The organism is Halalkalibacter oceani, from assembly GCF_023715705.1.
Lineage (GTDB): Bacteria > Bacillota > Bacilli > Bacillales > Bacillaceae_D > Halalkalibacter > Halalkalibacter oceani_A.
In genome coordinates, this window is record NZ_JAMBOS010000010.1 from 1 (window position 1) to 56900 (window position 56900).

58 protein-coding genes (1 of these 58 running past the window's edge) are annotated in these 56900 nt (G+C 48.4%); 44 read left to right on the top strand and 14 right to left on the bottom strand.

Going from position 1 to position 56900, the window contains the following annotated elements:
- Positions 1–224: 224 nt before the first annotated feature.
- Genes mutS through hfq form a run of 5 tightly spaced genes read left to right on the top strand, consistent with a single transcriptional unit; the run spans position 225 to position 6863 of the window.
- Positions 225–2834, top strand: coding sequence for a DNA mismatch repair protein MutS (gene mutS, locus M3212_RS11180; protein ID WP_251194060.1), 2610 nt, complete (start codon positions 225–227; stop codon positions 2832–2834).
- A gap of 30 nt (positions 2835–2864) precedes the next feature.
- Positions 2865–4802: a DNA mismatch repair endonuclease MutL gene (gene mutL / locus M3212_RS11185; RefSeq protein WP_251194061.1), complete on the top strand. Its 1938-nt coding sequence runs from the start codon at positions 2865–2867 to the stop codon at positions 4800–4802.
- Positions 4803–4823: 21 nt separating this feature from the next.
- Positions 4824–5621 (top strand): class I SAM-dependent methyltransferase, encoded by a 798-nt coding sequence (locus M3212_RS11190; protein ID WP_251194062.1) that lies wholly within the window; start codon positions 4824–4826, stop codon positions 5619–5621.
- Between the two features lie 24 nt (positions 5622–5645).
- Positions 5646–6590: a tRNA (adenosine(37)-N6)-dimethylallyltransferase MiaA gene (miaA, locus tag M3212_RS11195; protein ID WP_251194063.1), complete on the top strand. Its 945-nt coding sequence runs from the start codon at positions 5646–5648 to the stop codon at positions 6588–6590.
- A 30-nt stretch (positions 6591–6620) separates the two neighbouring features.
- Positions 6621–6863, top strand: coding sequence for an RNA chaperone Hfq (hfq, locus tag M3212_RS11200; protein WP_251194064.1), 243 nt, complete (start codon positions 6621–6623; stop codon positions 6861–6863).
- Between the two features lie 146 nt (positions 6864–7009).
- Here hfq and M3212_RS11205 read toward each other — a convergent pair whose 3' ends face one another.
- Positions 7010–8002, bottom strand: a complete 993-nt coding sequence (locus M3212_RS11205) for a tyrosine-type recombinase/integrase (RefSeq protein ID WP_251194065.1) — start codon at positions 8000–8002, stop codon at positions 7010–7012.
- Between the two features lie 234 nt (positions 8003–8236).
- Between M3212_RS11205 and spoVK the strand changes: the two genes are divergently transcribed.
- From spoVK to glnA, 6 genes are all read left to right on the top strand, one after another.
- Positions 8237–9190, top strand: a complete 954-nt coding sequence (gene spoVK / locus M3212_RS11210; protein ID WP_251194066.1) for a stage V sporulation protein K — start codon at positions 8237–8239, stop codon at positions 9188–9190.
- Between the two features lie 189 nt (positions 9191–9379).
- Positions 9380–10396 carry a glycosyltransferase gene (locus tag M3212_RS11215; protein WP_251194067.1) on the top strand — a complete coding sequence of 339 codons (1017 nt, stop codon included), beginning with the start codon at positions 9380–9382 and terminating at the stop codon, positions 10394–10396.
- Between the two features lie 84 nt (positions 10397–10480).
- Positions 10481–11764 (top strand): GTPase HflX, encoded by a 1284-nt coding sequence (hflX, locus tag M3212_RS11220; protein WP_434084045.1) that lies wholly within the window; start codon positions 10481–10483, stop codon positions 11762–11764.
- Positions 11765–11770: 6 nt separating this feature from the next.
- The gene (locus tag M3212_RS11225) at positions 11771–13033 is read left to right on the top strand and encodes an aminotransferase class I/II-fold pyridoxal phosphate-dependent enzyme (protein WP_251194069.1); all 1263 of its coding nucleotides are present in this window, start codon (positions 11771–11773) and stop codon (positions 13031–13033) included.
- A 113-nt stretch (positions 13034–13146) separates the two neighbouring features.
- Positions 13147–13542 (top strand): MerR family transcriptional regulator, encoded by a 396-nt coding sequence (locus M3212_RS11230; RefSeq protein ID WP_251194070.1) that lies wholly within the window; start codon positions 13147–13149, stop codon positions 13540–13542.
- 256 nt (positions 13543–13798) lie between these two features.
- Positions 13799–15148, top strand: coding sequence for a type I glutamate--ammonia ligase (gene glnA, locus M3212_RS11235; protein WP_251194071.1), 1350 nt, complete (start codon positions 13799–13801; stop codon positions 15146–15148).
- 618 nt (positions 15149–15766) lie between these two features.
- Here the strand turns inward: glnA and M3212_RS11240 are convergent.
- Positions 15767–16798 carry a tripartite tricarboxylate transporter substrate binding protein gene (locus M3212_RS11240; RefSeq protein WP_251194072.1) on the bottom strand — a complete coding sequence of 344 codons (1032 nt, stop codon included), beginning with the start codon at positions 16796–16798 and terminating at the stop codon, positions 15767–15769.
- 183 nt (positions 16799–16981) lie between these two features.
- Between M3212_RS11240 and M3212_RS11245 the strand changes: the two genes are divergently transcribed.
- Positions 16982–17146 (top strand): hypothetical protein, encoded by a 165-nt coding sequence (locus M3212_RS11245; RefSeq protein WP_251194073.1) that lies wholly within the window; start codon positions 16982–16984, stop codon positions 17144–17146.
- 46 nt (positions 17147–17192) lie between these two features.
- On the opposite strand, the gene M3212_RS11250 is transcribed toward M3212_RS11245, so the two are convergent.
- Positions 17193–17765 (bottom strand): CBO0543 family protein, encoded by a 573-nt coding sequence (locus M3212_RS11250; RefSeq protein WP_251194074.1) that lies wholly within the window; start codon positions 17763–17765, stop codon positions 17193–17195.
- A gap of 450 nt (positions 17766–18215) precedes the next feature.
- On the opposite strand from M3212_RS11250, the gene M3212_RS11255 reads away from it, so the two are divergent.
- Positions 18216–18389 carry a hypothetical protein gene (locus M3212_RS11255; protein ID WP_251194075.1) on the top strand — a complete coding sequence of 58 codons (174 nt, stop codon included), beginning with the start codon at positions 18216–18218 and terminating at the stop codon, positions 18387–18389.
- Positions 18390–18424: 35 nt separating this feature from the next.
- On the opposite strand, the gene lexA is transcribed toward M3212_RS11255, so the two are convergent.
- Positions 18425–19048, bottom strand: a complete 624-nt coding sequence (gene lexA / locus M3212_RS11260; protein ID WP_251194076.1) for a transcriptional repressor LexA — start codon at positions 19046–19048, stop codon at positions 18425–18427.
- 150 nt (positions 19049–19198) lie between these two features.
- Here lexA and M3212_RS11265 point away from each other — a divergent pair, with 150 nt between their 5' ends.
- From M3212_RS11265 to M3212_RS11320, 12 genes are all read left to right on the top strand, one after another.
- Positions 19199–19465: a hypothetical protein gene (locus tag M3212_RS11265; RefSeq protein ID WP_251194077.1), complete on the top strand. Its 267-nt coding sequence runs from the start codon at positions 19199–19201 to the stop codon at positions 19463–19465.
- Complete coding sequence (locus M3212_RS11270) at positions 19450–20097, top strand: YneB family resolvase-like protein (protein WP_251194078.1); 648 nt, start codon at positions 19450–19452, stop codon at positions 20095–20097. Before M3212_RS11265 ends, M3212_RS11270 begins: the two co-directional genes overlap by 16 nt.
- Before the next feature lie 71 nt (positions 20098–20168).
- On the top strand, positions 20169–20408 hold the full coding sequence (locus tag M3212_RS11275) for a DUF896 domain-containing protein (RefSeq protein ID WP_251194079.1): 240 nt from the start codon (positions 20169–20171) through the stop codon (positions 20406–20408).
- A gap of 216 nt (positions 20409–20624) precedes the next feature.
- Positions 20625–22622, top strand: coding sequence for a transketolase (gene tkt, locus M3212_RS11280; protein ID WP_251194080.1), 1998 nt, complete (start codon positions 20625–20627; stop codon positions 22620–22622).
- Positions 22623–22878: 256 nt separating this feature from the next.
- Positions 22879–23340 carry a sporulation inhibitor of replication protein SirA gene (gene sirA / locus M3212_RS11285; protein WP_251194081.1) on the top strand — a complete coding sequence of 154 codons (462 nt, stop codon included), beginning with the start codon at positions 22879–22881 and terminating at the stop codon, positions 23338–23340.
- A gap of 121 nt (positions 23341–23461) precedes the next feature.
- Positions 23462–23677, top strand: coding sequence for a YneF family protein (locus tag M3212_RS11290; RefSeq protein ID WP_251194082.1), 216 nt, complete (start codon positions 23462–23464; stop codon positions 23675–23677).
- 267 nt (positions 23678–23944) lie between these two features.
- Complete coding sequence (locus tag M3212_RS11295; protein ID WP_251194083.1) at positions 23945–25009, top strand: endospore germination permease; 1065 nt, start codon at positions 23945–23947, stop codon at positions 25007–25009.
- 13 nt (positions 25010–25022) lie between these two features.
- On the top strand, positions 25023–26471 hold the full coding sequence (locus tag M3212_RS11300; RefSeq protein WP_251194084.1) for a spore germination protein: 1449 nt from the start codon (positions 25023–25025) through the stop codon (positions 26469–26471).
- Between the two features lie 7 nt (positions 26472–26478).
- Positions 26479–27612, top strand: coding sequence for a Ger(x)C family spore germination protein (locus M3212_RS11305; protein ID WP_251194085.1), 1134 nt, complete (start codon positions 26479–26481; stop codon positions 27610–27612).
- A 64-nt stretch (positions 27613–27676) separates the two neighbouring features.
- On the top strand, positions 27677–28231 hold the full coding sequence (locus M3212_RS11310) for a hypothetical protein (protein ID WP_251194086.1): 555 nt from the start codon (positions 27677–27679) through the stop codon (positions 28229–28231).
- Positions 28232–28504: 273 nt separating this feature from the next.
- The gene (mnmH, locus tag M3212_RS11315) at positions 28505–29572 is read left to right on the top strand and encodes a tRNA 2-selenouridine(34) synthase MnmH (protein ID WP_251194087.1); all 1068 of its coding nucleotides are present in this window, start codon (positions 28505–28507) and stop codon (positions 29570–29572) included.
- 131 nt (positions 29573–29703) lie between these two features.
- On the top strand, positions 29704–30213 hold the full coding sequence (locus tag M3212_RS11320) for a CcdC family protein (RefSeq protein WP_251194088.1): 510 nt from the start codon (positions 29704–29706) through the stop codon (positions 30211–30213).
- A 72-nt stretch (positions 30214–30285) separates the two neighbouring features.
- Here M3212_RS11320 and M3212_RS11325 read toward each other — a convergent pair whose 3' ends face one another.
- Positions 30286–30723: a DUF2621 domain-containing protein gene (locus tag M3212_RS11325; protein WP_251194089.1), complete on the bottom strand. Its 438-nt coding sequence runs from the start codon at positions 30721–30723 to the stop codon at positions 30286–30288.
- Positions 30724–30821: 98 nt separating this feature from the next.
- Between M3212_RS11325 and M3212_RS11330 the strand changes: the two genes are divergently transcribed.
- From M3212_RS11330 to M3212_RS11345, 4 genes are all read left to right on the top strand, one after another.
- On the top strand, positions 30822–31235 hold the full coding sequence (locus M3212_RS11330) for a hypothetical protein (protein WP_251194090.1): 414 nt from the start codon (positions 30822–30824) through the stop codon (positions 31233–31235).
- Between the two features lie 134 nt (positions 31236–31369).
- The gene (gene ald, locus M3212_RS11335) at positions 31370–32485 is read left to right on the top strand and encodes an alanine dehydrogenase (RefSeq protein ID WP_251194091.1); all 1116 of its coding nucleotides are present in this window, start codon (positions 31370–31372) and stop codon (positions 32483–32485) included.
- A 180-nt stretch (positions 32486–32665) separates the two neighbouring features.
- Positions 32666–32860, top strand: a complete 195-nt coding sequence (locus M3212_RS11340; RefSeq protein WP_251194177.1) for a hypothetical protein — start codon at positions 32666–32668, stop codon at positions 32858–32860.
- 69 nt (positions 32861–32929) lie between these two features.
- Positions 32930–34180 carry an ATP-binding protein gene (locus M3212_RS11345; protein ID WP_251194092.1) on the top strand — a complete coding sequence of 417 codons (1251 nt, stop codon included), beginning with the start codon at positions 32930–32932 and terminating at the stop codon, positions 34178–34180.
- A gap of 72 nt (positions 34181–34252) precedes the next feature.
- Here M3212_RS11345 and M3212_RS11350 read toward each other — a convergent pair whose 3' ends face one another.
- Entirely contained in the window at positions 34253–35218 is a 966-nt protein-coding gene (locus tag M3212_RS11350; protein ID WP_251194093.1) for an iron-hydroxamate ABC transporter substrate-binding protein, read from the bottom strand.
- 204 nt (positions 35219–35422) lie between these two features.
- Here M3212_RS11350 and M3212_RS11355 point away from each other — a divergent pair, with 204 nt between their 5' ends.
- From M3212_RS11355 to M3212_RS11380, 6 genes are all read left to right on the top strand, one after another.
- Positions 35423–36487 (top strand): FecCD family ABC transporter permease, encoded by a 1065-nt coding sequence (locus M3212_RS11355; RefSeq protein ID WP_251194094.1) that lies wholly within the window; start codon positions 35423–35425, stop codon positions 36485–36487.
- A 17-nt stretch (positions 36488–36504) separates the two neighbouring features.
- Positions 36505–37506 carry a FecCD family ABC transporter permease gene (locus M3212_RS11360; protein WP_251194173.1) on the top strand — a complete coding sequence of 334 codons (1002 nt, stop codon included), beginning with the start codon at positions 36505–36507 and terminating at the stop codon, positions 37504–37506.
- 15 nt (positions 37507–37521) lie between these two features.
- Positions 37522–38346, top strand: a complete 825-nt coding sequence (locus tag M3212_RS11365) for an ABC transporter ATP-binding protein (RefSeq protein ID WP_251194095.1) — start codon at positions 37522–37524, stop codon at positions 38344–38346.
- Positions 38347–38477: 131 nt separating this feature from the next.
- Entirely contained in the window at positions 38478–39422 is a 945-nt protein-coding gene (locus M3212_RS11370) for a beta-ketoacyl-ACP synthase III (protein ID WP_251194096.1), read from the top strand.
- A gap of 16 nt (positions 39423–39438) precedes the next feature.
- A complete protein-coding gene (fabF, locus tag M3212_RS11375; protein WP_251194097.1) occupies positions 39439–40677 on the top strand; it encodes a beta-ketoacyl-ACP synthase II in 1239 nt (412 codons plus the stop codon).
- A gap of 349 nt (positions 40678–41026) precedes the next feature.
- Positions 41027–41722, top strand: coding sequence for a transglycosylase domain-containing protein (locus tag M3212_RS11380; protein WP_251194098.1), 696 nt, complete (start codon positions 41027–41029; stop codon positions 41720–41722).
- Positions 41723–41843: 121 nt separating this feature from the next.
- Here M3212_RS11380 and M3212_RS11385 read toward each other — a convergent pair whose 3' ends face one another.
- On the bottom strand, positions 41844–42485 hold the full coding sequence (locus M3212_RS11385; protein ID WP_251194099.1) for an MOSC domain-containing protein: 642 nt from the start codon (positions 42483–42485) through the stop codon (positions 41844–41846).
- A gap of 154 nt (positions 42486–42639) precedes the next feature.
- Between M3212_RS11385 and M3212_RS11390 the strand changes: the two genes are divergently transcribed.
- The 5 genes from M3212_RS11390 (at position 42640) to M3212_RS11410 (ending at position 48070) form a co-directional block, all read left to right on the top strand.
- A complete protein-coding gene (locus M3212_RS11390; RefSeq protein WP_251194100.1) occupies positions 42640–43626 on the top strand; it encodes a 2-hydroxyacid dehydrogenase in 987 nt (328 codons plus the stop codon).
- Between the two features lie 156 nt (positions 43627–43782).
- The gene (locus tag M3212_RS22295) at positions 43783–44454 is read left to right on the top strand and encodes a GntR family transcriptional regulator (protein WP_251194101.1); all 672 of its coding nucleotides are present in this window, start codon (positions 43783–43785) and stop codon (positions 44452–44454) included.
- 12 nt (positions 44455–44466) lie between these two features.
- Positions 44467–45495: a phosphotransferase gene (locus M3212_RS11400; protein ID WP_251194102.1), complete on the top strand. Its 1029-nt coding sequence runs from the start codon at positions 44467–44469 to the stop codon at positions 45493–45495.
- On the top strand, positions 45473–46771 hold the full coding sequence (gene eno / locus M3212_RS11405) for a phosphopyruvate hydratase (RefSeq protein WP_251194103.1): 1299 nt from the start codon (positions 45473–45475) through the stop codon (positions 46769–46771). The genes M3212_RS11400 and eno overlap by 23 nt, the downstream gene beginning before the upstream one ends.
- Before the next feature lie 132 nt (positions 46772–46903).
- Positions 46904–48070, top strand: coding sequence for a TraB/GumN family protein (locus M3212_RS11410; protein ID WP_251194104.1), 1167 nt, complete (start codon positions 46904–46906; stop codon positions 48068–48070).
- A 3-nt stretch (positions 48071–48073) separates the two neighbouring features.
- On the opposite strand, the gene M3212_RS11415 is transcribed toward M3212_RS11410, so the two are convergent.
- From M3212_RS11415 to M3212_RS11425, 3 genes are all read right to left on the bottom strand, one after another.
- On the bottom strand, positions 48074–48820 hold the full coding sequence (locus M3212_RS11415) for a VCBS repeat-containing protein (RefSeq protein WP_251194105.1): 747 nt from the start codon (positions 48818–48820) through the stop codon (positions 48074–48076).
- Positions 48821–48935: 115 nt separating this feature from the next.
- On the bottom strand, positions 48936–49133 hold the full coding sequence (locus M3212_RS11420) for a DUF2188 domain-containing protein (RefSeq protein WP_251194106.1): 198 nt from the start codon (positions 49131–49133) through the stop codon (positions 48936–48938).
- A 70-nt stretch (positions 49134–49203) separates the two neighbouring features.
- Positions 49204–49641, bottom strand: a complete 438-nt coding sequence (locus tag M3212_RS11425; protein WP_349774190.1) for a hypothetical protein — start codon at positions 49639–49641, stop codon at positions 49204–49206.
- Positions 49642–49881: 240 nt separating this feature from the next.
- On the opposite strand from M3212_RS11425, the gene M3212_RS11430 reads away from it, so the two are divergent.
- From M3212_RS11430 to M3212_RS11445, 4 genes are all read left to right on the top strand, one after another.
- A complete protein-coding gene (locus M3212_RS11430; RefSeq protein WP_251194108.1) occupies positions 49882–50598 on the top strand; it encodes a YebC/PmpR family DNA-binding transcriptional regulator in 717 nt (238 codons plus the stop codon).
- 201 nt (positions 50599–50799) lie between these two features.
- A complete protein-coding gene (locus M3212_RS11435) occupies positions 50800–52458 on the top strand; it encodes an ABC1 kinase family protein (protein ID WP_251194109.1) in 1659 nt (552 codons plus the stop codon).
- Between the two features lie 59 nt (positions 52459–52517).
- Complete coding sequence (locus M3212_RS11440; RefSeq protein ID WP_251194110.1) at positions 52518–53189, top strand: hypothetical protein; 672 nt, start codon at positions 52518–52520, stop codon at positions 53187–53189.
- A gap of 86 nt (positions 53190–53275) precedes the next feature.
- The gene (locus tag M3212_RS11445) at positions 53276–54223 is read left to right on the top strand and encodes a DMT family transporter (protein ID WP_251194111.1); all 948 of its coding nucleotides are present in this window, start codon (positions 53276–53278) and stop codon (positions 54221–54223) included.
- Between the two features lie 264 nt (positions 54224–54487).
- On the opposite strand, the gene M3212_RS11450 is transcribed toward M3212_RS11445, so the two are convergent.
- The 4 genes in view from M3212_RS11450 to M3212_RS11465 are tightly spaced (at most 23 nt apart) and all read right to left on the bottom strand, a layout consistent with a single transcriptional unit that may run on beyond the window.
- On the bottom strand, positions 54488–55030 hold the full coding sequence (locus M3212_RS11450) for a 1,2-dihydroxy-3-keto-5-methylthiopentene dioxygenase (RefSeq protein ID WP_251194112.1): 543 nt from the start codon (positions 55028–55030) through the stop codon (positions 54488–54490).
- Between the two features lie 23 nt (positions 55031–55053).
- On the bottom strand, positions 55054–55671 hold the full coding sequence (locus M3212_RS11455; protein ID WP_251194113.1) for a methylthioribulose 1-phosphate dehydratase: 618 nt from the start codon (positions 55669–55671) through the stop codon (positions 55054–55056).
- Positions 55664–56350: a 2-hydroxy-3-keto-5-methylthiopentenyl-1-phosphate phosphatase gene (locus M3212_RS11460; protein WP_251194114.1), complete on the bottom strand. Its 687-nt coding sequence runs from the start codon at positions 56348–56350 to the stop codon at positions 55664–55666. The genes M3212_RS11455 and M3212_RS11460 overlap by 8 nt, the downstream gene beginning before the upstream one ends.
- On the bottom strand, positions 56347–56900 hold the 3' end of the coding sequence (locus M3212_RS11465) for a 2,3-diketo-5-methylthiopentyl-1-phosphate enolase (RefSeq protein ID WP_251194115.1). Its footprint extends 679 nt past the window's final position; only the last 554 of its 1233 coding nucleotides appear in the window; the start codon falls outside the window, past its right edge; it ends in the stop codon at positions 56347–56349. Before M3212_RS11465 ends, M3212_RS11460 begins: the two co-directional genes overlap by 4 nt.

The window sequence follows — 56900 nt, forward strand, 5'->3', positions numbered from 1 at the left end:
CTTTGAGGTCTGGCCAGTAGAAGAAGTACAAATGGCGAACCGTTCAGTGGCCCTTTAGGGTCTGGTCAGCAACAAAGGCTTCCAGCCGTAGAACAAACCACCCGTTCTCACGGGTGGTTTTGATTTTTTGCAGAGAAGCTGAGCGTGAAATCCGCCGTGGATGTAAGAATCATTTCAGCTATGTTATAATAAGAACCACTGATAATGAACGTGGAGGAACGAAGATGGCACAGCTTACCCCAATGATGAAGCAATATTTGGAGATAAAGGCTCAATATAAAGATGCCTTTTTATTTTTTCGCCTTGGTGATTTTTATGAAATGTTCTATGAAGATGCCAAGCTGGCAGCCGAAGAGCTGGAAATTACGTTAACCGGCCGCGGCCAGGGACAGGGTGAGGAGCGAATTCCGATGTGTGGGGTTCCCTATCATTCGGCTGATCAATACATATCCCGCCTGATTGAAAAAGGCTATAAAATTGCGATCTGTGAGCAGGTCGAGGACCCGAAGGAAGCAAAAGGCGTCGTCAAGCGCGAGGTCGTCAAACTGCTGACACCCGGAACGGTGATGGACGGCAACCAAATCAAAGAAAAAGAAAACAATTATTTGGTCGGATTGACTTGCTTTGCTGATCAAACATTCGGCCTTGCCCGCGCTGATTTGACGACCGGTGAATGCGCGGTGACGCTGATCGCCGATTTTGAAGAGGTGATCGCCGATATTACCGGCGCCCAGGCGAAGGAGCTGGTCGTTGCTGCCGACTTCTCGCCTGACTTACGCAAACGGCTTGAGGAGAAATGGCCGCTTACGATTTCCGTCGAGGAGAAAACCGAGCTTGAGCCGGATTATGCCGACCTGTGCGCGGAGCTGTCTTCCGACAAGCTCGTTCAAAGTGTGGCAAGACTCGTAAACTATTTAATTCGCACGCAAAAGCGCTCCCTTGCTCATTTGCAGCGGGTTCGCTATTATGCGACGAATTCGTTTATGAAGATGGACACGCATACGCGCCGCAATCTCGAACTGACGGAATCGCTGCGAGAGAAAAAGAAAGCCGGCTCGCTGCTCGCCGTCATTGATCAGACGGTGACGGCGATGGGCGGGCGGCTTGTGAAAAGCTGGCTCGAGCGGCCGTTGCTGTACAAGGAGGAAATTGAAGAACGGCTGGATGTTGTTTCCGCTTTTATTTCCGCTTATTTCGAGCGTGAAGAATTGCGCGAGCAGCTGCGCTATGTCTATGATCTGGAGCGGCTTTCCGGCCGTATCGCCTATGGAAGTGTCAATGCGAGAGAGCTTTGTCAGCTGAAGCGCTCTTTGCAAAGTATTCCGCTGATCAAGCAGACGATTACAGCGATTGATCCAAAGCTTGCGGCACGCTGGTTCCGCGAGGACGAATTCATAGAAAAACTGGTAGATTTGCTCGAAACGAGCCTCGTTGACGATCCGCCGATTTCCGTCACCGAAGGCGGGATGATTCGCGACGGCTTTCATCAGGAGCTCGATTCCTACCGCGACGCGAGCAAAAACGGCAAGCAGTGGATCGCCGAGCTGGAACAGAGAGAGAAGCGCGAGACCGGAGTGAAATCGCTGAAAATCGGCTTCAACCGCGTCTTTGGCTACTATATTGAAGTGACGAGAGCGAATCTTCATCTGCTGCCGGAAGGACGCTATGAGCGTAAGCAAACATTAACGAATGCGGAGCGCTTTATCACACCTGAGCTAAAGGAAAAAGAAGCGCTTATTTTAGAAGCGGAAGAAAAAATGGAGCAGCTGGAATATGAGCTGTTCGTCGCTGTCCGCGAGGAAGCGAAGCAGTACGTCAGCGCGATTCAGTCGCTTGCCCGGGCGATCAGTGAAATTGATGCCCTTGCCGGCTTTGCCGCTGTCAGCGAAACAAGGCGCTACACGCGGCCAAAATTTTCGCCGGACCGCCGGATTCAGATCGTCGCCGGACGGCATCCAGTCGTTGAAACGGTGATTCCGAAAGGGCAGTATGTCGCCAATGATGTCATGATGGAGGAAGGCCGTGAAATGCTGCTCATTACCGGGCCGAACATGGCAGGGAAGAGTACGTACATGCGCCAGCTGGCACTTTTGAGCATCATGGCGCAAATCGGCTGCTTTGTCCCGGCCGATCAGGCGGAATTGCCGGTTTTTGACCAGGTGTTTACGAGAATTGGTGCCGCTGACGACTTAGCGAGTGGACAAAGTACATTCATGGTTGAAATGCTGGAAACACGGTATGCGCTGACGAAAGCGACGGAAAACAGTCTGCTTCTGCTCGATGAAATCGGGCGCGGCACGTCGACCTATGACGGAATGGCACTCGCTCAGGCGATCATTGAATACATTCATGATCATCTGCGGGCGAAGACGCTGTTCTCCACCCATTACCATGAGCTGACCGCGCTTGAAGGCTCACTTGAGCATTTGAAAAATGTTCACGTCTCCGCTGTTGAAGAAAATGGGACGGTCGTGTTTTTGCATAAGGTTATCGACGGACAGGCTGACCGCAGCTACGGGATTTACGTCGCGCAATTGGCCGAGCTGCCGGAAGAAGTCATCTCAAGGGCGGACGACCTGCTCAAGGAGCTGGAAAAGGGCGGTGGACAAGCATGGCACGCGTCGCCGCCTCAGCAGGTCGGTGAACAGCTGTCGCTGTTCGAGGAAGCGGCAATTGCCGAAACCGCCGCGACAACGGAACGAAAGAAGAAGCCGTCTCGCCGCTTGGAGAAGGAAGAAGCTGTGATCAAGCAGCTGAACGAGAAGGATGTTCTTCATATGACGCCAATTGAAGCGATCAGCTTTATCAATGAGCTGCAACGTCTATTAAAGTAAAAGAGAGAAGCTAAGAGAGGAGAGGGAGCGATGGCGAAAATTATCAAGCTCGATGATGCTCTTGCAAATAAAATCGCCGCCGGGGAAGTTGTCGAGCGACCCGCTTCGATCGTAAAGGAGCTTGTGGAGAACTCGCTTGACGCCGGCAGTACGCATATTTTGATCGAAATCGAAGAGGGCGGCTTGAGCTCGCTGCGCATTGTCGATAATGGAGAAGGTATACCGGAAGCAGATGTCGAAACGGCATTTTTGCGTCACGCGACGAGCAAGATCAAGACGGATCGCGATTTGTTTCAGATTAAAAGCCTCGGTTTCCGTGGTGAGGCGCTGCCGAGTATCGCCTCTGTCTCCCATCTGACCTTGCAGACGAGCACAGGCGAAGGCGCGGGCGTGGAGCTGCGACTTGAGGGCGGCGTGATCAAGCATAAAAAAGCAGCCCCTGCCCGTAAAGGGACCGACATTACGGTGACGAACTTATTTTACAACACACCGGCCCGGCTGAAATATGTCAAAACCGTTCATACGGAAGCGGGTAACATTAGCGATATCGTCAATCGACTGGCCCTCGCCCATCCGGATGTCGCCTTTGAATGCTATCACAATCAAAAGGAAATGCTGAAAACAGCTGGAAACGGTGATTTGAAGCAAGTATTGGCGGCAATCTATGGGCGGAATGTCGCCCGTAGCATGCGCCCTTTTTCCAGAGAATCACTTGATTACACGATCGAAGGGTATGCCGGGCTGCCGGAGCTGACAAGAGCTTCACGTCAATATATGTCGATCTTTGTAAATGGCCGCTTTATCCGTAATTATTCGCTGGCGCGCGCGATTCAGGACGGCTATCATACGCTTCTGCCGATCGGCCGTTTTCCAATTGCCGTGGTCGCGATTTCGATGGATCCACAGCTGATTGATGTCAACGTCCATCCGGCGAAGCTCGAAGTGCGCTTAAGCAAAGAGGAAGAGCTTGGCGAACTTCTGACAAAAACGATCCGCGCCCTCTGGCAGAAAGAACAGCTGATACCCGCCGCTGATCTGAACAGGCGTAGTGAAGTTACTCCATCGAAGAAGCAAAGTCAAACTGAGCAGCTCCCGATTCAGCTCGACTACAGCCAGGCTGAAGCACCACGGCAAGTACAGCAGGCTCAAAAGAACGACGAAGCTCCGGCACCGGAACGCCAGCAGGCAGAAACGGTCCGCGAAACGCCGGATCCCGCCCCCTTGTTTTTCTCAGAGGAAGAAAAGCTCGAGACAGCGGCAGAGCAGCAGGAGACCGTCGATGTTAACGGGGGGACAGAGCAGGAAGCACCCGTTGAAACGCCTTCTGCACCTCCTCAGCAGGCAAATAGCGGCATAGAGGAAGCAGTCTCGCCGGAAGCACAGGAGCGCGTGCCGGTTCTGTATCCGGTTGGGCAAATGCATGGGACCTATATCATCGCCCAAAATGAGACAGGGATGTATTTGATCGATCAGCACGCCGCCCAGGAACGGATCAAATATGAATATTATCGTGATAAGGTCGGCGACATTACGCCGCAGGTTCAGGAATTGCTCCTACCGATTACGCTCGAATGCACCGCTCAGGAAAAAGAAATTTTGACGGAGCAGAAAGAAGCGCTGGCCGAGGTTGGGGTTTTTCTTGAAGTATTCGGCACTCAGGCGTTTATTATCAGGTCATATCCAACGTGGCTGCCAAAAGGAGCAGAGGAAGAGACGATCCGGGAAATTATCGATTATATGCTGACGCATCGCAAGGTCGACATCGCCAAGCTGCGCGAGGAAGCGGCGATTATGATGTCCTGCAAAGCGGCGATCAAAGCGAACCGGCATTTACGCCAGGATGAAATGTTTGCCTTGCTGGAAGCGCTCAGAGCGTGTCAGGATCCGTTTACCTGCCCGCACGGACGGCCGATCATCGTTCATTTCTCAACCTATGCCCTGGAGAAAATGTTTAAGCGAGTGATGTAAGGAAAGGAATGGAGTCAGGCGATGATTGTCACTACCGTGGAAAGAAATGCAAAGCAGGTCAGCGAAAAAGCCGAACAAATCAGCCGCAGGCTGGACAGTCCATTTATCGGCCGTGGAAAAAGCTCGGTCGAGGACTTGACGAGGCGCTACCGGACAGATGTGCTCGTCGTCGGAAAGCAAAGGCTGACCCTTTATCCGCAGGAAGGCGGAGAACCGTTTTATTATCATCCTAATTCGGCGATGTTTCGCGTTAAGCAGCTGCTCCGCTCCGGACATGATCCGCTCGTCGAAGCGGCCGGATTGCAGCCGGGGATGAGCATGCTTGATTGTACGCTTGGACTGGCCGCTGACAGCCTTGTCGCCAAGGTCGCCGTTGGACGGGAAGGCAGGGTGACAGGGCTTGAAGCGAATCCCGTTCTCGCCTTGATTGTCGCTGAAGGGCTGAGAGAGTGGCAGGAAGGGAGCAGCGAGATGCTGGCGGCAATGAGAGCGGTCGACGTTGTGGCCGCTGATCATTTCGACTATTTACGAACCCTCCCCGCTCAGTCGATCGACGTCGTCTATTTCGACCCGATGTTTGAAACGCATTTGCCGGCATCGAGCGGAATCAGCGCGTTAAAGCTCTTTGCCTGTCATGAGGAGCTGACGGAGGCTGTGATCGAGGAAGCCCTTCGGGTGAGCCGCTTTCGCGTTGTGCTGAAGGACCATTGGCAGAGCAGCCGTTTCGCCCGTTTTTCCTTTCATGTGTGCAAAAGGCAGCACGCCGCTTTTCATTACGGCTATATTGAAAAAAGAAAAAGTGACACGAAGCAGGTTTGAATTTTGACAAACAGGGAGAAGATGATGAAAAAGAAGCTAGTTGTCATAGTAGGTCCGACTGCCGTTGGGAAAACAGCACTCAGCATCCAGCTATGTCACAAATATAATGGCGAAGTAATCAGCGGTGACTCGATGCAGGTGTACAAAGGGCTCGACATTGGCACGGCAAAGGTGTCGAAAGCCGAGCAGGAAGGGGTACCACATCACTTGATTGATATCAAGGACCCGTCGGAGCCGTTTTCCGTCGCCGAGTTTAAGGAACGCTGCGAGCCGCTGATTGAGCAGATCCATGCCGCGGGCCGCCTGCCGTTTCTCGTCGGTGGCACCGGTCTCTACGTTAATGCCGTCACAAAAGGCTATCAGCTTGAGGCGCTGCCGGTCGACGAAGCTTACCGTCAGCAGCTGGAGGCTTTTGCTGAGGCCCATGGTAAAGAAGCGTTGCACGGGCGATTGCGAGAGGCCGATGCCCGGGCAGCGGAGCTTATTCATCCGAACAATGTCAGACGGGTGATTCGCGCGCTTGAGGTGACGAAGGTGACTGGTAGGCCGTTTTCAGCCCAGCAGCAGGATGAAGGCCGTCACGATTCGCCTTATGAGCTCACCTATATCGGGCTGACGATGGAGAGAGAGCTGCTTTACAAGCGGATCAATCAACGGGTTGACCAAATGATTACCGCAGGGCTGATCGAGGAAGCAAGGTGGCTTTACGATACCGGTTTGAGAACGGGACAGGCCGTGCAGGCAATTGGCTATAAGGAGCTTTTTGCTTACTTCGACGGAGATTGCCCGCTTGATGAAGCGATTGAGATGCTGAAGCAGAATTCACGGCGCTATGCCAAGCGGCAGCTGACATGGTTTCGCAACAAATCAGAAGCGAGCTGGTTTGATATGACGGCTGGTTTAACAGATCAAGTTTTTCACGAAATTTGCACATTTGTTGAAGGAAATAATTCTTCGACAGCGAAGTAAAGAGAGAGCCAATTAGAGGAGGACAATCCGATGAAACAACAACCTATTAATATTCAAGACCAGTTTTTAAATCAATTGCGAAAAGATAATATTGCCGTAACCGTGTTTTTATTAAATGGCTTCCAGCTGCGCGGGCAGGTCAAGGGATTTGACAACTTTACGGTCATTTTGGAAACGGAAGGAAAGCAACAGCTTGTTTATAAGCATGCGATTTCGACGTTTGCTCCTCAACGCAATGTCCAGTTGAAGTCTGAAGCAGACTCAACTCTTTAACATAAAAGGAGTATGCCAAAAAGGCGCATACCTCCTTTGAACATCTGTCGGGAGCACGTTTCTTCCCGCTCGTGCAGCGAGAGTCGCTCCCTGTTTTTGTAAGGGATCTCGTGACACCGGTTAACAGCTGTCTCAAAAGGTAATGCTCAACCTTCTGAGGCAGCTTCTTTTTGTTTCTGCGGCATTTCTTCCACTGTTTGCAAGTAACGCTTTAATGAAAGAGGCGACGTATAGCCGATCCGGCTGATCAGCTCATCCCCTGTTACCCCTTGCCTAAACTGCTCCAAGATAAAGGTGTTTCGCAATGTTTGCGCACTGATTCCTTTGCGCAGCCCGGCCCGCTTCACTTCAATCCGCAGCATTTTCTGGATCGCGATTATCGTCATTCGCTTTGGCTGGTCGTCATCATAGGACCAGTGAAAGGTCTTTCGTTTGAAATCAAAGGCGACAAAGAAAGGGTCAGCGCTATGGTAGCACGGCCGCACCGGTTCCGGGATTGTCTGGAAATAGCGATAGGCGAGCTGCTTATCTCCGTCATCGAGCGTTATCCGGCGTAACGGCTCCTCGTAACGAACGAGGATGTCATTCGTTTCAAATTTGACATCGCGGATCGAAAGGTGATGAACCTCACGCAAGGACAGGCCATATTTCAGCATCAGCACGACGATCAGCTGATTGCGTTCGCGGTAAAAAGGAAAGGTCTCCAGCTGCTGCGCGGACAGACCATGCTCAGAGGAGAGGGTGTGTAAAAGCCGCTTTTTTTCTTTCGCGGACAGCCACTCTTCCTCATTCAAAGGCAATTCCGTCAGATTCGGCGGTTCCAGTTCGAGGACAGGTCGTAAATGCGAACGCCCGAGGCTTGCCTCGTAACGGGCTACCTGGCGCAAGACGCTGTGAATTCGGCGGATCGTCCGGGTGTGGTAGCGGCGCTCTTCCAGTAGCTCAGCGAAAAACAGTTCGAGCTCGGCGGCACTGACTTCCTTTTGGTCGAGCGGCAGCTTGTCCGCCCTCGTTGTCCGGACCCAATTGCAAAAATCGAGCAGATCATAACGGTAGCGCTTCAGCGTAGACGGTTTCCTTCCTCGAAGTGCAAGGTGCTGCAAATACTCCTCCATATAGTGGGCGAGTTCTGTCGTCATGCTCCTCCCTCCTTCCCCTTTAAGTGTACTATCAGTACCTCTTTTTGGAAAGCGAAGGTATCGGCTCCGCACGCAGCTTCTAAAAAGCTCGTGTCTTTTCTTAATATAAGAAACTATAAAAGATAAAACGCCGGCGGTTTTTCTTAATCATTACTCACATGTTCGCCCATTTTTGCGTATAGTGTAAAAGAAGCTATTTGTCTTACGCTGTAGATGGAGCGAAGGGGTGACAGCATGAATAACCCAGCACAGACTAGAAAACGTGGGCGCATCAATGTTGTGCTCAATCATAGAACGGTCGACGCGAACGAGCAAATTGAGCCGTTTTTTCAAACAAAAGAGGAAAGAGAACAGCATGAAATATTGCTGAAATTTGAACAGGAGCTAGGGCAATATGTCGGACTTGAGCAAGTAAAGCGGCTGATAAAAGAAATATACGCCTGGCTCTATATTAATCAATGCCGCAAAGAAAAGGGGTTAAAGGCAAACAAGCAAGTGCTGCACATGATTTTTAAAGGAAACCCAGGCACGGGTAAGACGACAGTCGCCCGGATCATCGCCTCTTTCCTCTTTGAAATGGAAGTGCTGACGAAAGGTCACTTTATTGAAGTTGAGCGGGCAGATCTCGTCGGGGAATACATCGGTCACACGGCCCAAAAAACACGTGATGTTCTGAAAAAAGCCAATGGCGGTGTCCTGTTTATTGATGAAGCATATTCTCTGGCCAGAGGGGGCGAAAAGGACTTTGGCAAGGAAGCAATTGATACATTAGTGAAAGCGATGGAGGATCACCAGCATGACTTCGTGCTGATTCTCGCCGGTTATTCACGCGAAATGGACTATTTTCTTTCTTTAAATCCCGGACTGCCTTCTCGTTTTCCGATCGCGATTGACTTTCCAAATTATACGACCGACCAGCTGATGGAAATGGTTCACCGCATGCTGGAGGAGCGGGAGTATGAGCTGTCAAAGGACGGAGCCTATCACGTTAAGGAGCATTTGCGTAAAATTAGTCAGGAACAGGAGCGAACGTTCAGTAACGGCCGTTATATTCGCAATATCATTGAGGAGGCGATCCGTCTGCAGGCGGTGCGCTTATTAAAAGAGCAGCGCTATGACCGGGATTCGCTGACGCAAATAAAGCGTGAGGATTTTCAATTTCAAGCGTCTCATGTCAAGCTGACATGAGCGGGGAAAGCAGGGGTACCGGAAAACCGGTGGTCCTGCTATTTTATAGCATGACAAAAGCGCGATGCCTTTTCTCCAGTATATAAGGATGACTTCCAGCCTCTTTTTAAATTCTTTCCTGAATGTCTACAGCGGTAAGCCGCATGTGACATAGTAATAGAATATGGAAGCTAAAAGGGGTGAGAAGAAATGAGCGAGGCACGAAAGGTGAAAATACTCGTCTTAATCAACAAGATTTGGGTTTATATAAAGCACCAGCCGAAAATGGATATGATCCGCGCTCTCGAGAAATACGCCGATGTTGAATATTGGCATGAATCGGGAGATATCCGGGAGATTTTAGCCGGTTTGGATCATCGGCCGGATTTTATTTTTCACTACGACATCGCTTGGAGGTACGGTCTGGCGCCAAAGATCACGGGTCTGGGACAAGTCGATATCCCTAAAGGTTGCTATGTGATTGACGTTGACTGGAAGCCAGAGGAACGCAGGAAATATTTCGATGAAAATAAAGTCGATATGATCTTTTCTGCGACGAAGCACCCGTTTTTACAGTTGTTTCCTCAATATAGTGAGCGGCTTTGCTGGTGGCCATGGGCGATCAATCCAGCTGTAATGAAGGACTGGAAGGAAAAGAAAGACATTGATACGTTATTAATGGGTCTCGTTTATATTGAAGACAAAAGTCGCCTGCCTGCTGACAAAAGCCCGAAAGCGATGCCAGTTAAAGGAAGGTACGCGTTTCGGGACGCTGTATTGGAGAGAATGCGGACAGAACCAGGCTTTGTCTATCAGCCCCACCCTGGACATCGGGTCATCGCCTCAGCGAAAAACGAGGAGGTGTTGGTTAACGAGCGCTATGCGCGCGAGTTAAACCGGGCAAAAATCTTTTATACGTGCGGAAGCCGCATTAATGCCGGCGGGATTGCCGTACTGAAGTTTTTTGAAGCACTTGCCTGCAAAACCTTGCTGCTGGCGGAAACGAACTTGGAAATCGCGGAGCTGGGCTTTGCCGATCAAGTTCATTATGTTGCCTGTACCGTCGACACATTTTATGAACAAACACAGTACTATTTAAAAAACGAGGCTGAACGACAGCGGATTAGCCAGGCTGGCTATGAATTCATTCATCGGCACCATACGATTGACCAAAGAGCGATCCAAATGATCGAAGCGATTAAGGAAAAATGTCAGATTCGTTTATGAGTCTTCACTGCCCCTCCTTTCTGCTGCCGTTTCATGGTAAGATGAACAATGATTGTTCATACTAAATGGAAGACTAGCTGAAGGATGTGGAGTAGTGTGCAGGAAGTCCGGCAAAGGGAAACGGAAAAGGTTATTTTAGTCGGTTGTCAATTTAGCGAGGATGATGACAGCTTTGCACGTTCAATGGATGAATTAGCAAGCCTCGTGAAAACAGCAAAGGGAACCGTTGTTGCAGTGGTGACGCAAAAACGGCAGAAGGTCGAACCCTCCACGTACATTGGTCGGGGAAAGGTCGATGAAATCATCGCCTTAATTGAAGAAAAGCAGGCCGATACAATTGTCTTTAACGATGAGCTGTCACCAAGTCAGGTTCGCAATATGCATGTCCGGACAAAGGTGACAATTATTGATCGGACACAGTTGATTTTGGATATTTTCGCGGCGCGAGCCCAGTCCAGAGAAGGGAAGCTGCAGGTGGAGCTGGCACAGCTCTCGTATTTATTGCCGCGTTTGGCTGGACAAGGGCTGGCCCTTTCCCGGCAAGGCGGGGGAATCGGCTCGAAAGGACCAGGGGAAACCCAATTGGAATCAGACCGTAGACATATTCGCCGCCGGATGGATGAGATCAAGCATCAGCTGGAAGCCGTCGTTGGGCATCGTCAGCGCTACCGTGAACGGCGAAAGCAGAATGAGGTCTTGCAAATTGCGATTGTCGGCTATACGAATGCCGGTAAGTCGACCTTGTTAAACCGGCTAACAGCGGCGGATACGCTTGAGGAAAATCAGCTTTTCGCGACACTTGATCCAACGACAAGGCAGTTCATTTTGCCAAGTGGTCTGCAGGTGCTCTTATCGGATACGGTCGGTTTTATCCAGGATTTGCCCACGACGCTTGTCGCCGCTTTTCGCTCGACATTGGAGGAGCTGCAGCACGCTCATTTGCTACTGCATGTTGTCGACAGCTCCAATCCGGATTATCACCAGCACGAGCGGACGGTGAGGACGTTAGTCGAAGAGCTGGGGGCCGATCAGATCCCGCAGCTGTTGGTGTATAATAAAGCTGACGAGCAAGTCGAGGATTTTTTTCCAACACGGACAGAGGACTCGGTTGAGGTCAGCGCATTTGAGCAGGAAGATGTAAATGAATTAAAGAATGTCATTGAAGAAAAGCTGATTGAACAGCTTATGCCTTATCGTGTCATGCTTTCTCCTGACGAGGGACGTTTACTTGCGCGCTGCAAACAGGAAACGTTGCGCAGTGTCCAGCGGTGGGATGAAGCGGAGGAGCAATACGAGGTAAGCGGCTATGTCAGTCAGCATACCGCATTAGGACAAGAATTACGGAATCGGATGAAAGATGAGGAATAACAGAATATGTACAGTCAATTGCACCATCAAAGGCAGCTGAAAGAGCTGACAGAAACGATTGAAAAAAACATTCACGCCCACCATCAGGAGATAGAAGCGGTCGCCTGTGAAAACCAGGCAAAGGTGATGCGTTCTTTTCGCAAGCATCAAGTAGCTGACTTTCATTTTACCCCTTCAACCGGTTACGGGTATGATGACAGCGGGCGTGACACACTTGAAGCGATTTATGCAGACGTGTTTGGAGGCGAGGCGGCGCTTGTCCGCCCGCAGATTATATCCGGGACCCATGCGATTGCCACGGCTTTATTCGGGATTTTGCGGCCGGGGGACGAGCTTTTGTATATTACGGGAAAGCCGTATGACACCTTGGAGGAAATCGTCGGCATTCGTGGAAACGGAAAAGGATCGCTCAAGGATTTTCAGGTTGATTATAATGCGATTCCATTATTGGAATCGGGCTGGATCGATGAACAGCGAATTAAAGAAGCGTTAAACAGCAAAACGAAGGTCATTGGCATCCAGCGCTCAAAAGGCTACGGCAACCGCCCGTCCTTTACGATCGAGCAAATCGGACAGATGATCAGCTTTATTCGCAGCTTGAAGGAGGACGCGATTATCTTTGTCGATAATTGCTATGGTGAATTTGTCGAAACGAAGGAGCCGTGTGATGTTGGCGCTGACATTATCGCCGGTTCGCTTATTAAAAATCCAGGCGGGGGCATCGTGAAAACCGGAGGCTATCTCGTCGGCAGACGGGAGCTGATCGAGCTTGCTTCCTATCGCCTCGCTGCTCCAGGGATCGGCGCGGAAGGCGGGGCGAGCCTGTACAGTCTGCTTGAAATGTACCAGGGTTTTTTCCTTGCCCCCCATGTTGTCTCACAAGCAGTAAAAGGCGCTGTTTTCACCGCCGCCGCCCTAGAAGCGCTTGGGATGGAAACGACGCCGAGCTGGGAGACGAGACGCACCGATTTAATCCAATCCGTCACCTTTCCAACGGCGGAAAAAATGATTACATTCTGTCAGGCAATCCAGGCGGCTTCCCCTGTAAACGCCCATGTTTCGCCGCAGCCAAGCGCGATGCCGGGCTATCAGGACAAAGTCATTATGGCAGCGGGGACCTTTATTCAAGGAGCAAGCATTGAGCTGACAGCGGATGGACCGATCCGTCCTCCGTATGTCGCTTATGTGCAGGGTGGGCTAACATATGAGCATGTGAAAATTGCCGTTCTGCAGGCGATTGATTCAATTATCGAACAGGATATTGACTAGTTGTTCATCGTGTTTTGTAAAGAATGGTAATTCGATGTCAACTAACCTGACATATGTTGACACGGTATGTGACATCTAGTAGAATAAAATAGAGAGCGAAGGAGGTTGCTGACATGAACGATAAAGTTCGTCGAAATATGCCTTTGTTTCCGATTGGAATTGTCATGCAGTTAACAGAATTAACTGCCAGACAAATTCGTTATTATGAACAACACGGTCTTGTCGCACCGGCAAGAACAAAAGGAAACCAGCGTTTGTTTTCCTTTTACGATGTTGATAGACTGTTAGAAATTAAAGCCTTAATTGAACAGGGCGTCAACATTTCCGGGGTGAAACAGGTCATTCAGCTGAAGCAGCAGGCGCAAAATCATGCCGAATCAGAAAAGAAAACAGATAAAAACATGAGCGACCGTGAGCTGAGAAAGCACTTGAAGAATGAGCTTGTCATGGCCGGCCGAATGGGACGCGCTTCCATCATCCAAGGTCAGTTATCACGTTTCTTTCATTAATAAGAATTAAATAAATGAAATAGAAAAAAAGAGGTAGATGAAGGAAAGAAGTGGGTAAAGGAAAAGAGAGCTTGAATGACTCGAATCGGAAAAGAACGTACAAGACTTTTTTGATGACAAGTCATGCTCTGGATTACATTGCTTTATAGATGAAATAAAGGATACTCATTATTTAAAACGATTAAGAAAAAACAACGTCTCTTTAGTGGAGAATTTGTTTTTCTAAATAAATGATTTTGAAAGGGGATTACATAGGATGGCAAAGTATACGCAAGACGACATTATGCGCATTGCAAATGAAGAAAACGTTCGTTTTATTCGTCTTCAATTTACCGACTTATTAGGAATTATTAAAAATGTAGAGATACCGGTTGATCAATTGCCAAAGGCGCTTGACAACAAAATGATGTTTGACGGTTCTTCGATTGAAGGGTTTGTTCGTATCGAGGAATCTGATATGTATCTATATCCGGATTTAGACACATGGGTCATTTTCCCTTGGACACCGGAAAAAGGCAAGGTAGCCCGCCTTATTTGTGACATTTATCAGCCTGGAAAGCCTGGCGAAGAGCCGACTCCATTTGAAGGAGATCCGCGCGGCATCCTTAAGCGAGTGTTGAGCGAAGCGAAGCAGCAGGGCTTCACCGCTTTCAACATCGGACCTGAGCCGGAGTTTTTCCTTTTCAAAAATGATGAAAAGGGAGAGCCGACGCTTGAACTGAATGACAAAGGTGGTTACTTTGACCTTGCGCCAACTGACTTAGGTGAAAACTGCCGTCGTGATATCGTGCTTGAGCTTGAAGACATGGGCTTTGATATCGAGGCTTCTCACCACGAAGTAGCCCCTGGTCAGCACGAAATTGACTTTAAATATGCAGATGCGGTGACAGCCTGCGACAACATTCAAACGTTTAAGCTCGTTGTTAAGACGATTGCTCGCAAGCACGGCCTTCACGCGACATTCATGCCAAAGCCGTTATTCGGCGTAAACGGTTCAGGAATGCATTGTAACATGTCACTATTCGACAAAGACGGCAATGTGTTCTATGACGAATCAACAGACAGTCAGCTCAGCGAAACGGCGATGCACTTTCTCGGCGGAATTCTTAAGCATGCGGAAGCTTTTACCGCACTTACGAACCCGATCGTCAACTCGTACAAGCGTCTCGTTCCTGGCTATGAAGCACCTGTCTATGTCGCATGGTCGATGCGCAACCGCAGTCCGCTTGTCCGGATTCCATCGTCTCGCGGCGTAAGTACGCGTATTGAAGTTCGCAGCCCGGACCCTGCAGCAAACCCTTATCTTGCGATGGCAGCGATGCTCGCGGCAGGCCTTGACGGCATTAAGAAGAAATTAACGCCGCCACCGGCAACAGACCGCAACATCTACGTGATGAGCAAGGAAGAGCGGATCGAAGAAGGAATTAACGATCTTCCAGCTACATTGAAAGAAGCGGTTGACAAGCTGATCAGCGACGATGTGCTTGTTGAAGCTCTCGGCGAACACGCAGTTGAGCACTTTGTAGAAGCAAAAGAAATCGAATGGGATATGTTCCGCACCCAAGTTCACCCTTGGGAACGCGACCAATACCTGCAAAACTACTAAGATGGAAACCCCTTGGCACTGCTGGTGCCGGGGGTTTTTTGCTTGTGGGGATAAAAAGAAAAAGTCGGGTCGTTTGAAAAAGTGCGTACATAAGGAGTGACAAATGCGGTGATTGATTTTATCCTAAATAATTTGATCTTTATCATTGGAGCGATAGCGGTAATTATTTCCTGCAAATATATTCCGCTGATTAGGAAATGTTAATGAAATTGCCACTATTAATCAAGGAAGGTTCGTATGGACAAACAGGGAACAATTAAGAATATTAAAATGAAGTCATCGCAACGTTCGCGGACACTTTTGATGTCATTTCATGCAACATGCAGGCAGGGGATGCGGAAGCGCATTTGCTTTATATAAAAAGCTTGTGAGCTCGTCGATGAGCAACAGCTGGCGCAAGTAAAGGAAAAGATTAGCCGGATTGATATTTTTAACGGCGTTGCGTTATCTTGCTTTTTTTAATTAGCACGTTTTTACTGGGGCTGTACTGGGCTGACCTATCACATTGACGTCGAGGTTGATTTAAAAGCCCCTGCGGTTATAAGGTAAATGTCAAAAGGAGCTTGCTCAAAGGATAAAAGTCCTTTGAGCCGGCTCCTTTTCGCAGCGCTGCTTCGATTATGATTCAGTGTCTATCGACGATAAAATCTCGGTAAACAATTCGATGTCGTTTGTTAATTTTTCATGATAGTCCTCTGAACCGAGCCAGCCTTCCCGAAGATGCAAATAGGAATTTTGCTCAAACTCTTTATATTCAGGAGAATCATAAATATCTTTGACCGTTTCTTCCAGCAGCTCAATAATTTCGGTCGGCACCTCGTTGCGGATCATTAAGCCGCGTTCGACGCCAGTCGTGATGTCATAGCCCATTTCCACGCTTGTCGGTACATCCGGGAAATCCTCAATCCGCTCATCAGCGAAGAAGAGGACAGGCTCCATTTCTCCCGCCTCGATAGAAGAGGCGACAGGACCGACTTCTTCCAGCATCGCATCAATATGGCCACCGAGAAGTGCCGCATGCATTTGACCGGCGCCTTCAAACGGGATGAATTCAATCGCCAGCTCGGTTTCAGCGTGAAGCATCGTAAAAACGATATGATCGGTCGTGCCGATACCCGTACCACCGATCTTTATTGTTCTTGTTTTCGTTTCCTCAAACAAATCGTCGATGTTTTCAAAAGTGTCTGGTTTGATCTGTAACGCAAATGTATCACTTTGCAGGCGGGCTATCGGTGTAAAGACATTTAGTTGATTATCCGTATTTGTTCCCATTGCCACTTGAATCGGGAGAGCACCGGTCGCGACAATCGTATAACCGTCAGCCGGTTCGTTCGCCCCGATTTCCTTCGCGATAACACCGCCTGCTCCCTCATGATTGATTACGTTAACATTAACCCCGAGTCTGTCTTCGAGGCCGGCTGCTACCTGGCGCGAAAATGTATCCATTCCACCGCCTGCTCCATGCCCGACTAAAATCACGATATCCCTTGTCGGATAATCGAGGCTTGCCGCTCCTTCATCAGTTGTTTCATCTGTTTGTTGGTCTTGCTCAGCCGGATCCTCTGTATTCGTCTGCTCGCTCTGTCCGCAGGCGATCAAGCCGAAGCTGATTCCGATTGCGCATAAAATAATAAATAATGGCTTTCTCATCTGTTCTCTTTCCCCCATTTGTGCGTTTACTTATAAAACATACAAAACAGCTATGTTTTATAAGTATTGTAATAATAGTATCATATTTCTGAAAAATGACAACGCATAATTTAATTTTTCTTTGTTTTACAGCGGACAAATCGGGAATAAAACAGGTAACCATCATGAAAAGGAGAGATAAAAGTGGAAAAAAGTAATCTGGAAATGAACATGAGTAAGCAAGCGGCAGAAAGGCGTAAGCAGCTGGAAAAGGAATTAAAAAGCCAATTTAAAAATCCGATTATTCATAAAGCGATTAAAAGCGATGAAGTCTACGTTCCTTTAAAAGTGGAGAAGCTTTGGGGTTAAATAGTAAAAAAACAGAAGTCGACTGCCTAACGTTGACTTCTGTTTGCTATATAACCGGCTCTCTTTTTTTTAAGTATTTGAATAGGGCGGTAAACGCATAAGCGGCGTAAGCGACTAATATGTCAATCAAAAATAAATAAAACAGATTCATCCCTTTGTGTAGCGTAAGTAAGCCGGCCATTCTTGAAAGCGCGCCGAACCCGAAAGAAAAGAGGATGGAACCGAAAAGCGCACAAAGAAAAAAGCTTTTCTGGCGATTGCTGCAATATTGATACAGCAGCATAAATGTAACCGGAAAGAGTACAGCGGTAATCGTGATGCCGGACGGAAGTACATACGTTAAACGATGAGGATGGTCAATCAGGTTATACATGGAAAGCATTTGATCAATATTTGACCAGAGGACGTGAGCCGTATAGCCATAAAAGGATATTTCGAAAAATCTGGTCCGATCAAGCTTTTTATACAAAAAAACAAGTGGTAATAAAATGGTTAATAAATTAACCCAGAAGTACCAGGTGGAATAACCAGAGTATAAATGCCAGTAATCAGAATTTAATTCGAGCAGTTTCTCTTTTGTTCGGTAAATTTCCGAGTAAAGCTCGTGTTCTTCATTCATCCTTTACCCTCCTAAATGTTAAAAAAGGAATTTGCCTTACTATTGTTCGAAGCTGGCTGCCATCCTATACAAAACGGCCCTAAGGTCAAAAAGAAAATAAGAAATAAATCATGTTTGAAGGAAGAAAGGAATGGGTAATTATCAGTAATCAACGAGGGGGGGAGGAATCGGAAGGGAGGAAAGGACCATCACTAAAGTTTCGGCCTTGGGCCAATGTGATGCATCTGCAGCAATGGACCGTAATCTGGCGAACGTAAGAAAAGATGATAAATATGTCATGTTTAAAGAAAGACTTCTTCATAAAAAACACAATGGCTTTACCTCTTTACATACTGGTTAAAGGATATGTCAAAGGGCAACCTTGGTCATATCCTCATTTGCTTTAAAAAAGGGACAAACGTTGCACAGAGGGCGGAAAATGAATGGTTCTGCAAGGAAGGAGGCAGGAAGTTGAAGCTTAGAAAAAAGGTTGAAGAACTGGAAAAAATGATGGAGGATCAGCTGGGGCGGAAGCTTACCGAGCAGGAAGTCGAGTTTCTCAAATGGCTCACCCATTCAGCAAAATCAAGGGAGGAAGGATATCCAGCTTTTTTTAAAACGGAGAATAAAAAACGCTCGTTCTAATGAGAACAAAGCGCTTGTCAGCAGGTATGTTTTGCTTAATGAATCGTCCGAAAAACCCCAATTACTTTACCAAGAACCGTACATTCCTTTAATAAAATCGGTGCCATCGTCGAATTTTCCGGCTGCAGGCGAATATAGTCCTTCTCGCGGAAAAAGCGCTTAACGGTGGCCTCATTTTCTTCGGTCATCGCCACGATAATATCCCCGTTGTCAGCCGATTGCTGCTGTCTCACAATCACCATATCCCCATCGAAAATTCCGGCTTCAATCATACTGTCTCCCTGAATCACAAGAACGTATGTGTTCTCATGCGAAATGAGATGATCAGGCAGGGGCAAATAATCTTCAATATTTTCAACGGCGGTAATCGGGTTCCCGGCAGTGACCTTCCCGATAATCGGAACATAGGTCGTCTTTTGTTCCTTGGTAGTCTGAACTTGATGATCCAAATGAAGAATCTCGATCGCTCTCGGTTTCGTCGGGTCGCGGCGGATGTATCCTTTCTTTTCAAGGCGGGATAAGTGACCGTGAACCGTAGAGCTCGAGGCGAGACCCACGGCTTCTCCAATTTCCCTGACGGAAGGCGGATATCCCTTTTTCTTAACCTCATCCTTAATGTAATCCAGTATCTCCAGCTGTCTTTTTGATAGCTTTGACATCATGTCACCCCAATTCGCTTTCCTGTTTAGCTAAATTGTACCATGCGAACATATGTAATGCAAACGTTAGTTCTAAAAAAACTATTGACACAAACGCTTGTTCTTATTATCATAAAAGCGAACAAATATTCTTATTTGAGGTGAAGCGGGATGATTAAACGACTTACTGGACAGGAATTATTTATTGTCATACTGGCGATTGTCGCATTGGTATTTATGTATACAGCTCTTATAACAAGCGATCGGGGGGAACAGCAGGTGAGCTATGAAAGCGAACAGCTGGAAGAGGAGCTGGTTGCCGGGACAGTGCTTCCCGTGTCATCCGCTAAAGATATGAAGAAGGGCAACCGGCTGTTTGTTTATTCTAATGAAGAGATTGAGCCGGAGAGTGACGGGAACGAATGGGAGCAGCAGTAATTTATTGCCGGGTCAGCACGGAAAAAGCCGAACAGGAATCTTCGTTACGCCGTCAGCTGGCGGAGCTGGTGCAATTAGCTGAAAAGAGGCAGCTTAACGTGATTGAACATATAACGGAAACGGCGAGCGGCTATGAAGTGGACCGTGAAGGAATGCTTGCCGTCCTTGACCTTTTGCAGGAAGGGAAAGCAGATACGCTTCTGATTCAGGATGATACCCGTCTTGGGAGAGGGAATGCGAAAATTGCCCTGCTTCATCAGCTCCGCAAGCTGAAGGTGACCGTGCTTTCGATACGGGATCAAGGTGAGCTGTCTCTGTCGGAGGCGGACGAGATGGTATTGGAAATCGTGGCGATCGTGGAGGAATATCAGCGCAAGCTGCAAAACAGCAAAATCAAAAGAGGGATGAAAGCCGCTGTCAGGAATGGCTATCAGCCTGAACATAATTTAAAACGGACAGGCGAAGGCGGGCGTCATAAGAAGGAAGCGCCGATTGAAGAGATCATCCGGCTCAGAAAGCTGGAGCTGACCTTTCATGACATCGCTGCGACGCTCAGGGGACTGGGCTACGACATCTCTAAAGCGACCGTTCACAGACGCTATCAGGATTATGTCCGGGAGCGGCAGGAATAAGCGAGGTGCCTTCTGTTGAAAGAATCACTGTCTTCCTGTAAAGTTATAAGAACATGGAGGTGGCTTTAGCGATGCTATCAAAAGAAAAAATAGCGAGAATTAATGAATTGGCCAAGCGGGCGAAAACATCCGGGTTAACGAAATCCGAAGCGAAGGAACAGCAAACGCTTCGGAGTGAATATATTAAAACGTTCAGGCAGTCGTTCAAACAACAGCTGCACAATGTCACGGTTGTCGATGATAATGGAAATGACGTCACGCCTGACGCCCTTAAATTGAGCAAAGAAAATCAAACGAAACGCCAACATTAATGAATGGACAGTGGCTTTTCTCTTGCAGTTATTCCGGTATTTGGAGTAGCTGCTTTTTTTACAGAAAAAAATGGTGCTGCGCGGTTTTTCAGGGGCGAAACTGAGCATTCTAACATACAGTGAATCTTCAGAGAACACTTGTGAAAACATGGGATAAAGTATATGATATAAAGCGAAATGCTCGTTTTCACCTATTGGAAAGGATGGTTGTTAAGGATGGGAAATAAAGTTGATGCGTTAGCGATTAATACGATTCGAACACTGTCGATTGATAGTATTGAAAAGGCGAATTCAGGACATCCCGGAATGCCGATGGGAGCGGCGCCGATGGCCTATAGTTTATGGACAAAATGGATGAACCATAATCCGGCGAACCCGAATTGGGCCAACCGTGACCGGTTTGTTTTATCAGCGGGACACGGCTCCATGCTGTTGTACAGTCTGCTTCATCTTGCGGGCTATGATCTTTCGCTTGAGGATTTAAAGCAATTCCGTCAGTGGGGAAGCAAAACTCCTGGACATCCGGAATATGGTCACACGCCAGGGGTTGAAGCAACGACAGGTCCGCTTGGACAAGGGATCGCGATGGCGGTTGGAATGGCGATGGCCGAACGTCATTTGGCAAGTACATACAATAAGGATGATTTTCAAATCGTTGATCATTATACATATTCAATTTGCGGAGACGGTGATTTGATGGAAGGCGTTTCGGCTGAAGCCGCTTCGCTTGCCGGTCATTTAAAGCTGGGTCGCTTAATTGTTCTGTATGATTCAAACGATATTTCTCTTGATGGAGACCTGCACGTATCCTTCTCTGAAAACGTGGAAGAGCGCTACAAGGCTTATGGCTGGCAAGTGATTCGTGTAGAGGACGGCAATGATTTGGCGGAAATCAACCAGGCGCTTGAAGCAGCGAAGCAAGACGAGCGTCCGACACTAATTGAAGTAAAGACGGTCATTGGCTACGGTTCACCGAACAAATCCGGTAAATCAGCTTCTCACGGCGCGCCGCTTGGTAAAGAGGAAGTAGGCTTGACAAAATCAGCTTACAAGTGGGTATTTGAAGAGGATTTCCATGTTCCGGATGAAGTGCGCGAGCATTTTGCTGCTGTAAAAGAACAAGGCGCTCAACAGGAACAGGAGTGGAACGAGCTGTTTGCAAAGTACAAGCAGGCTTATCCGGAGCTTGCGGCTCAATTTGAGCTAGCATTAGAAGGAGAGCTTCCGGAAGGCTGGGACGCGAATGCCCCGGTTTATGAGACCGGCTCAAAGGTAGCGACCCGTTCATCTTCCGGCGAAGCGCTCAATGCTTTTGCAGCAACAGTTCCTCAGCTTTTCGGCGGTTCAGCCGACCTTGCGTCTTCAAATAAAACGATGATGAAAGGTCTCGGTGACTTCAGCCGTGATCATTACGAAGGCCGAAACATCTGGTTCGGGGTACGGGAGTTTGCAATGGGAGCGGCGGTGAACGGAATGGCGCTTCACGGCGGACTGAAAGTATTTGGCGCAACGTTTTTTGTCTTTTCTGATTACTTGCGCCCGGCGATCCGACTCGCGGCGTTAATGAAGCTTCCAGTCATCTATGTCTTCACGCATGACAGTATTGCCGTCGGAGAGGATGGCCCGACTCACGAACCGGTTGAACAGCTGGCGTCTCTTCGCGCGATGCCGGGGCTTTCTGTCATTCGCCCTGGTGACAGCAACGAAACGGTTGCCGCTTGGAAGCTCGCGCTCGAAAGTAAGGATACACCAACGGCTCTCGTCCTAACACGTCAAAACCTGACGACGATCGAAGGCACTTCCGAGCGCGCCTACGAAGGTGTGAAAAAGGGTGCGTATGTCGTTTCGAAAGCGAATGGGAAAGCGGATGTACTGCTGCTGGCGACTGGTTCCGAAGTACCGCTTGCGGTTGAGGCACAATCAGTGCTTGAAAAGGAAGGCATTTATGCTAATGTTGTCAGCATGCCAAGCTGGGACCGCTTTGAAGCGCAGCCTCAGGAATATAAGGATGAAGTACTTCCTCCAACCATCAGTGTACGCCTTGGGCTTGAGATGGGCTCTTCCTTAGGATGGGCTAAATATGTCGGTTCAGCCGGCGATGTGCTGGCGATTGATCAATTTGGAGCATCGGCTCCGGGTGAAAAGATTATTGCAGAATATGGCTTTACCGTCGAGAATGTTGTCGCTAAGGTAAAAGCTTTATTACAAAAATAAAAGCTTGATCAAGTGGAACGGTGTCACGGCTGGCACCCGGCCAAGGAAAGCAATAGTGAAACGATGGCAGTGACGGGGGGTTCCGCGTTCTGCGGGAAGCGGTCGGGCTTTATAAGGAGGAGCAAAAGGAAATCAACCCTTTTGCCCCTCCTTTTTTTCGACAAAACTAGTGTGAAAATTCGCTCTTTATTAGACAAGGAATGTTAGTACCTTTTTGTATACTGAATAGAGACCAGTTGAGGAAAGGGTGTCCATGATGAGACATTATCAATTATTCATATTTGAAGAAAGTGTTGCTCGTCAGTATTACGGACAAGAGGCGAAATTGTTTCATTTGTTTAAAGAACATGAACAGGCTAAGGGGGAAAAGCGTGAGCTGTTGAATAAACAAATTGAATACATTACGAAACCCATTCCGGCTTTACTGTTGCAACAAAAATTAAATGAAGCGTTTAGTTATGAGCGGGGCTATATCCAGCATAAGAACAGATACTTTCTTGATTTGTTCAGCCGGGGAGCGAAGGCGGAATTAATGATTGAGCGGCGGGCGCTCTATCTGACTTCGGATGGTGAGGAGAGCACCGAGGCGGAGACGATGTTCTTTGAAGTGCTGCGGAAATGTGAACCGACCTTCTTCGCACTTTCACTTAACGAACAGCGCTTTGGCTGGCTGCGGCCGATCAAGCAGCAATTTCCATTATCACAGTCTCATGGCTAAGCAGACCCTTAGCGATATTTTCCTTAAGTGCTTTTAAATCCTTTATCATTACGATATAATGGATTAGGTTGATTGGCGGTGTCCAATCGGTTTAATAGCACGAAGGAGGACGTTGGTACTTATGTGGATTCATATTCTTGGTTATACACTGGCTGTCGTGGCTGGAATTGCGCTCGGCTTCTTTATCGCACGTAAGACGATGATGTCTTATTTGAAAAAGAATCCGCCGATTAATGAGCAAATGCTCCGTGTCATGATGATGCAGATGGGTCAGAATCCATCCCAAAAGAAAATCAATCAAATGATGAAAGCGATGCAGAAGCAGCAATCGAAATAAGCTTTATTCGCAACGGTTTCAAACAGTCTCCTGTACGAACGACGGACAAGCTGTTTGCGCCGCTTGCTTACTCTTTCATCAAACCACTTTTTTCTGCTAGATGAGCAGGGAAAGGTGGTTTTTTTGTTAGGCGCCAAAAGCAGGAATTTCTCGTTTCAGTCGCTTGTAAATTGTGTCAGCCCCGCTTCCGTTTTCCCTCACTCCTGTATAAAAAGTCCAAAAAATCTAACACTACAAACAAAATACGGGATTGGAATAGAGTGAACGATGAGAAGGAAAATTACGATTACGCAATTGTTCAGTATTTTTTTATTAAGTACAGGCTTTAGTAATCATGTTATTTTGACTCCTATATTAATTGGCTCGGCGGGCAGGGATTCCTGGCTCAGTGTGCTCATCGGCTATGGGTTTATGCTGCTGTTTTCGATTTTACTCGTGTATGTGACCGGGCGGTTTCAGGAAAAATCCTGTTTGCAGTGGATCTCAATGACTGTTGGCAAAGTGGGCAGTCGGATCATTGCTTTTTTCTTACTCATTTACTTGTTCGTCACAGGCTGGACAAGTATTGAAGAAACAGTAAACTGGACATCGGAAACGTATTTACTCAATACGCCGGAACTCGTTCTTGCGCTCGGTTTTCTGTTGCCATCATTCTTTATTGCTTATCATCATTTGAATCTTCTCGCGATCTGCGCCGGCATCATTCTACCATTTGTCATTATATTAGGTGTGTTCGTCTCGATTGGAACGATGATCGATAAGAACTATGAGTTGATCACTCCGTTCCTTGTTGAGAACAGGTGGCAGGATGTGCTACATGGCTCGGTTTATGTGATCGGCTCTGGCGTGGAAATCTTTTTGTTCATCTTCATGCAGCACGAAATAAGGCGAACGATTACATTTTTCCACCTTGCCTTGTTGAATACATTTCTCGCTGTATTAACGGCCGGTCCTTTGATTGGCAGCATCGCTATTTTTGGCGTGCATGAAGCGAAAAATATTCGATATCCGTCATTTTTTCAATGGCGCCTGCTCAGAATCGGTGATTATTTCAATCATGTCGATTTTCTGGCGATTTATCAATGGTCGGCCGGTAATTTAATGCGGATTGCCCTCGTGCTTTATTTGATTACGCATCTGCTTTCGATTAAGGAGAAAAAAAAACGGATTCTCGTTCAGCTGTGTATCTGTCTAATGTTTATTATTCTTATTTTACTGCCTATCTCGAATGAAATGCTTCTGTCCTTTCTTCACCTTTATTACATAATGGGAGCCGTGTTTGGCTGCTTACTGACGGGATGTATCGCATTATTCATTAAATTCTCAAGATAAAGGATGTATGAGAATGAAACATGACCAGGAAGTGAAAGCGTTTTTAAAACAGCTTTTTCAGCAGTCAGCAGATATTACGATTGATGAGCATGTTCTCGTTAAAGGTGAAGAGCGTAGCGTTGTGCTTGTCTTATTTTGCAACGGTCTGATTGATAAAAAAATGATTAATGAGAATTTGCAGGAGTTTCAGCACGCTTATGCGGATAATGGAGTAAACGGTATTGAATCTGTTCGCAGCTCGATCCGGCTCAATCTTAGCGGGGAAAAGCGAAAAAAGGAAGCGGAAGAAACGTTGCTGGATAAAGTGTACAGTGGCTATACCGCCTTTATCATCGAAGACGTATGTTTTTTAAGCGATACGGTCAACCCTCCAGTCAGAACACCAGAAGAATCCACAACAGAAGTCTCGCTGCGAGGCCCAAGGGATGCGTTTGTCGAGGATATCCGTTCAAATGTAGCCTTGATCCGCAAGCGGCTCAAAACGAGAACTCTTGTCGCGAAGCAATTTGAAATCGGCAAAAGAAGTAAAACGAATGTTCAGCTGCTTTATTTAAGCGATGTGGTCAACCAGGAGCTTATTGAAGAAGTAACGAGGCGCTTAGAGCAAATTGATATCGACATTTTGGAAACCGATAATCAGTTGCTTGCTCTTCTCTCAGACAATCCGCTTGCGCTCTTCCCTTTACTGAAAGCGACCTCACGTCCTGATGGGGTCGTCGCGAGCTTGGCGGTGGGCAGATGTGCGATCATGCTCGATAATGTTCCGAATGTTTTAATTGCCCCGGCGAATTTGATCTTTAACTTAAAAACGCCTGAAGATCAGCATATCCCCTATTATTACGGAACATTTGAACTGCTGATCCGTTTTCTGGGCCTGTTCACCTCGCTGTTTTTACCTGCTTTTTGGGTGGCGTTAACGTCCTTTAATGTCGAGCAGCTTCCTTTCTCACTTGTTGCGACAATCGGATCTTCGCGGCTCGGTGTTCCTTTTAACACCTCGGTTGAAATGCTGCTGGTCATCGGGTTGTTTGAAATCTTTCGCGAGGCAGGGGTGCGCCTTCCGAAAGCAGTTGGACAGACGATTGCTGTCGTCGGTGGGCTCATCGTTGGCGATGCCGCGATTCGGGCAGGATTAACCTCACCGACGATGTTAGTCGTTTCGGCGATGACCGCTGTATCAACGTTTACACTTGGAAATCAGGCTTTATACGGTACGGTGTCCATTTTACGGATTTTGGCGATATTACTCTCTTCCGTGCTTGGGATGCTAGGGTTTTTTAGCAGCGTTTTTCTCGTCCTCGGCTATTTAGCGAGATTGGAATCTTTCGGTCTGCCTTACTTAAGCCCGATTTCGCCTTTCGATAAAAACGATGTCATGAAGGCGCTGTTTAAGCTCCCTGTGGTTGCTGTCAAAGAGCGGGCGCAGACGCTGGATGTTAATGATCCTGATAGAAAGGAATAATGAGATGATGTTTTCGTATAAAGGCGGGCTAGTGCTTCTGTCATTGCTTATTCTTTCGGGGTGCTGGGATGCGAAGGAGCTGGGCGAAGAAAGTTATGTGACTGCGCTCGGAATTGATTACAGCGATAATCAATATACGATTTATACGCAATTGCTGGACTTCTCAAGTATCGTCACCCAGGAAAATAATAAAGCTGCCGAACCAATTCCGTTATATATCGGGGAAGTGAGTGGCCGGACGATCAATGATGCGATTTTTGATTTGTATCGGACAACGCAAATTCCGATAAACTGGTCGCATATCGGGACGATTATTTATTCTGAATCCGTCCTGAATCATGGTCTGGAGGAGGTTCATGAATCCTTACAAAAAAACGGTGAATTTCGGTACACGCCATGGGTGTTTGGCGCAAAGGGCTCGATTCGTGAAATTTTGACGATAACCGGTTTTTTTCAGCTCCCTCCTTTATATACGATTTTGTACAGCCCGGAAAAAATGTTTGAAATGAATTCATATATTGAGCCAAAACGGCTCCATACTTTTATCGCCGAATATAAGGAACCGGGAAAAATTAGTCTGCTGCCATCAATTTCAATCAACAAAACACAATGGTCGCAATCGGCAGAAACTCTAGAGCCGAAAAGCACGTTATTCATTGATGGAGCATTCCCGATTGACAGCCAGAAAGGCATCGCCAAAGAGTGGTTGTCCTTTGCCGAATTAGTGGGGAAACGATGGTTCCTGGATGCCGCCGATAACATTCCACTTGATTTTTATGAAGGCGGCGAAATTAAAGGCTCGGTCAATGTGTTAGACACGAAAGGCGAGGTAGAAGTAACAACGAATGGTCATAAAGCCGAGCTGGCTGTTAGCGTAAAAGCATCCGGCTCCTTGACAGATTTGGAAGAAGAGTTATCGCAGGACACGATTGAGCAGCTAATCACGAAACAGATTGAAGCGGAAATCAGACAGACATACGAGAAAGCAATAGAAAAAGAGGCGGACGTCTATTGCGTGAAAAACAAACTGTTTCATCAGGGGATCAAGCCGGACCAACTGAATGAATATACGCAGGACAAGGAGTCGTTAACGCAAATAACAGTCGACTTTCATTTGAAAAGCAAGGGGCCTTATAACTAATAATGTTATATTTGCGCCAATATGGTATGGTGTTGTTATCTTACCTTAAGTAAGGAGTGCATGCATGAGTGATAGAAATAAGATTGCCCAACTACTGTATTGGATAGGCATCACAGTAATAATTGTCGGAATCATTTTAGCATTTACAGTCGCAGGGCCCGGCTTAGGTAATGGCGAAGAAGGACCATGGAGGATTTTTATAATCATGTTTCTTAGCGCTATTGTAAGTGGGATGATTTTGATTGGTCTTGGTGAATTAATTGAGCGTCAGTCAGAGATGAATCGATTATTAAGACAAGGATTCCAACTGGCAGTTCCACAAAACGATCCCGCTATTACTGACCCGAAAATCGAAATAAAAAACGATCAGGTGGACTGGAATATCGAAGTGGAGGATGTTGATAAGATTTTGCAATTATTTGATAAGAGAAAAGTGAGAGAAATCATTGCTACGCCTTCAAGCTATACATTTGTAGTCGTAGCAGATGATAAGGAGCAGCTCGTTAAAAAAGTTAGAAGCAATAATTCAGAAGAGATCCTTCTATTAACATTCAGCAGCTATCCCAATTTACAAGAATGGTACAGGAATTATAAAAAGGAAGTAGTGATTGAGGTGTAATGTCTTTTTGCTGCTTTTTTGTTAACACAACCAGGTAAACCCTTTCTGGACTTAAGGGCCGGCATATGGTATATTTTATTCAGTAAAAACCTGTACGGAAAACGATGAAAGTCTGATGTATCAACGGTTTGACGCAGAGGGAGAATCCATTCCGGCGGCTTAAAGTGCCAGGGAAATAATTGATGGATGGACAGGGGCTGGGACAAAAGGTTGCATTTTACCTTTTGCCCAGTCCCTCATTGTTTCCCTCTGAAGAGAAAGGGAGAATGTCGTGTGTCTAATGTTCAAATTGAAACGATTACCCGTAAGCAGCTTAGTTATGAGAGCGATTTATATATCGATGTCCGTTCACCGGCTGAATTTGCGGAATATCGCCTGCCTGGTGCGGTGAACCTTCCCCTGTTTACAAATGAGGAGAGAGCGAAGATCGGGACGATTTATAAGCAGCAAAGCCGGGAAGCGGCAATTGAAGCCGGGGTGGCGATTTATGCGCCAAAATGGCCGGATTTCTTTGCGAAGGCGAAAGAGCTGCAGCAGCAGGCTCCCGATAAAAGAATGGTCGTCTACTGCTGGCGCGGTGGAATGCGCAGTAAGACGGTTGCCGCTACATTGGCCTTGCTCGGAATTGAATGTTACCAGCTTGAGGGTGGGATTCGCACTTTCCGTCAATATGTTCAGCAATCGCTTGCCGAGCAGGCGGAAAAGGAGCGGGATTTTGTCGTGATTGCCGGCCATACGGGGACGAGAAAGACGGAAATCCTTTCACGGCTGGCGGAGAAAGGATTTCCGGTTGTTGATCTGGAAGGACTCGCCGGCCATCGCGGTTCCGTCTTCGGTCATATCGGACTGGCGCAAAAAAGCCAGAAGCAGTTTGAATATGAACTGATGGCGCGCTTACAGGAGCTTAATGATTCAAGCTATCTGATCATTGAAGCGGAGAGCAGACGTATTGGCCATATCGTCCTGCCTGAATTCATCATCGAAGGGAAAAAACGGGGGACGAGAGTCGAGCTTGTGTATCCATTTTGGAAACGGGTGGAGCATATTTACAACACGTATCAGCCGGAACAGTATGCAAGTGAGATTTGGGAGGCGGTCGAAAAAATTAAAAAGTATGTCACACCGCAGCTGTATAAAGAGTTTGAGTTGTTGCGGGAACAAGGTGATTACAGAAAGATGTTCGCCGCCCTGCTTGAATTCTATTATGATCCGCGCTATGCGCATGCCGCAAAGCAGTATTCTTCGACGGCGGAAGTGCTGGAGTACAGCGAGGTCGATACTGCCGTGGAAAAGCTTATCGCCTTGATTGAACAATGGCAAAGGCAGTCATTACCGCGCTAAGAATTCGCCGCGGACAGATAGGGCACAATCGAAAAAAGTGGAATGTTGGAAAGCAATTGAATCCTTGTCCGCTTTCATGTATCTTTAAATAGGTGACAAACGCGTTGTTGCCTTAGAAAGGAGTGGGCAGCTTGCAGGATTATTATATTTGGATTTCGACCATCGGAGCTGCGATAATGGCCATACTCGCGATTTTTATTCGGCTGAAAGCGACAAAAAAACCGGCTAGTGTCAAAAAAATTATTTTACCGCCGATCTTTATGTCGACTGGTTTTTTCATGTTTTTATATGAGCCGGCACGGCCTGATTTTTTACAAGTAGTCGAGGCGCTTGCCGTTGGAATGTTTTTTTCGATTTTCCTGATTAAAATGTCAAAGTTTGAAATTAGAGAGGATCAGATTTATTTAAAGCGTTCAAAGGCGTTTGCCTTTCTGTTAATCGGCTTGCTGCTTGTGCGGATTTTGTTTAAAGTCATCATTGGTGATGCGATTGACGTCGAAGAGTTGGCCGGAATGTTTTTTCTGCTCGCTTATGGCATGATTTTGCCGTGGCGGATTGCGATGTTTTTTCGCTTTAAAAAGGTGGAAAAACAGCTGGAAGCAAACCCGAAATCGAAGTGGATCGTTCCTGTTGAAACATAACAATAGGCGGCTACATACAGCTTTAGAGCCCGGGCCAAAGGTGAACTCAACCTTGGGTTCCGGGCTTTTTGCTCAGGACGAGCTTTTTTCAAGCAAATGCTGATAAGGACTTAAATCGACCTGCTTTTCGTTAAGCTTCTTGATTAAAAACTTATGATCGCGCTTTGGCGTCGCTAAAATATAGCCTTTGATAATATAATCCTGCGTTAATTCCTCAATGTTATCCTCAAGCGCCAGTTCGCCAATTTTGCCGGCGATTTTTCCTTTCGCGACATCGCGGAACAGCTCCGGTACTGGCTCAACAAGTTCATTTAGCAGTTTTTTATGATCGTCGCTCCACAGGTGCAGCGTTTTTTCAATATAATAGTCCTGCCAATCCAGGATGGATTTCCCGTCTTCTTTGGGCAGGCGCTTCAGAAATTTTCGGAACATAAAATACCCGCCAATAAACATCACGGTAATTAGAAAAATCGTCCAAAAGACAATAAACCACATGAACCACGTAGGCATCTTTCTTCACCCCATCTTTTTCTCCATTTTATCCTAACACAAAAAAAGATTTGCCGCTATGAAATGAGGATGTATGATGATAATGGAGGTGATGCAAGATGGGATATTTGGTGAGCTATGGGATTCATGTGCTTGTGTCTGTTGTGTTTTTCCTGCTGATTCCTTTTTCGTATTTAGTCAAAGGCAGCCTGTTTGATGGGCAGGCACGGCTGTTGCAGGTGCTGCGGATTTATAGATGGATCTTTCGCGCCGGTCATGGAGCGATTGTGGTTTCTTTCGTGAGCGGCTTGTTTTTGAATGTCGAATGGACAAGCGTATGGTTCCTTGTCGTGCTGCTTCTTTGGCTCGTCATCGCGACTTATTTAGGGCTGGCTAGTAAGATGACGCGGCAGATTATTGAATCAAATGGAGAAGCGGAAGAGGAGATTGCCAAGCTGAGAGTCTATGGCTTATTTTTAATGCTGAGTGTACTGGCAATGTTCGCGGTGAAGTTTCTGCGCTATTTTGTCTAAGTTAATAATTTCCATTGTTTTTGTGAAAACTAACAAATGAAGGACTCCGATTTTTAACATGCGCACAATGTCCGGGCAAGGCGGAAAGGCTTATACTGGCAATAGGACATGAAGCTATAAAGGAGGAAGAGATGATGCGAATAGGAGTTCCAAAAGAAATCAAAAACAATGAGAACCGGGTGGCAATGACGCCGGCCAGTGTGATGAGTCTTGTCCAGGCCGGGCATCAGGTCACCGTTGAGACAAATGCGGGACTTGGCAGCGGCTTTGAGGATGAAGCGTACCGGCAGGCCGGGGCCGAAATTGAAGAGGACTGTGCGCTCATATGGGAAAAAGCCGATATGATCATGAAAGTGAAAGAACCGCTTCCTAGTGAATATCGCCACTTCCGTGAGGGGCTCGTCCTGTTCACCTATCTTCATTTAGCGGCAGCTCCTGAGTTAACGAAGGCGCTTGTCGACAGCGGTGTGACGGCCATCGCCTATGAGACGGTGCAGGTCGGACGGACGTTGCCACTGTTGACGCCGATGAGCGAAGTGGCCGGGCGGATGGCCGCGCAAATTGGCGCGCAATTCCTTGAAAAACAGTACGGTGGTACGGGGATTTTATTGTCAGGAGTGCCCGGTGTATCAAGGGGCAACGTGACCGTGATCGGCGGGGGAGTTGTCGGGACGAACGCGGCTAAAATCGCGATGGGGCTTGGTGCGAATGTGACCATTATCGATTTAAGTCCGGAACGCCTGCGTGAGCTCGATGATTTGTATGGTTCGGACATCCAGACGTTAATGTCAAATCCGCTGACGATTGCCGAGGCAGTAGCGAGCTCCGACCTTGTTATTGGTGCTGTGCTGATTCCCGGGGCGAAAGCGCCGAAGCTCGTGACCGAGGAAATGATCAAGCAAATGCGGCCTGGTTCCGTCGTCGTTGATGTCGCGATTGACCAGGGAGGCATCATTGAGACCGTTGACCGGATTACGACGCATGATGAGCCGACGTATACAAAGCATGATGTCGTCCATTATGCGGTTGCCAATATGCCGGGAGCAGTGCCGCGGACATCGACAATTGCCCTGACTAATGTCACTCTGCCATACGCCCTGCAAATCGCCAACAAAGGTGTGGAACGGGCACTGTTGGAAAACAAGGCGCTCCAGCTCGGGTTAAATATCGCAAAAGGTCATGTCACCTACGAAGCGGTGGCGCGTGACTTAGGCTATTCCTATGTAGCAGCAGAGCAGGTTTTATCTTAAAACTAACGAATCATCATCATTTTTCTTAAAAGAGGATGTTCCGGGATCAAGAGGGTTGCAGATCTCGGGCATCTTTTTTTCGTGTACGGTGAAGGTAAAATATCATCACTTTTCCATAGCACCTATGGTAAAATCAAATAGAACATTTATGAGATTTTATCGAAAAAGGTCGTGAATGAAATGGAAACAAACGAAGTAGAGATGATATTGAACCAGCTTCGCCAGCGGGAGCTTGAAGCCTACCGGGTTAAGAAAGAGGATTTTCTCTCTTTTCGGGCTGTATTGACGGCTCAGGAGGATTTTCTGCATTTTCGCGGAAATGCCCAGCATGGCGGCGAAACGATTTATACATATGAGCCTGGCTGGACGAAATAAAAGTCGGCCGTATTTTATAAGAGAAGGTGTTACGACAATGTCTATTAGAGAAGAAGAGCTGAAGACTTGATGTTCATTGAACTATTATTACAGGTGATTTATATTTTCTTTCCTATATTATTCTATTATTCATTGTTGCGCCATTATCCGAGACTTAAGCGCTATCATTCTGTTTTGATTGGGCTTATTTGCGGGATTTCGATCTGGCTTTGTATGACATTTCCGATTACTTTTCTCACTGGAGGGCTGCTCGATGTCCGCAGTGTACCGTGGCTTGCGTCATTTTTGTATGGCAATTTCACCGTCGGAACAATCTTAACGGTCCTGATGATCGTCTATCGTCTCATTCTAGGCGGAATGGGCTTTTATGTCGTCTTGCTCGCCTATTTATTATCGTATGTGCTCATTTTCTTGTTTTTTAAAGATTATTTGCGCTTCAGCTTTCGAAAGAAGATCAAGTCGACTTGCTTGTTTATCGTGATCCATTCGTTTTTAATTGTGCTCTTTATTCAAATTATCTTTCCGGCTCTTTTGGATGAAATGATCTGGTTTTATCTGTTTAACATCGCCATGCATCTCGTGATGATGTGGGTTGTCGTGTATATGATTGAAACCTTTCGTGAGAATGATTATCTGCATATGGAAATGCAAAAGTCGGAAAAGTTGTATATTATCGGACAAATGGCAGCGAGCGTTGCCCATGAAATTCGCAATCCGATGACCGTTGTTAGCGGTTTTATGCAGATTCTCTCCAGGTCTGATGAACTGCCGGCCAAGCATAAGGAGCATGTCTCGATTATGACGAATGAGTTGGAGCGGGCCCAGATGATTATTAATGATTATTTGACATTGGCCAAGCCTCAAGTCGATAAGGTAGAGAAGATTAATTTGAATCAAGAAATGGAGCTTATTAGCCAAACTTTGTCATCCTATGCGTTAATGAATGGAGTGGAGCTTCGTTCAGAAGGACAGGATGGAGAGAGCTTGACGACCTATGGCAGCCGCGAGAAGCTGCAGCAGGTTTTGATCAATATGATCAAGAATGCAATTGAGGCGAGTCCCGCTCAAGGGGAAGTGACAATTACGCTTTCAAAAGCGAAGGAGTGGGTCTACATTCAGATTATTGATAGGGGAGTCGGCCTGTCAGAGGAGCAGCTGGCTCAAATTGGAACTCCTTTTTACTCAACGAAGGAGAAGGGGACAGGACTTGGCTTAACGGTCTCGTACAGCATTATTCGCAGCATGAATGGAACGATTGAAGTGACAAGTAAAAAGGGGGCGGGAACGACTTTTACGATCAAGCTTCCATCTCATTGCTAGGAGTACATGGTAAGCCCAAAGTAAGCAGGAGGAGAACAATGTTCCTGCTTACTGTTAGCTGTGCGCCGTTGCTTACTGCCTGCTAAGTAAAAACACGGCGATTTCCTCCAGCTGCTGTTCGAGGGCGATCGGGTCCTGGAAATAAAACGAGTCCAACTCATATTCCATGACGCGACCGGCCTGGACTGCAGGGAGATCCTGCCACAGCGGGCTGTCCTGGATTTCTTTTTTATTCTCCTCGCCGAGCTCACGGACGCCAAGAAGAATATAGTCGGCTTCTGCAAGGTACTCAGGCAGCACTTCAAGCGTGATGCCAGCCCAGCCGTCTGCAAAGGCGACCTCCTCGACCTTATCCGGAGCGCGTAGACCGAGTTCATTATAAAGGAGCTCGCCTCCGCGTCCATAGGAGGTGCCAAACAAAAACAATTCTTTTTCGGTGATTTCTAAAATCACGACTGTTTCATTTTTATCAATTACAGCGGAAAGCTCCTGCTTCTTTTTGTTGACTGTTTCGTCGAAAGCAGCGAGCCACTGTTCCGCCTGCTGTGAGCGGTTTAAAATCGTTCCGATCTCAAGCAGGCGCTCGCGGTAGTCAAGCTGTCCATACGGAAGCAATACGGTCGGGGCAATTTTTGTTAAGCTGTCATAAAGCTCCTCATTGAATGTAAGAATGAGATCAGGGGTCAGCGAAGCGACTTTTTCAAGTGAGATCGTCGTTTTATCACCGACACTTTCAACTCCTTTAAGGAAATCCTGATAATAAGGGGTGTCAAAAACCCAGCCAGATGCGCCGATCGGCGTAAGTCCCGTTGCCAGCACATCGCCGACATAATCCTGGTCAATGACAACGACTCTTTCCGGATTGGCGGGCAGCTCGATGACTCCTTTGGCACTTTCATATGTTCTCGTTTCCTCTGCCGCCGGTTCCGCAGAAGTGGTCGCGTTTTGTTCAGCTTCACCCGCTCCGGTGGCGCCGCAGCCGGCCAGAATAAGGAGAGCCAGTAATACGGCTAGTCTGTTAGGTAAACATAGCTTCAAAAGATCTTCACCTCCTTTTTTGTGATAATGATAATCGTTATCGTTAGATTGAAGTATAGCAAGGGTACTTGCATCTGTCCAGAGCTTTTTGCTTGACTCTTCATATAAGAAAGTTATTGCGTGAACGAAACAAGTACGGTACACTTATGATAATGATTTTCATTATCGTATTGCTGTGCTGAACGGAAAAGGATTGAGAACCGAATGGATAAGAGAAAAGGCGGAGCTGCTGGGAATGAACAGCTCTATCATGAAGAGGCAAGTAAGGCGACCGGAAGGCCGGTTGTCTCGATCGTTATATTTGTCACCGGGCTGAGCCTGTTGATTGTTTCATTAGCTGCTTCCATTTCCCTCGGAGCGGCTGAAATAGATTTTATGACAGTATGGGAGGCAGTCTTTGCCTTTCAGCCTGATGTCACTGCCCATCAAATTATTTATGAACTGCGCATTCCGCGCTCGCTGGCAGCGATGCTCGTTGGCGCTTTTTTGGCTGTGTCGGGAGCGATTATGCAGGGAATGACGCGTAACCCGCTTGCTTCCCCCTCAATCATGGGTGTAACCGATGGTTCGGCATTTGCGATCGCGCTTGCCTTTGCCTTCTTTCCGGGAACAGGCTATCTGGGGCTGCTAACCTGGTCATTTGCCGGAGCGGCACTTGGTGCCCTCATCGTTTTCGTCATTGGCAGCTTTTCGAAAAACGGCTTAACACCGGTGAAGCTGGCCTTGGCCGGAGCGGCGGTCGGCGCCTTGCTGAGTGCGCTTTCTTCGGCCATTGCGATTCATTTTAATGTCGCCCAGGATATCAGCTTCTGGTATGCCGGGGGTGTCGCAGGAACGAAATGGATCAGTATTCAGCTTTTAGTCCCGGTCGCGATCATCGGGTTTGGCCTGGCGCTGTTGATCTCACGCTCCGTGACGGTGCTCAGTTTAGGAGAAGATGTGGCAAAGGGGCTCGGGCAGCGGACGTTTGTGGTGAAGACAGTCGGTATTCTCGTTGTCGTTCTGCTTACTGGAGCGGCTGTTTCGGTCGGTGGGGCAATTGGATTTGTCGGACTGATTATTCCACATGTCACCCGTTTTTTGGTTGGGGTTGATTATCGTTACATTATTCCGTGTTCGGCAGTGCTTGGCGGCTTGCTGCTTGTCCTTGCTGACATTGGTGCAAGAATGCTGAATCCTCCCTATGAAACACCGGTTGGCGTCATTACCGCCCTGATCGGCGTTCCTTTTTTCCTTTACCTTGCTCGTAGTGGAAGGAGGGGATTGTAGTGAAAGGAACGGCAAATATGAAAGCCCTGATCACAATCGGGCTGATTATAATCAGCATCTTGCTTGTATTTATTATAAGTCTTAATCTTGGCGTCATCCGGATTTCACCTGTCGAAGTGTTTCAGACCTTACTTGGCGCGGGGACAGAGCAGCAGGCTCTTGTCCTGTTTGAATTCCGCCTGCCGCGGATGGTGATCGCTCTTTTAATCGGGGCCGGCCTGGCTGTGTCAGGGGCGATTTTACAGGGCGTTTCACAGAACGGCCTTGCCGATCCGGGGATTTTAGGCATTAATACCGGCGCCGGCTTTGCCGTGGTGATGTTTATTTTCTTCTTTGAAGGGGATATGGGCGGTCTTGGGACTCTGTCTATTTTTATAATGCCGCTGTTTGCCTTGACCGGAGCTGCGCTTGCCGCCTTCCTCATATATGTAATTGCCTGGAAGGATGGCGTCACCCCGATCCGTCTGATTCTCGTCGGGATCGGAATTAATGCCGCGTTTTCCGCGCTGCTGATTTATTTTCAGCTGAAGATGAACCCGAACGATTTTATGAGAGCGACAATTTGGCTGGCCGGTCAGATTTGGGGAACAGACTGGCGCTATGTGATGGCACTGTTGCCATGGATCGCGATTTTAATTCCGTTCGCCTTTTATAAAGCCCGCTACTTAAACGTGCTGCAGCTTGGTGATACGCTCGCAACTGGACTGGGCGCCAAGGTGGAAAAGGAGCGCCGGCTCCTGCTGTTTATTGCCGTGGCGCTGGCCGGGGCGTGTGTCGCCGTCGGCGGCGGAATTGCTTTTCTAGGTTTAGTCGCTCCGCATCTGGCGAGAAGGCTCGTCGGTCCGAAGCACCAATGGCTGATTCCGACTTCCGCCTTGCTTGGAGCGTTGCTGCTGCTCGTTGCCGATACGCTCGGCCGTAATTTGCTCGCCCCGTCGGAAATTCCGGTAGGGATTGTCGTGGCGATTCTCGGGGCGCCGTACTTTATTTACTTACTAATGAAAACGAATGATGCATAAGGAGGATCAGCACAGATGGGAAAGCTAGAAACGAAGGATCTGGGCATTTCATATGGAGAGATTGATATCGTCAAACAGCTGAATATCACGATACCTGAAGGCCAGGTCACGACGATTATCGGGCCGAACGGCTGCGGGAAGTCTACGATTTTAAAAACGATGTCCCGCTTGCTGAGAGCAAAGGACGGGGCTGTCTATCTTGACGGAAAAGCGATCCACCAGACGCCGACGAAGGAGCTGGCGCAGAAGATGGCGATCCTCCCGCAAACTCCTGAAGCACCGAACGGGCTTACGGTCTATGAGCTGGTGTCGTACGGACGTTTTCCTCATCAGAAAGGGTTCGGAAAGCTGAAGGCGGAAGATAAACGTGTGATTGAATGGGCGATTGATGTTACCGGAATGAACGAATTTGCCGACCGAACGATCGATGCGCTGTCCGGCGGACAACGCCAGCGCGTCTGGATTGCGATGGCGCTCGCCCAGGAAACGGATTTGCTGCTGCTTGATGAGCCGACCACGTATCTTGATTTAGCCCATCAGCTGGAGGTTCTCCAACTGCTGGAGCGTTTGAACAAAATCGAAGGACGGACGATTGTCATGGTGATTCATGACTTGAATCATGCTGCCCGCTTCGCTCATTATATGATCGCCTTAAACAAAGGAACGGTCATTAAAGAAGGAACGGCCAATGAAGTCATGACATCTGATGTGCTGCGAAAGGTATTTCAAATTGATGCTGAAATCGTCACCGACCCCCGGACGAATAAGCCGGTTTGCCTGACCTATGACCTCAGCCACGAGCAGGAAGAGGTACGGCTCGCCACGCCGGTTTTGGCGTAAGTGGGATTGATTGTTTCGCAGATTAGGAGAATTTTTTGAATCATCCTTGATCAAAGGATGATTTTTCTTTTACCTTTTTCTCCCGTTGTGTTTATAATGTTAACATACGATAGGCAAAGTAGGGTGGTTACATGAAGGCTGTTGGGATTACGGGGGTAGGCGTTTATCTGCCGGAAGAAGTGGTAACAAATAAAAATTTGGAAGAAATGGTTGAAACGAGTGATGAATGGATTTACACCCGGACAGGAATAAGCGAAAGAAGGGTGGCGAATCAGGAAACGGATACATCCGATATGGCAATTTCAGCGGCAAAACAAGCGCTTGACGATGCCGGGCTGGCGGCGAAGGAGATTGATCTCATCATCGTTGCGACAGCGACGCCTGATCATGCTGTTCCTTCCGTTGCCTGTCTTGTCCAGCGGGCGCTCGAGCTCGAGGATGTGCCGGCAATGGATGTCAGCGCGGCCTGTTCAGGCTTTGTTTACGCTCTTGTAACGGGCAAGCAGTTTATCGAAACGGATACATATCAGCACGTTCTTATTATCGGAAGTGAAAAGTTTTCAAAAATCGTCGACTGGACGGACCGGAATACATGTGTCTTATTTGGTGACGGAGCAGGAGCTGTGATATTGAGTGAAGTATCAGCGGGGAAAGGGATTTTATCATTTGAGCTCGGCGCTGACGGCCGCGGCGCGGAGCATTTGCTCGTATCCCCGGAAAGCGGCTGCGTCGAGATGAAAGGGCGGGAAGTGTTCAAGTTTGCGGTACGGCAAATGCCTGAATCGAGCCTTGAGGTCGTAAGGCGCGCCGGACTGACGAAAGAGGATGTTGATTTTCTCGTGCCACATCAGGCGAACCTTCGTATTATTGAGGCCGCCAGAGAAAGGCTGAGTCTGGCGCCGGATAAGGTGGCGGTAACTGTGAAGCAGCACGGTAATACATCAGCTGCTTCCATCCCGCTCGCCTTGTACGCGGAGCTACAGGCTGGAAAAATCAAGGATGAGGATATTGTCGTCATGGTAGGATTTGGCGGAGGGCTTACGTGGGGAGCTGTCTGCTTAAAATGGGGGAAATGAAGGAAGGAGCATAACGATGAAGAAACGAGTCGTCGTTACAGGAATTGGCGCTGTCAGTCCACTGGGACATGATGCGGCTGCAACGTGGGAACAGATAAAAAACGGGCAGTCCGGTATCGCGCCAATTACGCGGATCGATACGGAAAAATTCCAGGTAAAAGTAGCTGGAGAGGTGAAGGATTTTCAGCCAGAGCAGTTTATCGACAGCAAGGAAGCGAGACGAATGGGACGCTTCACTCAATTTGCGATCGCCGCCAGCAAAATGGCGCTGGAGGACGCGCGTATTCAAGTTGGGGAGAATGTCTCGCCAGAGCGGACCGGCGTTTGGATCGGTTCGGGAATTGGCGGGCTTGATGCGTTTGAGGAGCAGCATAAGCGCTATTTAAGCAAAGGGCCAAAACGAGTCAGTCCTTTCATTATTCCGATGCTGATTCCTGATATGGCCTCAGGACGCGTTTCAATTGAAGTTGGAGCGAAGGGCATTAATAATTGCTCGGTCACGGCCTGTGCTTCAGGGGCGAATTCGATTGGCGACGCCTATCGGGCGATCCAAAATGGCGAGGCGGATGTGATGATCACCGGGGGGACTGAGGCGGCGATCACCGAAATGACGATAGCCGGCTTCTCAAATATGACAGCGCTCTCGACCAACCCTGATCCAGAGCAGGCAAGCCGGCCATTCGATAAGGAACGGGACGGCTTTGTCATCGCCGAAGGAGCGGGTGTGCTTATCCTTGAGGAGCTTGAGCATGCCAAGGCAAGAGGAGCTGCCATTTATGCGGAACTGGCCGGCTATGGGGCGACCGGTGATGCCTATCATATTACGACACCTGCGCCGGCCGGGGAAGGTGGACAGCGCGCGATGCGAAAGGCGCTTGACGATGCCGGACTCCGGGCTGAAGAGGTTCAATACATTAATGCGCACGGGACGTCCACTTATTATAATGATCTTTATGAAACGATGGCGATCAAAGAAGTATTTCAGGATCATGCCTACAAACTCGCTGTCAGTTCGACAAAGTCGATGACCGGTCATCTGCTTGGAGCGGCCGGCGCCCTGGAAGCGATATTCACGGTGCTGACGATCAGAGACGGGATCGTGCCGCCGACGATTCATTATCAGACTCCGGACCCCGAGCTTGATTTGAATTATGTGCCAAACGAAGCGATCAATCAGTCAGTCGCTGTCGCGATATCAAATTCATTTGGCTTTGGCGGTCATAATGTGACGCTGCTTTTTAAGCAGTTCCAATAAGCAGTGCAGGCAATGTCTTCCTGTAGATCGGTACGGAAGACATTGCTTTTTTTCTGCTTAGATGAAAGTCAGCCGCGTAAATGGTTCAGGAGCGCTTTTCTCCGGATGTGAGCTGATGGACGGGATATTCTGAGCGGAATCAGCATAGCAATAAAGAGGAAAAAGAAGGGAATTGGTAGCTGGAGAACGAAGGGTACAGAGAGAGGATAAATTGATGAATTCAATACAGCGGAGAATATTCCAGAATTGCCAATGAAAATTTTTTGGGATATTCTCTAAAATAATGGTTTAAATGTGGTTTAATAAGGGTATCGGTGTAAGCGTAGCATGAAACAAGGAGGGTAGATAGATGAGGTTGCAAAACAGATCAGCAGCAGGTTATGCGAAAAAAACAGGTCTTTTTCTCATATTGTTTGCCGCACTCGCAATTGTGATGAATGGATCAATTATTTACGGCTTTAACACGGTGAACGAAAAGGACGGCGATGCTGTGCTGTACTATTCATCTTCTACAATTCATAAAATAACGGAGGCGCAAGCTGGTGACAATGACGATCTCTCCAGCATTTCCCCTGTCATGGCAGATGGAACTGAGCAAGGAATCGAAGCATACTTGCACGCGGCGACGGAACATATGATTCACAGTCAAAGAAATCTTATGGTTGAAGATTATTTGTATTTATATACAGAGAGTGAAGCGAGCAAACGACAGCTTCTTGATCAATACTTAAAAAGCATTCAAAGCGGTTCAGAGGTATGGTGTATTTTAACAGCTGCCGAGACCTATCTTGGCAAGGAAGTAAGGGAGCTGACCGTTGAAGAAACAGCGATGCTCGTCGGTCATATCCTGCCTGACGGAGAGCAGACAATGTCAGCAGTCGACAACCGCTATGCCTCGGAATCTCCAGACGGGGATCGAATGAGGAGCATACAGCAAATGTCCAGCGAGGTTCAAGGTGGTGACAACTGGCTTCCAGCTCCGCTTACCTTTCCACAGCCGGAAGCTCTTTTACCGGCAGAGCGAACCAGCATCGATACATTATAAAAGGGGTTGCCGGCAAACTGTCGTCTAACCCCTTTTGTCATTGAAGAACACCCCGCCAGATTGCCGGAAGCTCGAAATTTCCCCCGGTCTGCTATGTTCAATTCTCCCTCTGACTGAAAATCTATAGGCGTTGCTCGAGCTTGTTCCGCCAATGCTCTGCCAGTTCTGGAACCGCCAGAAGGCGTTCCAGTGCCTCACGGGGAACGTCGCGCCGTAAATATACGTCATTCGCCTCAAGCACCGAGACACGATGGGTGTTTTCTTCAAGCAGGATCATGTCGGAATCGGCGCGGACCGTTCCTTCTTCCAGTACACGGCAAAGATAGCCGGTATAGCCGGTTTGCACGAGCCGCTTCAGCAGTCCGCGCACGGCGGTATGTTTTTCAATCGTGTGGCAGGGCTCTCTTCCCTGTGTTACTTGAATGACCGCTTCGCCAAGTCGATAAATATCACCGATATACACATCGCGTTCAAGCCGGTTTTTAACGGTAATATTCTCTCCAAAGGCGGATGGGGGAAGCGAGGTCGAGAATTCCTCATTCCACTTTGCATAATGTTCCCATGGATAGAGACAAACGGCCCGGTCACGGCCGCCATGATGCTTTTTATCGGCGACATCATCTCCCTTGAAGCCGTCTATTGTTAAAAAAACTTCAGCAACAAATTGTTTTTCAATCCCGGTGTAAAGCTCTTTGTTTTCTCCATAGGCCATTTGTTTTGGCAGTGCTACGGCAACGTTCGTCATTTCAAAGTTTTTCAGCATAGGGGTCCCTCTTTCGGTTGTTTCTTTACAGCCAGTTTACCATAGGTGACAGCTTGAATGGGTCCCCATTTCTCAGGAAAAAACGATAGCCGCTGCGCGCATGCCGTGTTATCGTGAAAGGAACATCACATTTTTTTCGGAAAGAGGGATCAGAATGAAGCAAAAGGTTCTTTCTTATATGAGAGTCGATGAGCGTGTGTTGGCCGAGCTGGAAAAAGATTATGACGTTACATCATTTCTACACCATGAGTATCTGGGTGACCCGCGTTTTGACCAGGCTTTGAAAGAAGCGGATGGCATTATCGGTCTGGCCCTTAAGGTGACGAAGGAGCTGCTTGAGCTCGCTCCGAATGTGAAAATTGTTTCAAACGTATCTGTCGGCTATGACAATCTTGATATAGAAGAGCTGACAAAGCGAAATATTATGGCGACCAATACGCCGAATATTCTTGATGATACGACAGCCGATGCGATTTTCGGTCTGCTGCTGGCCACTGCCAGACGGATTCCTGAGCTCGATCACTTTGTGAAAGCCGGGCAATGGACAGTTTCCTTGCAGCCGGAGCAATATGGGATCGATGTCCATCATAAAACATTGGGGATTATCGGCATGGGGAATATCGGCACGGCGATCGCCAAGCGGGCTTATTGCGGCTTTGACATGAATATTTTGTATCATAACCGTACGCGCCGGCCTGAAGCGGAGGAACGGTTCCATGCGTCTTATTGCGAGCTTGATGAACTGCTTGAACGTGCTGACTATGTCTGTCTGATGGTTCCTGCTTCGAAGAATACAAAGCATCTGATCGGAAAAGCGGAGTTTCAGCGAATGAAGCAAACAGCGATTTTTATTAATGGCTCGCGCGGACAAAATGTTGATGAAGCAGCCCTTTACGAGGCGCTCGTACAAGGAGAGATTCGCGCGGCCGGAATTGATGTTTTCACCGAAGAGCCGACCCGGTCCGACAATCCGCTATTGACGCTTTCAAATCTGGTGACATTGCCGCATATCGGCTCGTCGACGATTGAATGCGAATTTCAGATGTCAAAGCTGGCCGCCGACAATCTGCGAAAAGGGCTGCAAGGACAAAAGCCGCCTACGCTGATTAATGAGGAAGTCTGGAACAGGCGGGAAACATAACGATCACAGGTTGGGCCGTTGCTTTTCATCCGGGATGGAAAGCAGCGGCATTTGTTTGTTTGCTAAAAAGAATTGAAAAGTCTGAACATTCGTTATATAGTGAAATGAGAAGTTAATTATTAATTGTTAACACTTTAAATAAGGGAGGAGGCTGTCGTGAGCGATCTTCTTTTTGCGGAGCAGATCAAGCAATCAACCCATATCAAAGTTGCCAATTACATTCGGAAAGGTATTCTTACCGGGAAGTGGGCCTTTCGCGAACATTTAAGTGAAAAGTCGGTCTCAGAGGAACTTCAACTGAGCAGAGGTCCTATTCGTGATGCGATTAAGCAATTACATATCGAGGGGCTAATTGAGATTCCGGGCAATGGCAGACCTTATGTCGTCGGCTTCTCGGAAAAAAGCTTCGCGGACTGGTGCAGGATGAGAATGTATTTAGAGACACTGGCGATTCAGGAAAGCGTCGAGGCAGGTGACAACCGTTCTTATCATGAGATGAGCGAAATTGTCAAAGCGATGGAATCCGCCGCCGCCGAACGTGAGCAATATATTTGGCTCGACCTTTATTTTCACCGGCGGCTCGTGGAAAGCAGTCAAAACCGGGCGTTATGCAAGCTGTGGGAAACGTTGTCGCCCTGCTTGTACACGCTGCAGGAGTTAATTGCGGAGCGCTATGAGCAGCAAAAACAAATCGGCATGCATCTGGCTATTCTTACTCATATGCAGCGTGGCGAGAGCGGGCAGGCGGCTGAGTGTCTGACGGAGCATATTCAAGCCGGAAAGCAGGCGATTCAACAGGTGGTTCGATTTTCGTCCACTTCCGGATAAAGGAGGAGACTGATGATTGATATTTATAACAGGGAAAGCCTACACGGCTATTTGCTTGGGCACGGCCTGGTGGCATCTGGAGAAACCGTTCACTATTCGGCGTTAACCGGTGGTGTTTCCTGCAAGGTCGTCAAGGTTGAGCGAAATGGAAAAAGCTTCGTTGTCAAGCAGGCGTTGCCAAAGCTCAACGTGAAGGATGACTGGTTTTCCGACATTCGCCGTATTTTGATCGAAAAAGATTGCCTGATTGCACTCAATGAGCTGATTCCCGAAGCGGTGCCTGATTTTGTCCATAGTGATGACGAGCAGTTTCTTTATGTGATGGAGGCGGCTCCGTCTGAGGCAGAGGTCTGGAAGCAGCAATTATTAGCAGGTCGGCTTGACTTTCAAGCAACGGAGAAAATCGCCACCGCATTGGCAACCGTTCATCAGCATTCGGCAGAAAGTAAGCGCTTCCACGAGCGGTTTGCTAATCAGCAAATTTTTAAAGAGCTGCGGATTTCTCCATATTTGGAGACGATCAAAGAAAAGCATCCGTCCTTACAAGCGATGATTGACGAGACGATTGCTCTCCTGCTTGAGCAGCGGTTGACGCTCGTCCATGGTGACTTTAGCCCGAAGAACATTCTCGTCACGAAAAAGCGGCTGTATCTTCTTGATTATGAAGTCGCTCATATCGGTCATCCATCCTTTGACCTCGCCTTTGTGACGACGCACTTTCTGCTGAAGTCGATCAATGAAAAGAGATGGGCGCCGGCCTACTTGCATCTGATGCAAGCCTTTATCGCCAGCTATTTCAAGCATATCGACTTTATCGACCGCCGGCAGCTGGAGCGCGACACGGTCAGATTGCTCGCTTTTTTGTTTCTTGCCAGAGTCGACGGTAAATCACCTGCCGAGTACATCACGGCAGCGGAAGACAAGGCGCTGATTCGTGAGCTCAGCTACGAGATCATCAGCTCCGCTACTACGTTTGACGATGTCCAGCATGTCATGTTAAAAAAACGAGGAGGCTTCTATGAATCCATTTGCGATTACTGAAATAAAAGCACGCCAGGTTTTTGACTCCCGCTCTGTCCCGACGGTCGAGGTTGATGTCCATTTAGCCGGGGGAGGCTGGGGACGGGGGACGGTTCCATCGGGCGCCTCAACTGGAAAATTTGAAGCATTGGAGCTGCGCGACGAAAATCCCGATTCCTTTCAGGGGAAGGGCGTCTATCAGGCGATCGGGCATGTCGAGTCGATCATCGCCCCGGCACTGCTCGGTTTAGATGCGACCGACCAGGTGGCGATTGACCAACTTTTGTGCGAGCTGGATGGAACGGAAAATAAATCACGGCTTGGAGCGAACAGCATACTTGCTGTTTCGATGGCGGTCGCCTGGGCCGCGGCGCGGGGAAACAACGTCCCGTTGTACCGCTACTTAGGCGGGGCGAATGCGAAGCAGCTGCCGATGCCGATGATTCAGATTATCGGCGGCGGCGCCCATGCGAGAGCGACAACCGACCTCCAGGATTATCTCGTCATCCCGGTCGGCTCGACAAGCTTTTCACAAGGCTATGAAATGGTCGTCAATGTGTATCAAGCAACGAAAAAAGTCTTTCAAAGACACGGAAAGCCTCTCGCGACGGCCGATGAAGGCGGCTTTTGGCCGACGGGTTTCAGCACAAATGAGGAAGGCTTGCAGCTGTTGGTGGAAGGGATTGAAGAAGCGGGTTATCAGCCGGGTAAAGAAGTGGCGATTGCGCTCGATATCGCCTCGAGCGAGTTTTATCAGGAGGATGGCAGCTACCGCTTTGCTTTAGAGGACCGCTCCTTTACGCGTGATGAATTTATTGATTATCTGTGCGAATTAGCTGACCTCTATCCGATTCTGTCGATTGAGGACGGGATGGCAGAAACCGACTGGGAGGGCTCCCGTATGCTGACGGAAAGAGTCGGCAAGCGGCTGCAGCTGATCGGGGATGATTTGTTCACGACCTCAGTGTCCCGCATTCAACAAGGGGTCCGGCAGGGCGTCTATAATTCGGTGCTGATTAAAATGAATCAAATCGGCACGATTACGGAAACATTGGATGCAATTGAGTCAACGAAAAGCGCCGGGTACCTGCCCGTTATTTCTGCCCGCTCCGGAGAGACGGAAGATACGACGATTGTTCATCTGGCGATCGCGACAAATGCCGGCCAGCTGAAGGTCGGATCGGTTGCACGTTCTGAACGAACGGTGAAATGGAATGAAGTGCTGCGGATTGAAGAGGAGCTTGGAGCCTCTGCCTGCTATGCCGGGCGGGATCTTTTTAACAGGATCTTAAGCTGACAGTTTGCGAGAATGGCAGAGGACCGTATGAGCGTTTCGCTTTAGAGGACCTTCCTTTTGACAGAACGCTATGTTTTCGGCTCCATTATTGGTATACTTACTGGGAAAACGTCTGCAGAAGGAAGGTCAACAATGTCAGAGGAAACGATTACGAGAATATCTCAAGATGGCAAGGAATTTATTCTAGTTGGAACGGCTCACGTCTCGAAAAAAAGCGCGGAGCAGGTTAAGGAAGTAATTGAAGCAGAACGTCCGGACGCTGTTTGTGTCGAGCTCGACCAGCAACGGTTTGAAACGATCCAAAATGCGGACCGCTGGAAGGAAATGGACATCTTTAAAATTATGAAGGCGAAGAAAACAACGTTTCTATTAATGAATCTTGTCATCTCTTCCTTTCAAAAACGGATCGCCAAGCAGTTCGGCATTCAGCCGGGCCAGGAAATGATCCAGGGGATCGAGTCGGCCAAAGAAGTAGGCGCTGAACTTGTACTGGCGGACCGCAATATTCAAATCACCTTTGCCCGCATTTGGCGCAACGTCGGCTTCTGGGGCAAGGCGAAGCTGTTAACGCAAATGATTGGCAGTATTTTTACGAATGAAACGATCTCGGAGGAAGAGCTGGAGCAAATGAAATCCCAGGATATGCTGAACGCCACCCTCCAGGATTTTTCGACGTCCTTTCCGCGTTTAAAGGTCCCGCTCATTGACGAGCGAGATCAATATTTGGCCCAAAAGATCAAGGAAGCACCGGGTAAGAAGGTCGTTGCAGTGCTCGGCGCGGCCCATGTGCCGGGGATTACGGAGGAAATCAAAAAGGAGCAGGATTTACAGGCATTAACGCAACTTCCTCCGAAATCAAAGCTGCCGAAAATCATTGGCTGGGCAATTCCGATTATGATTCTCGCGGTAATCGCCTACACGTTTTTTGCCAATCCGGCAGCCGGCCTTCAGCAAACGGTTAGCTGGATACTGTGGAACGGATCGTTTGCCGCCCTCGGAGCGGCGATCGCCTTTGGTCATCCGTTAACGATTTTGACCGCATTTGTCGTCGCGCCGATCAGCTCATTGAACCCGTTAATTGCCGCAGGCTGGTTTGCCGGGTTTGTACAAGCTTATTTCCGCCGGCCGAATGTCGGGGATCTGGAAAGCCTTGCCGATGATGTCGTTTCTGTCAAAGGCTTCTGGCAAAATAAAGTGACGCGGATTTTGCTGATTATCATTTTTACAAACATCGGCAGTACGCTCGGAACAATCGTCGGCGGTACGGATGTGATTCGTGTCTTTCTTGAAAATTTGTAATGTCTATTGATTGACGCCGAGGACGGCGACATATTGATTGCCGAACGCCGGGATGAATGCTGTGCCGTCCCAGCTAAGCGGCGTTTGGACAAGACCGAGCCCATCGGCATTATACTGACCGATAATGCGCTGCCATGCATACAGCTCATAGACGCCGTCTCCATCGAAGTCAATCGGATAGAGCTGGTTCAACCCGGAAACAGACCCCTCCAGAGGGGTCTTTAATGTGCCGTCTGGATGATAAAGATTTGCCAGGTAGTCATGATCACGGTTGCTGATGTCAATGACGAAGGAAAGATGCAGCGTCTTATTGATCACCTCGATCCGGTAGTCATTTTTGTAGATCACCTCATAGTCATATAATCGGTCAAAAGCTTCATAGTCAAATAAACGCACAGGCTCATTCTCGTAAAAAGAATAGAGATAATAATAGCCGTAGCCGCCACTCCCGCCTGAATCCATGCTGATCAAAATATCATCGACATTCGCCCGTGAAAACGGAGCAAGGAACAGGCGCGGCTGGTAACCTTGATCGGTCGAGAGGGCAACGCTGTGAAATTGATTCGTCTTTCCGTCCTGAATCACGAGCGTGACAGACGTACTGTATGGACTGTCGCCGGACCGCTGTCCGATTAAATAAACATAGTCGACGATAAAGTCTCCATTGACATCCCCTTCCGCATACGAAAAAACAAACGACTCGCGCTGTTCGTTAGAGTGGCTAGAAAATACCGGGAAATTGCTCTTCATGCTTCCATCTCTCCTTACGTATCTTTCCGCTATTCTATGCGTCTGACCAGGAAGAGGGTCTCTTTTTCAAAAAAAAGAGAGCTGCCATTTGGCTGTGCCGGCAACTCCCATACATCTAAAATTGTCTTTCTTCAATGATTTGATGCTGCTGATCAAGAATCAGCACCCGGCTCGGCTGATTTTCACGAGCCAGCTCCTCCGCTGCCTGTATCGCCTCATCCTTAGAGGTGAAGCTGTCTTCAGGAGCGACATCCTCCAGCTTGACGAGCCAGCGCGATGCATCGGCATTTGGAGCTACGCTAAATTGCTTCATCAGATCGCCTCCTTTTTGCTCCGTTTCTGTCATCTTTTCCCGGCTGGGCCCATTCATAAACGTAGCCGCATTATTCGACGATCAGATAGGCGATCATTGGTCCGTTATTTTCGATATTGCTGTGAGCGGTGCAAATAAGCCGGTAGACCCCAGGCTCTGAAAAATGTAAATCAATTAGCGTTTCTTCTCCTTTTTTGACCGTTCCTTTTATGTCGGTCCCTTCAACATAAAAAGGATGCTCCATGCCATTCACCCCGAAAATGCGCAAGGTGATTTCCTTGTCTTTTGGAATATACAATGTACCAGGGTCCCAGCGGTACGCTTCGATTTCATGGCCGTCCTCTGTCGTTGACTTACTTTCACTTGTCACCATATGAAGTTCAAAGATCTCACCAGCCCGTCCCGCGGTTTCAACAGAAGAGCGGTCCTGGAGCACGTACCATAACACACTTGAGACGACGACCGCGAGCGCGAGCAGCAGCCAGCCTTTGCGTAAACGAATAACCATCTTCATTCCCCTTTCTTAAACAAGCCCTGCTTTATACATATGCAAGGAATGAAGGGAAACTTGTCTATTTTTTTTTGCCGATTTCCAAAGCGGATGGTTTTGCACGAGTCCAGAACGGACAGCACTGGTGTCAACCATCTATGAGAGCCTTGCAATCTCGTTTTTTTCTAGCAAGTAATGTATAATAGACGAGAAATGAATAATCGTCTATTTACTTGAAGTGAAAGTGAGTGTTAAGCCATGGGCCGTAAATGGAATAATATTAAAGAAAAGAAGGCATCAAAGGATGCGAATACGAGCCGGATTTATGCGAAGTTCGGCCGTGAAATTTATGTCGCCGCCAAGCAGGGCGAGCCGGATCCGGAGTCGAACCAGGCGTTAAAGGTCGTGCTGGAGCGCGCCAAAACGTATAATGTGCCAAAGGCGATCATTGAACGGGCGCTGGAAAAGGCAAAAGGCGGGGCAGAGGAGAACTACGATGAGCTGCGCTATGAAGGCTTCGGCCCGAACGGCTCGATGGTGATCGTCGATGCGCTGACGAATAATGTCAACCGAACGGCGGCAGAGGTTCGCGCGGCATTTAGTAAAAACGGTGGCAATATGGGCGTGAGCGGCTCCGTCAGCTATATGTTCGATGCGACTGCCGTATTCGGCATTGAAGGCAAGACGGAGGAAGAGATGCTGGAATTGCTGATGGAAGCTGATGTCGATGTTCGCGATCTATTTGCGGAAGACGATTCCGTGATTATTTATGCAGATCCTGCTCAGTTCCATGCCGTGCAGTTTGCCTGCAAGCAGGCCGGCATCACTGATTTTACAGTTGCAGAATTGACGATGCTTGCGCAAAATGATGTGACGCTCGACGCTGACGCGCAGTCACAATTTGAAAAAATGATCGATGTTCTTGAGGATTTGGAGGACGTGAAGCAGGTTTACCATAATGTTGATCTCGCTTAGCGAGTCAACGTGGCAGTATAGTCTTTAGCAGGCTGTACTGCTTTTTTGCTATGGTTGAAAAACAGGGGGAATTCGCATCACGCCGGACCTGCCTGAGAAAAATAGGTAATGAGCACAGTGAGAAAAAACAGGGTGTTTGACCAGCCTGATAATTTGGTATGGTTATAGAAGAGGATAACGGTCAAAAGGAAGGACGAAGAGATGTTAAGACGAAAAATGCGCCATTTGTCAAGATATCAGGAAATAGCCACGGCCTTGTTTCATTACGGCTTCGGCCATATTGTCCGTGATTTGGGCTTGATGGACCAGGTGAGGAGAAAGTCTGGCAGAAAACCGGAGAGCGATGCCACGATGGCCAAACGAATCCGCCTTTTGCTGGAAGAGCTGGGGCCGACTTTTGTTAAGCTCGGGCAGGTGGCGAGCACGCGCTCTGACTTATTTCCGCAGACGATTATTACAGAGCTGGAAACGCTCCAGGATCATGTGCCAAGCTTTCCGTTTGACGAGGTGAAAGGAATTATTGAGGCAGAGCTGCAGGCGTCACTTTCGACTTGCTTCGCCTCGTTCGATGAGCAGCCGCTTGCCGCGGCGTCGATTGGACAGGTTCATCGAGCAACGCTGATAAGTGGAGAGGATGTCGTCGTCAAAGTGCGCCGGCCGATGATTGAACGGCTGATCGAAACCGACCTTGAAATTATCGCCGATCTGCTCGTGATGGCTGAGGATCGTCTCAACTGGGTTGCGCAGTTTCAGCTTGTCGAGCTGTTTAACGAATTTGCGAAGGTGCTGCGCCAGGAGCTTAATTTCGTGATTGAGGCCGATAATACAGAGCGGATTCGCAAGCAGAGTATGGAAAGCGGCTATATTTCAGCACCGAGGATTTACAATGATTATTCAACGAAAAAAGTGCTGACCCAGTCGTTTATTGATGGAGTGAAGGTGACAGAGGCGACGCAAGCAGCCGGCTATCAGCCTGAACGGATAGCCGAGCAATTTGCCAAAGGAATGTTTGAGCAAATGTTTGTTCACGGGTTCTTTCATGGTGACCCTCATCCCGGGAACGTATTTGTCACGAAAGCGAATAAGGTTGTCTTACTTGACTTTGGCATGGTTGGCCGGCTTTCGCGCCGGATGCGCCAGGAGCTGGCGCTGCTGTTGATCGGTCTTTACAAGCGCGATACAAACAAAGTACACCGAGCCCTGATCGGAATGGAAATTTTACGGGAGGACAGTGACCAGGAGCTGATTTGGGACGACCTCGAGCAGCTGCGGATCAAATACGCGACGATGGAAATAAGCGAGATCAGCCTGGCTAACGCCTTACAGGAAATCTTTGATATTGCCCACAAGCACCGCTGTCTCGTGCCGTCCTCATTAACGGTGCTGCTGAAATCAATCCTTTCGATTGAGCGGATGCTGGCAACGTTGGCGCCGCAGCTCCGCATTATTGATATTATCGAGCCATTCGGCCACGAGCTGGTCAGAGAGCGCTATGATCCGATCCGCGCCGCAAAGCAGATGCAGGAAGAGACAATTGATTTGCTGCGAACTTTGCGCTACTTGCCGAAGGAGCTACAGCATGTGATCCGTGCCGCACGGCGCAATGAACTGGAAATGAAAATGTCGATTTCCGAGCTTGATCAGCTGAATCATAAAATTGACCAAACTACGAATAAGCTCTCGTTTTCGATTGTGCTTTTATCGTTCAGCATCATAATGGCGGCGGTGATTATTGGTGGTTCACTTACGGCGGAGCAGACGATTCTGTCACGCCTGCCTTCGCTTGAGATCGGACTCGGCATCGCCTCGTTTCTCTTTCTCTGGATTATGTGGGCGATCATCCGCTCAGGGAGGTTTTGATCACGGAGAAGAAACGTTAACCGACGAACGGGCGTCTCATCATATAAGGGGGAATTACGATGAAAAAGGTTATGATTCTGCTTTTATTGGTGCTAGGTGGCTGCTCGTCTCACGTGCAAAAGCCGGAAGCCTGCCCGGATGAAATCAATGAGTGGGCCGATCTGTTGATGTATCATGACATCGAATATATCGGATTGGGAAAAGGCGGTGGTAAGCGTCAGAAAGGAGAAAAACTAGGCGAAGTCACCTTTCAACTTGCTGACCAGGCCTGCGCCAACCATCAAATCAAAAATGGCGATGCTGCTTTTCTGCCGGAAGGAACTGAGATTTTTGAAAGCGTCGACTACCGGCCTGATTTCCGGCTGATCGCCGGGGGACGTCTTTTTCAAGTACATAGAAATGAAGCGGCCGAGACAATAAAGGAGCTGTACGACATCGAAGGAAAAGTGACGAAGCTTAGTCGGGAAAGCGGCAACGATGGCAGCCATATGTACGATTACAGTGATGAAGATACAAAAGCGTTCATCGAGGATTTTCTTTCTTTGGCCTATGTCGGCTTTGATGGCATCTATGCTGACATTAAATTTCGCAATCCGGTTTTCTTGCGGATTCACCTTGAGGATGGCTCTTCTTTTCGTCTTTCCTACTGGCTTGACGCCAATGCGATCAACCCGGGAGCGTATGCGACAGATAGAATGAAATCGATTATTGCAGAAGGAGGCCGTGGATAGCCCGGCAATTGAGCGCGCCGCAGTCAGATTATGGTATGATAGAGTTGAGCTACTAGATACTAGACTAGAGAAGGAAGGCGAAATGATTGCAGGCCGTATTCAACAAACTGAAGCAGTCCCCCTATCTGCTGCTTGTGCTGGCTACTTTTTTTTGGGGAACGAATTTTGCATTTAGCCGGATGGTGGTGGAGGAAATCCCGCCGGTTCAGCTTTCTGTAATGAGGTGGACGATTGTCAGCCTTGTATTTTTACCATTCGTTATCAACGAGGTAAAGGCGAATAAAGCGGTCCTCAGGGCTAATTGGAAGGTTCTCATTCTGCTGGCGATTACCGGCGTCGGCGGCTTTAATACGCTTTTATATATTGCGATACAGTATACGACATCGATCAATGCATCGCTCGTGAATTCGCTCTCTCCGCTGCTAATTGTCGTATTATCGGTGATGTTTTTAAAAGAGAAAATTGTCCCTTGGCAGCTTGTCGGGATTGTCGTTTCGCTTGCCGGCGTATTTGTCGTGGTGACAGGCGGCAGTGTGGAAGCGATTCTCGCGCTGCGGATTAACCCAGGCGATTTGATCGTCGTCGTCGCGGTCATCTGCTGGTCGATTTATTCGGTGCTGATGAAGCGATTTGGCGTCGACCTGCCAAAAAAAGCGACTTTTTTAATCACGATCTATATCGCGATTCTTAGTCTGATTCCGTTCGCACTGTTTGAGCGAACGTACCAGCCGCTCGAACTGACGTCGTTATCGCCTTCACTTCTGCTGATGGTCGTCTATCTTGCCCTGTTTCCGGGGTTCATCTCTTTTATTTGCTGGAATGAGGGTGTGATGCAGGTCGGACCGGGCAAGGCGTCCAACTACTTGCATATGATCGTCCTGTTCACGACCTTGCTTGCTGTGCTGTTTACCGGGGAAATTCTGACGAAAGCACAGCTGATCGGTGGAATTTTAATTTTAACCGGGGTCATTCTGGCCTCCAATCCGCAGTTTCTCTCGGGAAATGGGAAGGCGGACAAAAGAGCGGTATCCTAGAAGCTAAACATCCTAACATTAGTAGAAGAGCAGGAAGGTCAACCAGCCCCCTGGATCACGGAAAATCCGTTTCTGAAACAGAGCGTCTGGTGGATATACACTTACCTAGGTAACATACTTTCCCCTTCACAAGAAAGGGGCTGGGCAAAAGGTGAATAAATCCTTTTGTCCCAGCCCCCTAAAGGATAATGGTTTCAGCTAGAATCGAAGAAAGGAAGCGCCTCTGCGCGTCCTTTCCAAGAAAAGACGGCCGTGACGTTCTTTTTATTTACTTCCCTCAAACTCAGGATCAGCAAAAGGATGAGCAACCCAGCCTTCCGGATCAATGAACAAGCGGACGGCAACAACCTGGCGCTCTTCCGAGAGGGTGAAGAAATGCGGGATGTTAACCGGAACGGAAATGACGTCTCCTGGTGTAAGGTTGACATCGAAATAGCCGGTTTCTGCCCCTTTAATGACAAAAGTCCCTGATCCGGCTGTAATCGCGCGTACCTCATCCTCGGTATGAGTGTGAACCTGCTCGAACTTTTTCAACAGCTTGTCGAGGTCGGGCGTGTCATTATTTAAGGAGATCACATCCCATTTCTGATAGCCGCGGCGCCCGGCAAGTGAACGAATGTCTTCATCAAACGTCGCCAGCACTTCCTCCTTATCGCCATCTGTCAGATGACAAACCCCTTGCAAACGATCAGGCAACTTGCTCGTATCCCAATGCTCATAAAGAACGTCCTGACTTGCTAAAAAGCTGCCCACCTCTTCTTCTCCACGAATGACTTCTCCTGTGTTACGAATTTGAATTTCTGCCATTTGATTTTCCTCCTTCAGGATGGTTATTTTCTTAAAGCCAGCATCTTAAGATGATAGCTGAATAAAAACTCAAAAGCTTCCAAATGTTTTTTCGCTTCAAAGCCATTCCGGCCCCAGGCGGTGATACCGTGGTTGCGAATGAGCACTCCGTAGACGCCAGAAACGATTCGTTCGGCGACCGCGTCTCCCAAGCGGGGAAGATCGGCGTAATTTTCAACGATCGGCACGGTGATCTCGCCATCCTCGTCCCAAATGTTAAACGCTTTGATCAACTCCTGGCGACGGAAGGTAATTTCCCCTTGTTCACCGTACAGCTCTGAAATGACATTATTATCAATCGTATGAACATGAAGCGAGCAGCCAGCGTCGGTCTTTTCATAAATTCGTTGATGGAGCACCGTTTCCGCTGATGGCTTGAGCTGAGTTTCTTCAAGCGGTTGACCATTGCCGCCGACTAATAAAAAATCCTCGGTTGTCCGTTTTCGTTTGTCTTTGCCACTTGCGGTGACAAGGAAAGAGAGCGGCGAGTCGCTGACCTTGATCGATAAATTTCCGCTTGTGCCCGGGAACCAGTCGCGGGCGGCGAGTTCATCTTTAATGTCAGCGAGCTCGTTCCATTTTTCCTGTACTGCTTCATTCATTTACGCTCACTCCTTTTTTCACTTTCAGTCCGGCTATCACTTCATGGAAGGACGAGAAAGCCGTATGGCGGAGGCCGAGCTCCTGACATTTTTCAAGCAGAAAGTCATCACAGGCGAACACTTCATCGGCGAGCTTGGCTGCCTGCAGATCGGTAATCGAATCTCCGATGACAATTCTGTAATAATCGTTGGCTGAATACTGCCGCAAAATCGATGGCTTGCAGCAGCCGCAATCATTTGTGCATTCACCGTCGCAGGCGTGAGGCCAGAGAATCTGGATCGTCGCGCCGCTGAAGTCGCTGCCGTTGCAATAAAGGCTGTCTGTCAGCTTGTAGGGAGCGAGCATTGGTTCGACGAAAAAGTCAATCCCGCCGCTGACAACCTTAAAGTCGAAGCCGTACTCCTTCGTAAAGTCCAGCAGCTCCTGAAAGCCCGCGCGAATTGTCGCCTGCCGCTGAACAAAGGCAATGATCTCCGCTTTTCGTTCCACCGGAATGAGAGAAAACAGCGCGCCGACCCCTTCGCGAATTGAAATCCGCTGGGCGAGTATATCATCCTTAATCTGCTCCCAGCCGGGCGGGGCAAATTCCTTCATGATTGCGATAATATTGTCCTTAGTGGTAATCGTGCCGTCAAAATCGCAAAAAATGATCGGCTTTCGTCCATCAATTGTACTCATGATCCCTGCCCCCACAGCTCAAGCGCGGTGCGCAGTTCCGCCTGCTGCCCGGCGGCCTCGTCGAGAGTACGTCCGGCAAGCACAGCATCGATCGCCGCTCTAAAGGCACGGGCCCCGGCATCGGCGCCGGCCGGATGACCGTGAATGCCGCCGCCGGCGTTAATGACTGCGTCATGGCCAAAGTCATTGATTAAAAGCGGTGTCAGTCCCGGATGAATCCCGGCCGATGGAACCGGAAAGGCCGGCTTGAGCTGGCTTTGAGCGGTCAATGCTGTTGCAATGTCCTGCGTTTCCTGCTTTTCCAAAGCGACGCTGCCATATGGAGAAGGGAAGAGGACAAGGTCGGCTCCGGCAAGGCGCAGCAGCTTTCCAAGCAGCACTTTGTTGGAGAAGCCATAATAAGGTGAGCCGGTCATCGCACCGGAAACAGCCGGGTGGGCCATTAACGGCACGGAAATATCCGGATCCTCGGCGAGGCTTTGCAGCACATCAAGGCCGTAGGCAAACACATTAAACAATAACGCGCTTGCGCCGAGCTCGACCGCCCGCT

Coding starts and splice junctions, on each gene's coding strand:
- M3212_RS11275 (WP_251194079.1), top strand. CDS start 20,169: ATGCTATCAAAAGAAAAAATAGCGAGAATTAATGAATTGGCCAAGCGG.
- M3212_RS11430 (WP_251194108.1), top strand. CDS start 49,882: ATGGGCCGTAAATGGAATAATATTAAAGAAAAGAAGGCATCAAAGGAT.
- M3212_RS11450 (WP_251194112.1), bottom strand. CDS start 55,030: ATGGCAGAAATTCAAATTCGTAACACAGGAGAAGTCATTCGTGGAGAA.
- fabF (WP_251194097.1), top strand. CDS start 39,439: ATGAAGAAACGAGTCGTCGTTACAGGAATTGGCGCTGTCAGTCCACTG.
- M3212_RS11310 (WP_251194086.1), top strand. CDS start 27,677: ATGAGTGATAGAAATAAGATTGCCCAACTACTGTATTGGATAGGCATC.
- M3212_RS11425 (WP_349774190.1), bottom strand. CDS start 49,641: ATGGTTATTCGTTTACGCAAAGGCTGGCTGCTGCTCGCGCTCGCGGTC.
- M3212_RS11410 (WP_251194104.1), top strand. CDS start 46,904: ATGTCAGAGGAAACGATTACGAGAATATCTCAAGATGGCAAGGAATTT.
- M3212_RS11325 (WP_251194089.1), bottom strand. CDS start 30,723: ATGCCTACGTGGTTCATGTGGTTTATTGTCTTTTGGACGATTTTTCTA.
- M3212_RS11460 (WP_251194114.1), bottom strand. CDS start 56,350: ATGAGTACAATTGATGGACGAAAGCCGATCATTTTTTGCGATTTTGAC.
- M3212_RS11385 (WP_251194099.1), bottom strand. CDS start 42,485: ATGCTGAAAAACTTTGAAATGACGAACGTTGCCGTAGCACTGCCAAAA.
- M3212_RS11360 (WP_251194173.1), top strand. CDS start 36,505: ATGAAAGCCCTGATCACAATCGGGCTGATTATAATCAGCATCTTGCTT.
- M3212_RS11300 (WP_251194084.1), top strand. CDS start 25,023: ATGAAACATGACCAGGAAGTGAAAGCGTTTTTAAAACAGCTTTTTCAG.
- M3212_RS11205 (WP_251194065.1), bottom strand. CDS start 8,002: ATGACGACAGAACTCGCCCACTATATGGAGGAGTATTTGCAGCACCTT.
- eno (WP_251194103.1), top strand. CDS start 45,473: ATGAATCCATTTGCGATTACTGAAATAAAAGCACGCCAGGTTTTTGAC.
- M3212_RS11400 (WP_251194102.1), top strand. CDS start 44,467: ATGATTGATATTTATAACAGGGAAAGCCTACACGGCTATTTGCTTGGG.
- tkt (WP_251194080.1), top strand. CDS start 20,625: ATGGGAAATAAAGTTGATGCGTTAGCGATTAATACGATTCGAACACTG.
- M3212_RS11380 (WP_251194098.1), top strand. CDS start 41,027: ATGAGGTTGCAAAACAGATCAGCAGCAGGTTATGCGAAAAAAACAGGT.
- M3212_RS11455 (WP_251194113.1), bottom strand. CDS start 55,671: ATGAATGAAGCAGTACAGGAAAAATGGAACGAGCTCGCTGACATTAAA.
- hfq (WP_251194064.1), top strand. CDS start 6,621: ATGAAACAACAACCTATTAATATTCAAGACCAGTTTTTAAATCAATTG.
- glnA (WP_251194071.1), top strand. CDS start 13,799: ATGGCAAAGTATACGCAAGACGACATTATGCGCATTGCAAATGAAGAA.
- lexA (WP_251194076.1), bottom strand. CDS start 19,048: ATGTCAAAGCTATCAAAAAGACAGCTGGAGATACTGGATTACATTAAG.
- sirA (WP_251194081.1), top strand. CDS start 22,879: ATGAGACATTATCAATTATTCATATTTGAAGAAAGTGTTGCTCGTCAG.
- mutL (WP_251194061.1), top strand. CDS start 2,865: ATGGCGAAAATTATCAAGCTCGATGATGCTCTTGCAAATAAAATCGCC.
- M3212_RS11330 (WP_251194090.1), top strand. CDS start 30,822: ATGGGATATTTGGTGAGCTATGGGATTCATGTGCTTGTGTCTGTTGTG.
- M3212_RS11230 (WP_251194070.1), top strand. CDS start 13,147: ATGAACGATAAAGTTCGTCGAAATATGCCTTTGTTTCCGATTGGAATT.
- M3212_RS11305 (WP_251194085.1), top strand. CDS start 26,479: ATGTTTTCGTATAAAGGCGGGCTAGTGCTTCTGTCATTGCTTATTCTT.
- ald (WP_251194091.1), top strand. CDS start 31,370: ATGCGAATAGGAGTTCCAAAAGAAATCAAAAACAATGAGAACCGGGTG.
- M3212_RS11265 (WP_251194077.1), top strand. CDS start 19,199: ATGATTAAACGACTTACTGGACAGGAATTATTTATTGTCATACTGGCG.
- M3212_RS11270 (WP_251194078.1), top strand. CDS start 19,450: ATGGGAGCAGCAGTAATTTATTGCCGGGTCAGCACGGAAAAAGCCGAA.
- M3212_RS11370 (WP_251194096.1), top strand. CDS start 38,478: ATGAAGGCTGTTGGGATTACGGGGGTAGGCGTTTATCTGCCGGAAGAA.
- M3212_RS11345 (WP_251194092.1), top strand. CDS start 32,930: ATGTTCATTGAACTATTATTACAGGTGATTTATATTTTCTTTCCTATA.
- M3212_RS11365 (WP_251194095.1), top strand. CDS start 37,522: ATGGGAAAGCTAGAAACGAAGGATCTGGGCATTTCATATGGAGAGATT.
- hflX (WP_434084045.1), top strand. CDS start 10,481: ATGTGGAGTAGTGTGCAGGAAGTCCGGCAAAGGGAAACGGAAAAGGTT.
- spoVK (WP_251194066.1), top strand. CDS start 8,237: ATGAATAACCCAGCACAGACTAGAAAACGTGGGCGCATCAATGTTGTG.
- M3212_RS11290 (WP_251194082.1), top strand. CDS start 23,462: ATGTGGATTCATATTCTTGGTTATACACTGGCTGTCGTGGCTGGAATT.
- M3212_RS11240 (WP_251194072.1), bottom strand. CDS start 16,798: ATGAGAAAGCCATTATTTATTATTTTATGCGCAATCGGAATCAGCTTC.
- M3212_RS11435 (WP_251194109.1), top strand. CDS start 50,800: ATGTTAAGACGAAAAATGCGCCATTTGTCAAGATATCAGGAAATAGCC.
- M3212_RS11440 (WP_251194110.1), top strand. CDS start 52,518: ATGAAAAAGGTTATGATTCTGCTTTTATTGGTGCTAGGTGGCTGCTCG.
- M3212_RS11420 (WP_251194106.1), bottom strand. CDS start 49,133: ATGAAGCAATTTAGCGTAGCTCCAAATGCCGATGCATCGCGCTGGCTC.
- mutS (WP_251194060.1), top strand. CDS start 225: ATGGCACAGCTTACCCCAATGATGAAGCAATATTTGGAGATAAAGGCT.
- M3212_RS11340 (WP_251194177.1), top strand. CDS start 32,666: ATGGAAACAAACGAAGTAGAGATGATATTGAACCAGCTTCGCCAGCGG.
- miaA (WP_251194063.1), top strand. CDS start 5,646: ATGAAAAAGAAGCTAGTTGTCATAGTAGGTCCGACTGCCGTTGGGAAA.
- M3212_RS11295 (WP_251194083.1), top strand. CDS start 23,945: ATGAGAAGGAAAATTACGATTACGCAATTGTTCAGTATTTTTTTATTA.
- M3212_RS11415 (WP_251194105.1), bottom strand. CDS start 48,820: ATGAAGAGCAATTTCCCGGTATTTTCTAGCCACTCTAACGAACAGCGC.
- M3212_RS11355 (WP_251194094.1), top strand. CDS start 35,423: ATGGATAAGAGAAAAGGCGGAGCTGCTGGGAATGAACAGCTCTATCAT.
- M3212_RS11250 (WP_251194074.1), bottom strand. CDS start 17,765: ATGAATGAAGAACACGAGCTTTACTCGGAAATTTACCGAACAAAAGAG.
- M3212_RS11225 (WP_251194069.1), top strand. CDS start 11,771: ATGTACAGTCAATTGCACCATCAAAGGCAGCTGAAAGAGCTGACAGAA.
- M3212_RS11390 (WP_251194100.1), top strand. CDS start 42,640: ATGAAGCAAAAGGTTCTTTCTTATATGAGAGTCGATGAGCGTGTGTTG.
- M3212_RS11215 (WP_251194067.1), top strand. CDS start 9,380: ATGAGCGAGGCACGAAAGGTGAAAATACTCGTCTTAATCAACAAGATT.
- M3212_RS11190 (WP_251194062.1), top strand. CDS start 4,824: ATGATTGTCACTACCGTGGAAAGAAATGCAAAGCAGGTCAGCGAAAAA.